The following is a 57,671-nucleotide window of genomic DNA, read 5'->3' as shown; positions in this document are numbered from 1 at the left end:
GAACTGCCCGGGCTGCCGGGCGGCACGCAGGCGCGCGAGGCGATCGGGGCGTACCTCGACCGGTACGGCATGCGGTGCGTCGGCGAGATCGACATCACTCGGCCACGGTGGAGCGAGCGCCCGGCCACCCTCGTGCCGCTGATCCTCGACCACGTGCGGAACTTCGCCCCGGGCGAGGCCACGCGACGCTTCGAGCAGGGGCGGCAGGCGGCGGAACGAAAGGCCCGGGAGGTGCTGACCCGGCTGCGGGCCCGGCCGGACGGGGAGGCCAGGGCCGACGAGACCCGCCGCATGATCGACCGGGTCCGGACCTTCATCGGCTACCGGGAGTACCCGAAGTACGACATCGTCAGCCGCTACTTCCTCTACAAGCAGGCGTTGACGGCGGAGGCCGACCGGCTCGTCCGGGACGGGGTGCTCACCGACCCGGAGGACGTCTTCTTCCTGACGCTCGCCGAGTTCCGCGACGTGGTGCGCACGCACCGGATCGACGGGCGGCTCGTCCGCGAGCGCCGGGACGCGTACCGGTGGCACCGGACGTTGACGCCGCCCCGGGTCCTCACCTCCGACGGCGAGGCGCTCACCGGGGCGTACCGGCGCGACGACGTGCCCGCCGGCGCGCTGGTCGGGCTGCCGGTCTCGCACGGGACCGTCGAGGGACGCGCCCGGGTCGTCCTGGACCTGGCCCGCGCCGAACTCGAACCGGGCGACATCCTGGTCACCGCGCACACGGATCCCAGCTGGACGCCCCTGTTCGTCGCCGTCGCCGGCCTGGTGACGGAGGTCGGCGGCCAGATGACCCACGGTGCGGTGATCGCCCGCGAGTACGGCCTGCCGGCCGTGGTGAACGTGCCGGACGCGACCCGCCTGATCCGGGACGGGCAGCGGATCCGGGTGCACGGCTCCGGCGGCTACGTCGAGCTGCTGCCCTGACCGGCCCGAACGGTCCGGGCGCCGGCCATCCGGCGGGGTGCGTTCCCGCACCCCGCCGGCGAAGGCGTCGCGCGATCCGAGCGGCTTCGGGCGGACGTATCGATTGGCGGTCGCAGACCACGGCGGGGCGGCTGGCATGCTCGAGGCACAGGTCGGAACGGACGGGAGGCGTGATGCGCATCGGGGAGCTGTCGGCACGCACCGGGGTCAGCGCCCGGTCGATCCGGTACTACGAGCAGCAGGGCCTGCTCGCGGCCGTACGCAACGCCGGCGGACAGCGGGTGTTCGCGGAGTCGGCGGTCGAGCGGGTCGACCTCATCCGGCGGCTCTTCGACGCCGGGTTGAGCAGCCGGCGGATGTCCGAGCTGCTGCCCTGCGTCACCAACCCCGACATCCGCACCGGGTGGCTCACCGACCGGCTGCGCGAGGAGCGGTCCCGGATGGTCGCCGAGATGGCGCGGCTCGCGCACGCCGTGTCGGTGCTCGACGACGTGGTCGCCGACATGACCGTCCCCGACGAGGCCGCGACACCGGCCGCCTGAACGGGCTTGCCCCTGACACCGGTGTCACCTCCTACGGTCGGGCCATGACCGCAACCGTCGACACCGGATCACCGGTGGCCGCCCTGCTCGAACCCGTCACCGTCGCCGGGATGCCGCTGAGATCGCGCATCGTCATGGCCCCGATGACCCGCAACCGCGCGCCCGGCGGGGTGCCCGCCCCGGAGGCGGCCGACTACTACCGGCGGCGCGCCGAGCAGGGCATCGGGCTGATCGTCACCGAGGGCGTCCTGGTGGACCACCCCAGCGCCGGCCACGAGGACACGGTGCCGAGGCTGACGCCCGGCCCGGCCGAGGCCGGCTGGCGGCGCGTGGTCGAGGCGGTCCACGCCGCCGGCGGCCGGATCGCCGCCCAGCTGTGGCACCTGGGCAGCCTGCGCGAGCCGGTGGACGGCCGTCCGGCGTGGACCCCGTCCGGGGTGCCGGAGCCCGGGCGGCCGGCCGGGCGCGCGATGACGCTCGCCGACGCGGACGAGCTGCTGGCGGCGTACGCGGCCGCGGCGCGGGCGGCCGGCCGGGTCGGCTTCGACGCCGTGGAGATCCACGCCGCGCACGGGTACCTGCTGGACGAGTTCCTCTGGCCGTACACCAACCGTCGGACCGACCGGTACGGCGGCTCACCGGCGCGGCGGGCGGCCTTCCCGGCCGAGGTCGTGCGCGCGGTGCGCGCGCAGTTCCCGGCGGACCGTCCGGTGATCGTGCGGTTCTCGCAGTTCAAGGAGCGCGCCTTCGACGCCCGCATCGCCGAGACCCCGGCCGAGCTGGCGGAGATCCTCACCGCGTTCGCGGACGCGGGCGCGGGCGTCCTGCACGCCTCGCAGCGCCGGTTCTGGCAGCCGGCGTTCGCCGGCTCGGCGCTGAACCTGGCCGGTTGGGCGAAACGGCTCACCGGCCTGCCGTCGATCACCGTGGGCTCGGTGGGACTGACCCGCGAGTTCCTGCGTCCGGGTGACCCGGAATCGGTGTCCGGCCTCGCGAGCCGGCTGGTCGGCGGGGAGTTCGACCTGGTCGCCGTGGGTCGCGCCCTGCTCGGCAACCCGGCCTGGGCGACCCTCGCGGCGACCGGCCGCCTGGCGGAGATCGCGGACTACCGCAAGGCGCACGAGGACGTGTATCCCTAGTCCGCCGGGCTTGACGGAGCGGATGTTATCGCTCACAGTCGATGGTAGGGCAGGAGCACCGCAGGGCTCACCGGGCGAGCCGTGCTGGTCGGACCTCGACACCACCGCCGGAAACGGGTCGAGGCGTCGCATCACCACCGTCGCAAACCCGGAAGAGGAATCCGTATGAGACCAACGAGAGCCCTGCTGTCCACCGGCCTGCTGGCCGGCGCGCTGGCGGCCGGCATGGCGGTGGCGCTGGCCCCCGCCGCCGACGCCGGCACGACGCTGCGCGCGGCTGCGGCCGAGAAGGGCCGCTACTTCGGCGCCGCGGTCGCCACCGGCAAGCTGTCCGACAGCACGTACTCGACCGTCCTGAACCGCGAGTTCAACTCGGTGGTGGCCGAGAACGAGATGAAGTGGGACGCCACCGAGCCCCAGCAGGGGCGGTTCAGCTACACCGGCGGCGACCGGCTGGTCAGCCACGCCCGGGCCAACGGCATGAGCGTGCGCGGTCACACGCTGCTCTGGCACGCGCAGCAGCCGAGCTGGGCGCAGGGGCTGTCCGGCAGCGCGCTGCGCAACGCGGCGATCAACCACGTCACCCAGGTGGCCACCCACTTCCGGGGGCAGATCTACGCCTGGGACGTGGTGAACGAGGCGTTCGCCGACGGCGGCTCCGGCGGGCGCCGGGACTCCAACCTCCAGCGCACCGGCAACGACTGGATCGAGGCGGCCTTCCGGGCCGCGCGGGCCGCCGACCCGGGCGCCAAGCTCTGCTACAACGACTACAACACCGACGGGATCAACGCGAAGTCGACAGGCATCTACAACATGGTGCGCGACTTCAAGTCCCGGGGCGTGCCGATCGACTGCGTCGGCTTCCAGTCGCACCTGGGCACCACGATCCCGGGTGACTACCAGGCCAACCTCCAGCGCTTCGCCGACCTGGGCGTGGACGTGCAGATCACCGAGCTGGACGTGATGACCGGCGGCAACCAGGCGAACATCTACGGCGCGGTCACCCGCGCCTGCCTCGCCGTGTCTCGGTGCACCGGCATCACCGTGTGGGGTGTGCGTGACTGCGACTCGTGGCGCGGTTCGGACAACGCGCTGCTGTTCGACTGCGCCGGGAACAAGAAGGCCGCGTACACCTCGGTGCTCAACGCGCTCAACGCCGGCGGCACCACCACCCCGCCGCCGAACACCACGGCGCCGCCGCCCACCACCACCTCGCCGCCGCCGACGCAGGGCGGGTGCTCGGCCTCGGTGTCGCTGAACTCGTGGACCGGCGGGTTCGTGGCCACGGTCCGGGTGACGGCCGGTTCCGGTGGCACCCGGGGCTGGACGGTCACCATGACGCTGCCCGGTGGTGCGAGCGTCACCAACACGTGGAGCGCCACGGCCAGCGGCAGCACCGGCACGGTCCGGTTCACCAATGTGGACTACAACGGCCAGCTCGGCGCCGGGCAGAGTACGGAGTTCGGGTTCCAGGGCAACGGCAGCGGTTCGGGCATGACGCCCACCTGCGCCGCCGCCTGACCCACCCGCCGAAGGGGCGGCGCGACGACCCTCGCGCCGCTCCTTCGCGGTGCCGCCCGCCGCCGCCCGCGCCGGCCCCTGTTACGAGACCGAGACATACGCGTTTCGTCCGATCGGTTGACGCTGCAACTTGTGAGCGTTAACACTCCGGAGGGGATACCGGTGCGGTTCCGCAGTGGAGGGAGATGGGCACGTGCGCAGACGTTTTCTGGCGGCACTCGGCGGCATCGTGATCGCGGTCGGCCTGGCCGCGTGCAGTGGAGAGGGCGCGGGAGGCGGCGGGGACACCAAGGGAGCCGAGCCCGGTGACCTCACCATCGGCGTGTCGATGCCGACGCAGACCTCCGAGCGGTGGATCGCCGACGGCAACTCGGTGAAGGAGAAGCTGCAGGCCAAGGGCTACAAGGTGGATCTGCAGTACGCCGGGGACGAGATCCCCACCCAGTCGCAGCAGATCGACCAGATGATCACCCAGGGCGCGGACGTGCTGGTCATCGCCGCGATCGACGGAACCGCGCTCAGCGGCCAGCTCCAGGCGGCCGCCAACGCGAAGATCCCGGTCATCTCCTACGACCGGCTCATCCGCAACAGCCCGAACGTCGACTTCTATGTCAGCTTCGACAACTACAAGGTCGGCGTGGCACAGGCCAACGCGCTGCTGGTCGGTCTCGGGCTGCAGAACAAGGACGGCTCGAAGGGCTCCGCCGCCGGCCCGTTCACCATCGAGCTGTTCGCCGGCTCACTCGACGACAACAACGCCCACTTCTTCTTCAACGGCGCCATGGACACGCTCAAGCCGTACCTGGACGCCGGCACGCTGAAGGTGAAGTCCGGCCAGACGAAGATCGAACAGGTGGCCATCCTGCGCTGGCAGCAGGAGACCGCGCAGAAACGGATGGAGGACCTGCTCACCTCCAGCTACAACGACGGCGGCAAGGTCGACGGGGTGCTGTCGCCCTTCGACGGCCTGTCCCGGGGCATCATCACCGCCCTGCAGAACGCCGGCTACCGCGGCGGTGCCAAGAAGATGCCGGTCGTCACCGGCCAGGACGCCGAGGTCGCCTCGGTCAAGCTGATCAACGACGGCGTGCAGAGCTCGACCGTCTTCAAGGACACCCGCCTGCTGGCCGACCAGGCCGTGGTCGCCGCCGAGGCGTTCCTCAAGAAGGAGCAGCCCAAGGCGAACGACACCAAGACGTACGACAACGGGGTCAAGGTCGTGCCGTCGTTCCTGCTGCCGGTGCAGACCGTCTACAAGGACGACATCCAGTCGGTGCTGATCGACTCCGGCTACCTGACGGCCCAGGAGGTCGCCGCCGGCCGAGCCGGGTGACCGCCCGGCGGGCCCGGGGCGGACGCCGCCGTCGGGCCCGCCGCGAGCGGACCCGACGGCCACGACCAGGACGGTTGCCATGAGCGATCACATCCTCGACATGCGGAACATCACGAAGACCTTCCCCGGGGTGGCGGCGCTCCAGGACGTCTCGCTCGCCGTCCGGCGCGGCGAGATCCACGCGATCTGCGGCGAGAACGGCGCCGGCAAGTCCACCCTGATGAAGGTGCTGTCCGGGGTGTACCCGACCGGCAGCTACGACGGGGAGATCGTCTTCGACGGCGAGCCGGTCGACTTCCGCGGGATCCGGGACAGCGAGTCCCGCGGCATCGTGATCATCCACCAGGAACTGGCGCTGGTGCCGTACCTGTCGATCGCCGAGAACATCTTCCTCGGCAACGAGCGCCGGGGCCGCGGCGGGCTGATCGACTGGCACCGGACCAACGCCGAGGCGGCGGCGCTGCTGCGCGAGGTCGGGTTGCACGAGAACCCGGTGACCCCGGTGGTCCAGCTCGGGGTGGGCAAGCAGCAACTGGTGGAGATCGCCAAGGCGCTGTCCAAGAAGGTGCGGCTGCTCATCCTGGACGAGCCGACCGCGGCGCTCAACGACGTCGACTCGGCACACCTGCTGGACCTGATGCGCCGGCTCCGCGACCAGGGCATCACCTGCATCATGATCTCGCACAAGCTGGGTGAGATCACGGCGGTCGCCGACTCCACCACGGTGATCCGGGACGGCCGGACGGTCGAGACGCTCGACATGCGCGACGGCGCCGTGACGCAGGAGCGGATCATCCGCGGCATGGTCGGGCGCGACCTGTCCGCGTTCTACCCGACCCGGTCGGTGACGCCCGGGGCCGAGGTGCTGCGGATCGAGGACTGGACGGTGCGCCATCCGACCCAGGACCGGCTGGTGGTCGACCGGGCCTCGCTCTCCGTGCGCGCCGGCGAGGTGGTCGGCATCGCCGGCCTGATGGGCGCCGGCCGCACCGAACTGGCGATGAGCGTGTTCGGCCGCGCGTACGGGCGGGAGATCAGCGGACGGCTCTACGTCAACGGCCGCCGGGTGCGGGCTCGGACGGTGGCCGAGGCCATCGCGAAGGGCATCGCCTACGCCACCGAGGACCGCAAGCACTACGGCCTGAACCTGATCGACGACGTGCGCGGCAACATCTCGGCCGCCGCCCTCGGCAAGCTGGCCCGGCACGGCTGGATCGACGGCAACCGGGAGATCGACGTCGCCGAGCGGGGGCGGCGCGACATGAACATCAAGACGCCGACGGTGATGGCCTCGGTGGGCAAGCTCTCCGGCGGCAACCAGCAGAAGGTCGTGCTGGCGAAGTGGCTGTTCACCGACCCCGACGTGTTGATCCTGGACGAACCGACCCGGGGCATCGACGTGGGAGCGAAGTTCGAGATCTACACGATCGTCAACCGCCTGGTGGCGGACGGGAAGGCGGTCGTCGTCATCTCCTCCGAGCTGCCCGAGCTGCTGGGCATGTGCGACCGCATCTACACCCTGGCGGCCGGTCGGATCACCGGCGAGCTGCCGGTGGGCGAGGCCACCCAGGAGAACCTGATGGAACTCATGACCAAGGACAGGGATCGCGTCGGATGACCAGCACGAAGCCCTCCAGCTCCCCGAAGGTGGCCGCGCCCGACGCCGGGGCGACCGCCACCCTGCACACCGGGACCAGCGACCCCCGCACGCTGATCCTCGGCAACCTGCGGCAGAGCGGCATCTACATCGCCCTGGTGGTGATCGTCGCGCTGTTCGCGGTCCTCACCGACGGCGTCTCGCTCAGCCCGGGCAACATCACCAACATCGTGCTCCAGTACTCCTACATCCTGGTGCTCGCGATCGGCATGGTCATCGTGATCATCGGCGGGCACATCGACCTGTCCGTGGGGTCGGTGGTGGCGCTCACCGGCGCGGTCTCGGCGGTGCTCGTCATCCGGGAGGGTCTGCCCTGGTGGGCGGGCGTCCTCGCCGCGCTCGCCGTGGGCGTCGCGGTGGGCGCGTGGCACGGCCTCTGGGTCGCGTACGCCGGGATCCCGGCCTTCATCGTCACCCTGGCCGGCATGCTGTTGTTCCGCGGGCTGACGCTGCGGGTGCTGGACAACATCTCGCTCTCGCCCTTCCCGGAGGAATACCAGCGGGTGGCCGCCGGGTTCCTCAACGGGCTTCTCGGCGGTCAGGGGTTCGACGCGTTCACGCTGTTCATCGGCGCCTTCGCGGTGGTCGGTTACGCCGCCAGCGTCTTCCGCACCCGGGTGGCCCGGGTGCGGCACGAACAGCCGGTCGAGTCGTTTCCGCTGTTCGTCCTCCGGGTGGCGGTGGTCGGCGCGGTCGTCATGTGGTTCGCCTGGCAGCTCGCCCACGCCCGGGGCCTGCCGATCGTGCTGATCGTCCTGGCCGTGCTGGTGCTGGTCTACGGCCTGCTCACCCGCCGTACGGTGTTCGGCCGGCAGGTGTACGCGATCGGCGGCAACCTGCCGGCGGCGACGCTGTCCGGCGTGCGGGTGAAGACCGTCAACTTCTGGGTCTTCGTCAACATGGGCTTCCTCTCCGCCGTGGCCGGGGTGATCTACTCCTCCCGCTCGAACGGGGCCCAGCCGGCGGCGGGCAACATGTTCGAGCTGGACGCGATCGCGGCGGCCTTCATCGGCGGCGCGGCGGTCACCGGCGGCGTCGGCACCGTGGTCGGCGCCGTGGTCGGTGGCCTGATCATGGCGGTGATGAGCAACGGCATGCAGCTCATGGGCGTCGACCAGTCCGTGCAGTCGGTGGTGAAGGGCCTGGTCCTGCTCGTCGCGGTGGCGTTCGACATCTGGAACAAGCGCCGCGCCGCGGGCGCCCGGTGACGACCGGCCGGACGGTCACGTGCCGTCCGGCCGGCCGTTCGGTCACCGGCGGGCGCCGGTCAGGCTCGGCTCCACCGCTGGTTGGTGTTGCCGTGACAGGTCCAGACGATCACCCGGCTGCCGTTGGCGGTGCCGCCGTTCTCCACGTCCAGGCACAGCGACGGGGAGCGGACGTTGCTCACCGTGCCGTTGCCGTTGAACGTCCACTGCTGGTTCGTGCCGCCGTTGCAGTCCCAGATCTGCACCCGCGTGCCGGCGCTCGCGTTCGTCGGCACGTCCAGGCACTTGCCCAGCACCTGCAACGCCGGCCCGGTGGCGGTGAACTGCTGGTTCGGGTTGCCGTGACAGTCCCAGACCAGCGTGCCGGTGCCGTTGGCGGTACCGGAGTTGTCGACGTCGAGGCAGCGCCCGGCCGACTCGCTGCGCAGCCGGAACGTGGTCGGGGTGGGCGGCGGGGTGGTGGTGCCGCCGCTGACCCGGTAGACCACCGTGCCGTGGGCCGGCACGCTGGCGGAGATCGCGCCCGAGGTGCTGGTGGTGGCGTCGGTCCAGGCGTCGCGCAGGGTGAACGAGCTGCCGTTCTTGCCCACCGCCGCGGCCGTGGTGGAGACGGTCGTGGTGCTGCTGCCCTGGTTGAACAGGGCGACCGCGACGTCGCCGTTGGCCAGCGGCTTGGCCAGCACCCGCCGGGTGCCGTCGTTGGCGACCTGGACCGCCTGGCGGCCGAGCGTGTCCTGGTTGATCGCGACGAGGTTCTGGTTGCGCAGGATGGCCAGCGTGGCCGCGTTCGTCGACCGCGCGTCGTGGCCCATCATCAGCGGCGCGGCCAGGACCGACCAGAGCGCGAAGTGGCTGCGCATCTCGGTGTCGGTCATGCCGCCCCGGCCGACCTCCAGCATGTCGGGGTCGTTGAACCCGCCGGGGGCGGCGTAGCCGGCCAGGGGCACGGTGACGTCGACGATGTTCTGGATCCCCATCGGGTAGCCGTTGGTCTGGCCGGTGTTCCACGCGTTGGTGATGTCCTCGGTGGTGCGCCAGAGGTTCGCCACGTCGCTCCAGTCGCGCTGCGGCCCGGTCTTGGCGTGGTAGCTGTTCGGGTTGATGCTGTAGACGATCTGCCGGCCGGTGGACGCCAGCGCGTCGCGCATGATGCCGAACCTGGCCACCTGGTCGTTGATCGTCCCGGTGGAGGAGCACCAGTCGTACTTGAGGTAGTCCACGCCCCACGCGGCGAACTGCCGCGCGTCCTGGTACTCGTGGTTGAGGCTGCCGGTGGCGCCGGGGAAGGCGCCGCCGACCTGGGCGCAGGTCTTGTCCAGCGGCACCTGGTAGATGCCGAACAGCAGTCCCCGGGCGTGCAGGTAGTCGCCGAGCGCCTTCATCCCGCTCGGGAAACGCTGCGGGTGGGCCTGCAGGTTGCCCTGGGCGTCCCGGTTGGGGTCGAACCAGCAGTCGTCGACCACGACGTACTTGTACCCGAGGTCGCGCAGCCCGTTCGCGACGATCGCGTCGGCGGTCTGCCGGATGAGGGTCTCGTTGATGTTGCAGCCGAAGGTGTTCCAGGTGTTCCACCCCATCGGCGGGGTGCGGGCGACGCCGTTGTCGAGCGCCCGCGCCGGGCGTGGGGCCACGACCCCGTCGGTGACGGTGGCCGCGAGCGTCACCGACGCGACGCCCAGGGCGGCCAGCATCCATCGTGTCCGTCTGCGCACTGATCCTCCTCGCTGGGCGGACGCCGGCCGTGCCGACGGCCGCGGCGGAGCGGCCCGCCTGTCGCCGGCCCGCGTGTCCGCCCGGGACGAGACGGCACGGCGTGCGGGACGGGTCGGCGGATCGCGGTCGGCCGCTCCGGGTGGTGGGGTCCGGCGGTCACCCGGGTCGTCGTCCGTCGCCGCCGCGCTGCGGTGCGGGGTCGTCCACGGAGTGCCAGGCCGGTGCGGTGATGCCGCGGATGTTATCGCTGACATAAAAGTCTGTAAATAGCAGCGGCTCCGCCCGGGCGGGGGTTACCGGCGCGTCGCCGGGGCCGGCGCGGAGACGGAAAGGGCCGGTGGAAGGCTCTCTGCCGGCTCTCCGGCGGGCCTCGAAGGGTGGGCCCCGGGTGTCGTCGACTGTGTTCTCGCAGGGGCCGTCGGAGGCGCGCGATGTTTTCGCTAACACTAGGACGGTCCGGCTCCCGGACCGACCGTCGCCGAGGAGTGTCGGGGATCGTGTCCGGACGGTGCCCCCGCCGGTCCGGTGGCCACCGTGGTGATCGTTCACCCGATCACGCTCCCCGTTACGTAGCTGTTGCGCAGAGGTGTCTTGACGGATGTATATGTGAGCGCTAACACTAACCTCCGTGATGCGGCGGAGGTGTAGATGAGCGAAGTGGACACGGCCGACCGGTACGTGGTCGGGGTCGATTTCGGCACGCTGTCCGGGCGGGCGCTCGTGGTGCGGGTGCGCGACGGCGCGGAGGTCGGCACGGCGGTGCACGACTACCGCCACGGGGTCGTCGAGTCGGCCCTGCCCGACGGCGGCCCGGCGCTGCCGCCGGACTGGGCGCTCCAGGACCCCGACGACTACCGCGACGTGCTGCGCGAGGCGGTGCCCGCCGCGCTGGCCGCCGCCGGCGTGGATCCGGCCCTGGTCGTCGGCATCGGCACCGACTTCACCGCCTGCACCGTCCTGCCCACCCTCGCCGACGGCACCCCGCTGTGCGAGGTGCCGGAGCTGCGGCACCGGCCGCACGCCTGGGTGAAGCTGTGGAAGCACCACGCCGCCCAGCCGCAGGCCGACCGGATCAACGCCCTCGCCCACCAGCGGGGCGAGCCGTGGATCGGCCGCTACGGCGGCAAGATCTCCGCCGAGTGGCAGTTCGCCAAGGGGTTGCAGATCCTCACCGAGGATCCCGAGGTCTATCGCCGGGCCGAGCGCTTCGTCGAGGCCGCCGACTGGATCGTCTGGGAGCTGTGCGGGGTGGAGACCCGCAACGCCTGCACGGCGGGCTACAAGGGCATCCGGCAGGACGGCCGGTACCCGTCGGCGGACTACCTCGGCGCGCTCGACCCCGGCTTCACCGACTTCGTCGCCAAACTGGACGGTCCGCTGCTGCCGCTGGGCGCGCGGGCGGGCACGCTCGGCGCCCGGGCGGCGGCCTGGACCGGGCTGCCCGAGGGCATCGCGGTCGCCGTGGGCAACGTCGACGCGCACGTCACCGCCGCCGCCGCGCGGGCGCTGCGTCCGGGCCGGCTGGTGGCGATCATGGGGACGTCCACCTGCCACGTGCTCAACGGCACCCACCCGGCCGAGGTGCCGGGCATGTGCGGTGTGGTCGACGGCGGCATCAGCCCGGGCGCCTGGGGTTTCGAGGCCGGGCAGAGCGGCGTGGGTGACATCTTCGGCTGGTTCGTCCGCAACGCCGCCCCGGCGGGTCTGGACTCGCACGAACGGCTCACCGAGCTGGCCGCCGCCCAACCGGTCGGCGCGCACGGCCTGGTCGCGCTCGACTGGTGGAACGGCAACCGGTCGTTGCTGGTCAACCACGACCTCAGCGGGCTGGTCGTCGGGCTGACGCTGGCCACCCGGCCGCCGGACGTCTACCGCGCCCTGCTGGAGGCCACCGCGTACGGCACTCGGATGATCATCGAGGCGTTCGCCGAGGCCGGCGTGCCGGTCGACGACCTGGTGGTCGCCGGCGGGCTCACCTCGAACCGGCTGCTGATGCAGATCTACGCCGATGTCACCAATCGTCCGCTCGGCATCATCGGCTCCGCCCAGGGGCCGGCGCTCGGGTCCGCGATCCACGCGGCGGTCGCCGCCGGCGCGTACCCGACGATCCACGAGGCGTCGGCCGCGATGGGGCGGGTGGACGAGGGCGTCTACCGGCCCGTACCGGAGAACGTCCGGGCCTACGACGCGCTCTACGCCGAGTACCGCGCGCTGCACGACCACTTCGGTCGCGGCGGTGACGACGTGATGCTCCGCCTGCGGGCGATCCGGAACGCGGCGCGGGACGCCGCCGCGCAGACCGACCCGGTTCTGGAGGTGATCGGATGAACGCCGACGTCGCCCGGCAGGTCGCCGCGGTACGCGAGACCGTGGCCCGGCTGCACCGCGAGCTGACCCGCTACGACCTGGTGGCCTGGACCGCCGGCAACGTCTCGGCCCGCGTTCCCGGGCAGGAGTTGATGGTCATCAAGCCCAGCGGGGTGGACTACGACGACCTGACCGCCGACACGATGGTGGTCTGCGATCTCGGCGGCGCCGTCGTGGACGGCGGTGGCTCGCCGTCGAGCGACACCGCCGCGCACGCGTACGTCTACCGGGCGATGCCCGAGGTCGGCGGCGTCGTGCACACCCACAGCGGCTACGCCACCGCGTGGGCGGCACGGGGCGAGGCGATCCCGTGCTGGCTGACCGCCCAGGCCGACGAGTTCGGCGGCGAGATCCCGGTCGGGCCGTTCGCCCTGATCGGCGGCGACGACATCGGCAAGGGGATCGTCAGCACCCTGGCCGGGCACCGCTCGCCCGCGGTGCTCATGCGCAACCACGGCGTCTTCACCATCGGCCGGGACGCCCGGGCGGCGGTCAAGGCCGCGGTGATGTGCGAGGACGTGGCCCGCACCGCCCACCTGGCCCGCGCGCTCGGGCCGCCGCTGCCGATCGCGGCGGCCGATGTCGACGCGCTGCACGACCGCTACCAGAACGTCTACGGCCAACGCCCGGCCACCGACCCCACCACCACCTCCGGTCGTGCCGGCCCTGCCGGCCGCGCGTCCGGCTCACCCCACCACGAGGAGAACCGATGAGAACCAGGAGCACGGCACGCACCGTCATCGCGGCCCTCGCCGGCGTGCTGCTCGCCGGCGGCATGGTCGCCTGCGGCAACAGCGACACCGGCGGCGGGTCCGGCGGCGACGACAAGATCGTCCTGGGCTTCTCCCAGGTCGGCGCGGAGAGCGGCTGGCGCACGGCGAACACCACCTCGATCAAGGAGGCGGCGGGCGAGGCCGGCATCGAGCTGAAGTTCGACGACGCGCAGCAGAAACAGGAGAACCAGATCAAGGCGATCCGCAACTTCATCCAGCAGAAGGTCGACGTCATCGCCTTCTCGCCGGTCGTCGAGTCCGGCTGGGACACCGTGCTGAAGGAGGCCAAGGACGCCAAGATCCCGGTGATCCTGACCGACCGCGCGGTCGACTCGGCCGACAAGTCGCTCTACAAGACGTTCCTCGGCTCGGACTTCAAGAAGGAGGGACGGCTCGCCGGCGAGTGGCTGGTGGAGCAGAAGAAGTCGGCGTCCGGCCCGGTCAACATCGTCGAGCTGCAGGGCACCACCGGCTCGGCGCCGGCGAACGACCGCAAGGAGGGCTTCGCCGGCGCGATCGCGGCGAACCCCAACCTGAAGATCATCGCCTCGCAGTCCGGTGACTTCACCCGCGCCGGCGGCAAGCAGGTGATGGAGCAGTTCCTCAAGGCCAACCCGAAGATCGACGTGCTCTTCGCGCACAACGACGACATGGGTCTGGGCGCGCTGGAGGCGATCACCGCGGCGGGCAAGGTGCCCGGCAAGGACATCACCATCATCACCGTCGACGCGGTGAAGGACGGCATGCAGGCGCTCGCGGACGGCAAGTTCAACTTCATCGCCGAGTGCAGCCCGCTGCTCGGCCCGCAGCTGATGGACCTGGTGAAGAAGGTCAAGGCCGGCGAGGAGGTCCCGGCCCGGATCGAGACCGAGGAGACCACCTTCACCCAGGAGCAGGCCAAGGAGGCGCTGCCCAACCGCAAGTACTGACCCACCCGCGGGGGTCGCCGTCGCGCCGACGGCGACCCCCGCGCCACCACCGTCGAAGAAGAGGTCCGATGGGTACGGGTGAGCGTCCGGTCCTGACCATGACCGGCATCAGCAAGACCTTCCCCGGGGTCCGTGCGCTGCACGAGGTCGACTTCCGGCTGTTCCCGGGCGAGGTCCACGCCCTGATGGGCGAGAACGGCGCCGGCAAGTCGACCCTGATCAAGGTGTTGACCGGCGTCTACGGCACCGACGCGGGCGTCGTCACGCTCGCCGGTGAGCAGGTCTCCTTCAGCGGGCCGATGCAGGCCGCCGCGGCCGGCGTGAGCACCGTCTACCAGGAGGTCAACCTCTGCACGAACCTGTCGGTGGCGGAGAACGTCTTCATCGGCCGGGAGCCGCGCCGCCTCGGCGCCGTGCGCTGGGGCGAGATGCGCCGGCGCGCCCGCGAGCTGCTGGCCCGGCTCGACCTCGACCTCGACGTCACCGCGCAGCTCGGCACGTACTCGCTGGCCGTGCAGCAGATGGTGGCGATCGCCCGGGCGATCGACGTGCGGGCGCGGGTGCTCATCCTCGACGAGCCGACCTCCAGCCTCGACGCGGGCGAGGTCGCGCAACTGTTCCGGATCATGCGACAGCTGCGCGACGAGGGGATCGCCATCCTGTTCGTCACCCACTTCCTGGACCAGGTCTACGGCATCGCCGACCGGATCACCGTGCTGCGCAACGGCACCCTGGTGGGGGAGTACCGCACCGCGGAGCTGCCGCAGTTCAGCCTGGTCGAGAAGATGATCGGCCAGGAACTCGACGTGCTGGAGCGGCTCGACGAGCAGCAGAAGCGCGCCACCGTCGCCTCCGCCGGGGCGGAACCGCTGGTGGACGCCGTGGAGCTGGGGCGGCGGGGCGCGATCACCCCGTTCAGCCTGCGCATCGAGGCCGGTGAGGTGGTCGGCCTGGCCGGCCTGCTCGGCTCCGGCCGCACCGAGGTCGCCCGCCTGCTCTTCGGCGCCGACCGTGCCGACCACGGCCAGGTCCGCCTCGACGGGGGCCGCTCGCCGCTGCGTACCCCGGTCCAGGCGATCGAGCAGGGCATCGGCTTCTGCTCGGAGAACCGCCGCGCGGAGGGCATCGTTCCGGAGCTGTCGGTCCGGGAGAACATGATCCTGGCGATGCAGGCCGCGCGTGGCTGGCTGCGTCCGGTTCCGCGCCGCCGGCAGGACGAGCTGGTCCGCCGGTACGTCGAGGCGCTCAGCATCCGGCCGGCGAACCCGGAGCTGCCGGTGCGCAACCTCTCCGGCGGCAACCAGCAGAAGGTGCTCCTGGCGCGCTGGCTGATCACCGAGCCGCGCCTGCTCATCCTGGACGAGCCCACCCGCGGCATCGACGTCGGCGCCAAGGCCGAGATCCAGAAGCTGGTGGTGCAGCTCTCCGACGGCGGCATGGCGGTGCTGTTCATCTCCGCCGAGCTGGAGGAGGTGCTGCGCCTGAGCCACCGGGTCGCGGTCATGCGGGACCGCGAGATGGTCGCCCAGCTCACCAACGACGACTCGCTCGACGCCGACCGCGTCATGCGCACCATCGCCAGCGGAACCCCGAGGGAGGAGGTGACCCGATGACCACCGTCGCCGACCGCCTCCGCCCGGTGACCGGCCACCGTCTGTTCTGGCCGGCCCTCGTGCTCGTGGTCATGATCGCCGCGAACACCGTCTACCGACCCGGCTTCCTCGCCGTGGAGGTCAAGAACGGCCACCTGTACGGCACGCCGGTCGACATCCTCCGGTTGAGCGCGCCGCTGATCCTGGTCGCGCTCGGCATGACCCTGGTCATCGCCACCGGCGGCATCGACCTGTCCGTCGGCTCGCTCTGCGCCATCAGCGGGGCGATCGCCTGCCTGCACATCAGCCGGGCGGCCGACCCGGACAGCCCGTCCACCGTGCTCACCGCGCTGGCCCTGGCCTTCGGGGCCGCGTTGGTGCTCGGCGCCTGGAACGGGGTGCTGGTCGCCGTCATCGGCATCCAACCCATCATCGCCACGCTGATCCTCATGGTGGCCGGGCGGGGGATCGCCCAACTGGTCACCGAGGGGCAGATCATCACGATCAACTCCGGCCCGTACCGGGCGATCGGGCTCGGGCACCTCCTCACCCTGCCGTTGGCCGTCCTGATCGCCCTGGCCGCGGCGCTGCTGGTGGCCGCGTTCACCCGGCGCACCGCGCTCGGGCTGATCGTCGAGTCGGTGGGCGGCAACGCCGAGGCGAGCCGGCTCGCCGGCATCCGGTCGCGGCGGATCATCTTCCTCGTCTACGTGGTCGGCGCCGCGTGCGCCGCGCTCGCCGGCTTCATGGTCACCGCGAACGTGTCCAGCGCGGACGGCAACGCCGCCGGCCTGTGGATCGAACTCGACGCGATCCTCGCGGTGGTGATCGGCGGCACCTCGCTGGCCGGCGGCCGGTTCTCGCTCGGCGGCACCGTCCTGGGCGCGCTGATCATCCAGACCCTGACCACCACGGTGTACGCCATGAACATCTCGCCCCAGACGTCGCTGCTGTTCAAGGCCGTCGTCGTCATCGCGGTCTGCCTCGTGCAGGCCCCGGCGTTCCGGGCCCGGTTCCGTCGCCGACGCCGTGGCGTCGAACCCGGCCCGGCGGCGCCCCAGCGGGAGAAGGAGCAGGTGCCGGCATGAGCAGCACGTCGTCGACCGTCGTCCGGCCCTGGCGGCCCGGCCTGCCCCGGCGGCACGTCCCGGTCCTGGCCACGCTGGCCCTGCTGCTGGTCATGTACGGCATCGGGGTGTCCCAGTACCGCGCCTTCTCCAACGCCCAGGTCGTCTTCAACGTCTTCATCGACAACGGCTTCGTGCTCGTCGTCGCGGTCGGCATGACCTTCGTGATCCTCACCGGCGGCATCGACCTCTCCGTCGGCTCGGTGGTCGCCATGACCGCCATGGTGTCGGCCGCCCTGCTGCGCGACGGCATGCCGGCGGCCCTGGTCCTGGTCATCGCGCTGCTGATCGGACCGACGCTGGGCTTCCTGATGGGCTGCGCGATCCACTTCTTCGACATCCAACCGTTCATCGTCACGCTCGCCGGGATGTTCTTCGCCCGGGGGATGTGCACGTTCATCAGCGGCGCCTCGATCTCCATCACCGACGGCTTCTGGACCGGCATGTCGCAGCAGCGCATCGGGAACCCGGCCGGCAACTTCGTGTCGATCAGCGTGCTGATCGCGTTCGCGGTGGTCCTGGTGGCGGCGTACGTGCTGGCGTACACCCGGTTCGGCCGCAACGTGTACGCCGTCGGCGGCAACGCGCAGTCGGCGCTGTTGATGGGCCTGCCGGTGGCGCGGACCCGGATCGCCGTCTACACCATCAGCGGGCTCTGCTCGGCCGTCGGCGGCATCCTGCTGTCGTTCTACACGCTGTCCGGCGCGCCGTTGATCGCCGTCGGCATGGAACTGGACGTGATCGCCGCCGTCGTGATCGGCGGAACCGTGCTCACCGGTGGATCCGGATACGTCTTCGGCACCGTCCTCGGCGTGCTAGTGCTGGGCGTCATCCAGACCCTGATCACGTTCGACGGCAGCCTCAACTCCTGGTGGACCAAGATCGTGATCGGCGGCCTGCTGTTCGCGTTCATCCTCCTCCAGCGCCTCATCGGCATCCGGTTCAAGTGACGGTTCCTAGCGCGGAAGGCAACAACATGGCAACTCATCCCCAGCCCGAGGTCTGGTTCCTCACCGGCAGCCAGGGCCTCTACGGCGAGGACACCCTGCGGCAGGTCGCCGAGCAGTCCCGGCAGATCGCCGCGTGCCTGGACGAGTCGCCGGACATCCCCGTACGCGTGGTCTGGAAGCCGGTCCTGACCTCCGGCACGGACATCCTCGCCGTCTGCCGGGACGCGGCCGTGCGGGGCGCGGTCGGGGTGATCGCCTGGATGCACACGTTCTCCCCGGCGAAGATGTGGATCGCCGGCCTGGACGCGCTGCGGACCCCGCTGCTGCACCTGCACACCCAGGCGAACGTGGCGCTGCCCTGGGACACCATCGACATGGACTTCATGAACCTGAACCAGGCCGCGCACGGCGACCGCGAGTTCGGCTACATCCAGACCCGGCTCGGGGTGGCCCGCAAGACCGTCGCCGGGCACGTCACCGACCCGCGGGTGGTCGGACGGGTCGCGGCCTGGGCCCGCGCCGCCGTCGGCTGGTCGGCGGTGCGGTCGTTGCGGCTGGCCCGCTTCGGTGACAACATGCGCGACGTCGCGGTGACCGAGGGGGACAAGGTCGAGGCGGAGCTGCGGTTCGGTGTCTCGGTCAACACCTACGGGGTGAACGATCTGGTCGCGGCCGTCGACCAGGTCGCCGACGCGCAGGTGGACGACCTGGTCAAGGAGTACGACGACACCTACCGGGTGGACGCCGACCTGCGGCCCGGCGGTGCCCGGCACGACTCGCTGCGCTACGCCGCCCGCCAGGAGTTGGGCCTGCGGGCGTTCCTCGACGAGGGCGGGTTCCGCGCCTTCACCACCAACTTCGAGGACCTGGGCGGGCTGCGTCAGCTCCCGGGCATCGCGGTGCAGCGGCTGATGGCCGACGGGTACGGCTTCGGCGGCGAGGGGGACTGGAAGACCTCCGTGCTGGTGCGGACGCTGAAGGCGATGGCCGTCGGCGTCGACGGCGGCACGTCGTTCATGGAGGACTACACCTACGACCTGACGTTCGGCCAGGAACTGGTCCTCGGCGCGCACATGCTGGAGGTCTGTCCCAGCATCGCCGCCGACGTGCCCACGGCCCAGGTGCACCCGCTGAGCATCGGCGGGCGGGAGGATCCGGTCCGGTTGGTGTTCGACGCGGCGTCCGGCCCGGCCGTCGTGCTCGGCATGGCCGACATGGGGGAGCGGTTCCGGCTGGTCGCCAACGAGGTGGACGTGGTGCCGCCGCCGCACCCGCTGCGCCGGTTGCCGGTGGCCCGGGCGGTCTGGCGACCGCGCCCCGACCTGGCCGGCTCGGCGGAGGCGTGGATCACCGCGGGCGGCCCGCACCACACCGTGCTCTCCCAGGCCGTGGGGGTGGAGGAGCTGCGCGACCTGGCGGCGATGGCCCGCACCGAGCTGGTCGTCATCGACGCCGACACGGCGCCGCACCGGTTCGCCGACGAGCTGCGCTGGAACCAGGCGTACTACCGGCTCGCCCGGGGGTTCTGAGGCGCGCCGGTGGCACGCCGGTGGCGGGTCCCGGGCCGGGGCGCGCCACCCGGATGTGTCCGCCGGGTCACGCCTTGACGAACGTCATGTTATCGCTCACAGTCGATGTGTCGGGTCGTCGACGTCGCGCGCGGACCGTTCCGGGCCGAGACCGCGCCGCAGCTGTGCGGAGATCCGACTCCCTTCCGGCGCGGGCGGCTGTTAGCGATCACATGGGCGGTGCCGCCGTGCGTCGTCCCGCCCCGGAACCGGTCGACGAAGGAGAGTCATGGTGAGCAGAGGTCGGTTGGCCCGGCTCCTGGCGGGGTTGGCGGCGATACTGGTCGGCGGCGCGCTGGTGACGGTGGCGCCGGTGCCGGCGTCGGCCGCGACGGTGGACACCGGCGCGTGGTACGTGCTGGTGAACCGCAACAGCGGCAAGGCGCTGGACCTGTACAACCAGGCCACGAACGACGGGGCGCGGATCACCCAGTGGTCGCGCAACGACGGGGCCTGGCAGCAGTGGCAGTTCGTGGACTCCGGTGGCGGCTGGTACCGGATCCGGTCGCGGCACTCGGGCAAGGTGCTGGACGTGACCGGCGCCTCGACCGCCAACGGTACGGCCGTGGTGCAGTGGTCCGACCACAACGGGACCAACCAGCAGTTCCGGCTGGCGGACTCGGACAGCGGCTACGTGCGGCTGGTCAACCGCAACTCGAACAAGGTCGTGGAGGTGCAGAACGCCGCCACGACCGACGGCGGCAACATCGTGCAGTACGACGACTGGAACGGCGCGAACCAGCAGTGGCAACTGGTGCGTGTCGGTGACGGCGGCAACCCGGACCCGGGCGGCACGTTCACCAACCCGGCCGTCTGGCAGGACTTCGCCGACGTCGACATCATCCGGGTCGGGGACGTCTACTACATGTCCGCCTCGACCATGCACTACTCGCCGGGCGCGCCCGTCCTGCGCTCCTGGGACCTGGTGAACTGGGAGTTCGCCGGGCACTCCGTCCCCCGGCTCGACTTCGGCGCGAAGTACGACCTGACCAACGGCGCGCACGCGTACGTGGACGGCATCTGGGCGTCGACGTTGAACTACCGGCCGAGCAACCGGACCTACTACTGGGCCGGGTGCGTCGACTTCGCCCAGACCCACATCTACACCGCCGGCGCGGTCGACGGCGCCTGGAGCCGGCTGACCACCATCCCGAACTGCTACTACGACGCCGGGATGCTGATCGACGACAACGACACGATGTACGTGGCGTACGGCAACGGCACGATCAGCGTGGCGCAGCTGTCCGCCGACGGGCGCAGCCAGGTTCGGGCCCAGCAGGTCTACCAGACGCCGTCGAGCATCGGCACGCTGGAGGGGGCCCGCTTCTACAAGCGCAACGGCGCCTACTACATCTGGCTCACCCGGCCGGCCAACGGCCAGTACGTGCTCAAGTCCACCAACGGCCCGTTCGGCCCGTACGAGCAGCGGCAGGTGCTGCTCAATCTGCCCGGTCCGATCTCCGGCGGGGGCGTGCCGCACCAGGGCGGGCTCGTGCAGACGCAGAACGGTTCCTGGTACTACATGGCCTTCACCGACGCGTACCCGGGCGGCCGGATGCCGACGCTGGCGCCGATCACCTGGACCGCCGACGGGTGGCCGCAGGTGCAGACCGTCAACGGGGCCTGGGGCGCGAGCTATCCCAACCCGCTGCCGCGGCGCCCGGTCAAGCCGCTCACCGGCACCGACACGTTCGCCGGCACCACGCTCGGCGTGCAGTACGAGTGGAACCACAACCCGGACAACAGTCGCTGGTCGGTGAACAACGGCCTGCGGCTGCAGACCGCCACCGTGACCACCGACCTCTACCGGGCCCGCAACACGCTGACCCACCGGATCCAGGGCCCGACCTCCACCGGGACCGTGGAGCTGGACTACTCGGGCATGCGCGACGGCGACCGGGCCGGGCTCGCGATGCTGCGCGACAGTTCGGCGTGGATCGGGGTCCGGCGGGACAACGGCGCCACCCGGGTGGTGATGACCAACGGCCTGACCATGGGATCCGACAACTGGAACACCACCTCCACCGGGACCGAGATCGCCGGCGCGCCGGTCTCCGGCGGGCGGATCTGGTTGCGGGCCAACGCCGACATCCGGCCCGGCTCCGGCCGGCAGGCGCGGTTCTCCTACAGCACCGACGGGGTCACCTTCGTCCCGTTGGGCAACGCGTTGACGCTCAACAACGCGTGGCAGTTCTTCATGGGATACCGCTTCGGCATCTTCAACTACGCCACGCAATCACTCGGTGGCGCGGTGACCGTACGCCAGTTCTCGTTGACGACCCCGTGACAACGGTCACCATTTGCGACCGTTGACATATCTGCGAATTGCCCGGGGTGGGGTTCCGGTAATCATCGGAAAAGCCTCACCCCGGGCCCAATGCACCGGCGCGGAGCTGGGACTTCACGGTCCCGGCCGGAGGAGGGGAATGGGGCCGCCGACGATTCCGTGGCATTCGGTGGCCGGCACCCGGACGCGGGACCGACGGCGCCGTTCCGGCGGGAACGGCTGGCGTAGACTGTCGCCACCCGGGCCGGTCCGGTCGAGATCGACCGGGTTCGGCCACCGCGGGCTGTCGGAAAGTGAGGTGGCCGTGCGCGGTCCTGCGATGACGGATGTGGCTCGCCTCGCCGGGGTGTCGCACCAGACGGTGTCCCGGGTCCTCAACGGGCATCCCAACGTGCGCGAGCAGACCCGGCTCCGGGTCCAGGCGGCCATCACCGAACTCGGCTACCGGCCCAACCGCGCCGCCCGCGCGCTGGTCACCGGCCGGTCCCAGGTGATTGGCGTGGTCGCGCAGAACACCACCCTCTACGGGCCGGCCTCCCTGCTGGCCGCGTTGGAGCAGACCGCCGCCGAGGCCGGTTTCGCGGTCAGCGTCGGCAGCGTGAGCGACCTCGACCACCGCTCCATCTCCGCGGCGGTGGAACGGCACCTGGCCCACCGGGTGGCCGGCATCGTGGTCATCGCGCCGGTCGAGTCGGCCGGGGAGGCGCTGGAGCGGCTTCCCCAGGACGTGCCGCTGGTGACCGTCGACGGCGACCCGCGCCGACCGATCCCGCTGGTGACGGTCGACCAGGTCGCCGGCGCCCGGGCCGCCACCCAGCACCTCCTCGACGCCGGGCACCGCACGGTCTGGCACGTCTCCGGCCCGTCGGACTGGTTCGACAGCGCCGGCCGGATCGAAGGCTGGCGCGAGGCCCTGCAGGTGGCCGGCGCCGAGATACCGCCGCTGGTCCCGGCCGACTGGTCCGCCGCCGCCGGCTACCGGTCCGGGCAGATGCTGGCCCGCATGCCCGAGGTCACCGCCGTCTTCACCGCCAACGACCACCTCGCGCTCGGCGTGCTCCGCGCGCTGCACGAGCACGGCCGGCGGGTGCCGGACGACATCAGCGTGGTCGGGTTCGACGACGTGCCCGAGGCGGCCTACTTCATCCCGCCGCTGACCACCGTGCGCCCCGACTTCGCGGCGGTCGCCGGGGCCAGCCTCGATCTGCTGCTGGCGCAGATCGAGTCGGCCGGCGTCGGCCCGTTGCGCCAGACCATCGCGCCGACGCTGATCCCGCGACGCAGTGTGGGTCCACCGCCGCGACGCTGAGCCGGGTCAGATCGGGAAGCGGCCGCGCCGCCACTGCCAGTGGCGGCCGGCGCGGAGGTGGTCGACGACCGCGCGCTGGAGCACGGTGCGACGTGGCAGCTCGTCGAGCGGCGTGCTCAGCGTGCGGAACACGAACCGCAGCACCTCGACGTCGCCGTCCAGCCCTTCCTGCTCCTCGTAGGGCTCCAGCTCGAACCGCCGCTGGAAGCGGACGATGTTCGAGTCGTCCGGCAGGTATTCGCGCAGTTGCGGGTCGAGCAGCCACGAGCCGCAGGAGAACTCCGTGTGCCGCTCGTCCGGGAAGTGGCGCGGGAAGAACGCGCGGGCCTCGTCGAGCGACGCCGTGACCGCCTGCGGGGTCAGCGGCCCCGCGTCGGGGATGTGCAGCCCGATGGTCTCGCCACGCTGGTGCTGGAGCCGGCCCAGCTCGTAGAGACCGCCGCGGGTGTGCAGCGTCAGCCAGCTCTGCATGACCGGCCAGCCCTCGCCGTCCATCCGCCGGTCGACGGCCAGGTTGCGGCCCAGGTCGGCCAGCGTCGCCCAGGACACGGCATCGGGCACGCCGTGGTGCCGGTGGTAGCCACGCGTGATCTCCACCAGGGCCAGGTACGCGTAGACGTAGAGGTGCCGCCAGGCCGGGCCCCGGTCGCGCGGCAGCGCCGGGCCGGGCGGCAGCCACTCGTGGCCACCGAGATCGGCGCGGACCATCGCGGTCGAGCGGTCGAGCAGCCAGCGCAGCTCCGGGGTCCACAGTGGGGAGTCCGGGTCGGGCCAGCCGGCCAGGATGTCGGCGGCGTCGTCCGGCGGCACCGCGAGGCGGTCCAGCAGGGCGGGCGCGTCGGCCCGCGCGGGTAGTGGCGCCGACGGGTGGTCGGCGGCGAGCCGGTGCACGCGGTCGACCTCGTCGACCGGAACCCCGAGCCGCGCGGCGGTGTCGTCGAGATCCACGTGACCGACCCTACCGACCGGCCGGGTCGCGGCGACAGGCCCGATCCCGGGCCGGCGTGCCGGTGCGCGTGGTGGACCTCGCCGCGAGGTTGTGAAGAATACTTGCGGAAGTGACCCTTATCGATGAGCATATTCTTCACATCAACTGACATGCATCGATGTCAGTTCCCGGGCGGCCCAGGTGTGAGGAGTGCAGATGAGGATTCCCCTTCGACGCGTGGCCGGAGTGCTCGCCGCCCTGGCGTTGACCATCGCCGGGGTGCTGACCGGTCCGACGGCCGCGCAGGCGGCCACGCCCGCCTGGCCGACGCTGAGCAGCGGCGCGTCCGGTCCGAACGTCGCGTCGGCCCAGTTCCTGCTCCGCCACCACGGCGGGACCCTGACCGTGGACGGCGCCTTCACGGCCGGGACCACCAGCGCGGTGCGGACGTTCCAGGCCGCCAACGGGCTCACCGCCGACGGGATCGTCGGTTCCCTGACCTGGGCCCGCCTCGTGGTGACCCTGGACGCCGGCGCCAACAACAACGCCGTACGGGCACTGCAGACCGCGCTCAACAAGTACGGCTACGGCCTCACCGTCGACGGCGCCTGGGGCGCGGCCACCACCAACGCCGTCACCAGCTTCAAGACCACCAGAGGGCTCACCGGCGGCTCCACGGTCGGCGCGACCACCTGGCAGTGGCTCCTCGGGAACGGTGGGGGCGGAGGCACCTACGCCCTGGTCATCGGCCGCTCGGTGCTGCCGCGCAGCGAGTACGACGACCCGCACCACGACTATCCGGCGATCGACCTGCCCACCAACAGCGGCGTGACGACGTACGCGATCACCGCCGGCACGGTCGGCTACGCCGGCGGTGGGTGCGGCTACGGCATCGGCATCACCGCCGACGACGGCACCTACTACCTGTACTGCCACCTGTCCTCCCGGGCGGTGGCCGACGGGGCGCGGGTCGCCGCCGGCCAGGTCATCGGCTACACCGGCTCCACCGGCAACTCCACCGGCCCACACCTGCACCTGGAGGTACGGGTCGGCGGCGCGAACCGCTGCCCGCAGAATCTCCTGCTGGCCCTCTACGACGGTTCGGCCGTGCCGGCCCCGGGAACGTTGCCGTCCACCGGCTGCACCTACTGACGGCAGACGGGGCGGCGCGGGCGACCCGGACGGGCCGTTCCGCGCCGCCCCGCGACTCAGGCCAGCTCCGCCCAGCGGGCGTACATGGTCAGGTCGCGGACGGTCCGCCGGATCAGCTCCGGCGGCACACCCTCGCCCCAGCCCGCCGCCCGCTCCGCCGCCGCGCGCAGCTGCCGGGCCGCCGCGTCGGCCGAGCGGGCGGGTAGCCCGTCGGACAGCAGCCGTTCGGCGGCGGCGAGCCGGAGCCGTACGCCGGCGGTGGTCCGGGCCGGGGCGCAGGCGGTGGCCTGCCGCAGCGTCTCGCGCAGCGCCGCGGCGCCGGAGCGGGCGGCGGCCCGGTAGTCGGCGTGCGGGACCGTCGCCGGGGTGCGGAACGTGCCTTCCCGCAGCGCCTCCTGCTGGCGGGCGTTGAGCTGGTTGTACGCGAACAGCGCCGCGCCGTCGGAGTCCGCGTCGTTCACCGCCTGCACCTGGTCGAGCATCAGGTCGGGGGACGACCCCCGCAGCGGCCCGTAGGTGGCGGTGTAGAGCGGCACGTCGCCGACCCGTTCGCGCATCACGGCCGTGTCGTGGCCGACCGAGCCGGCGGAGGTGCCGAACGACATCCCGGTGAGGAAGTCGAGCGTGCCGGCGTCGACCCAGGCGCCCCAGTTCTGGAACTTCTTGGCCAGCCCGTCGGTCGGGTCGGCGAACACGGCGGCGGAGAGCTGCCGGTCACCGGCGACCCGTTCCTGCATCGTGCGGACCTGGTCGACGAACGTGGTGATCTGCTTCTCCCGCCAGGCGTTCCAGGTCGGCCACTGCGGTGACTCGGGGGTGAGCGTGTACGGGTCGACGCCGTGCTCGGCCGCGAACGTCTGCCGGCTGTACGCCGAGTAGGAGAAGTCGGCGCCGTAGGGCAGCGAGACGGGGTAGCGGATGTAGTCCAGGTGCAGCCCGTCCACGTCGTAGCCGCGCAGGATCTCCTCGAAGGTGGCGAGCACGTGCGCGCGGACGGCCGGGACCGCCGCGTCCATCCAGTAGTAGCCGGGTTCCATCCGGGACGGCTGCGGGCCGGCCTTGCCGACGTCCTCGCGCTCCACGGCCGCCCATTCGGGGTGGGCGGTGAGCACCGGCCCGCCGCCGGACTCGACGCCGACGAAGAAGGTGTGCGTCCAGGCGTGCAGCTCGATGCCCCGGGCGTGCGCCTCGGCGACCCACACCTTCAGCGGGTCGAAGCCGCGCATCTCGGGCCGCTGGGCGGGCATGCCGGCCCGTTCGGCGACCGGGCTCGGGTAGATCGTGTAGCCGCCCCAGACCGTCTCCAGGAACACCATGTTGAAGCCGGCGGCGTCGATCCGGTCCAGCGAGGCGCGGATCTGCTCCGGGCTGGTCTCGATCGGGCGGACCCAGAGGCCACGGCCCTCCACCGGCCGGGACTCGCGGGCCCGGTAACCGGCCACGTCGGCACGGCGGGCGGCGTCGCGAGCCAGTTCGGCGGCGCGTTCCGGCTCGGCGGCGGCGGTGTCGCGGGCCCGGCCCAGCAGGCCCGCCGCCTCGGCGAGCGCGGTCTCCACGGCGGCCGGGTCGAAGTCCAGACAGCTCGTCCGCGCGGCCTGGCCGGCCTGGCGCGCCGCGGACACGGCGCGCTCCGCGCCGAGCAGGAAGCTCTCCGCGTCGACATCCACCGTGACGGTGTCGCCGTCGACGGTGACCCGGGCGCCGAGCGGGGCGTTGCCCTCCAGCCAGGAGCCCCGGGAGCCGTGCCCGGAGAGCACGTACCCGTCGGCCGGCACGGCGCTGTCGCCGCCCTGCCGGGCGACCACCCGGCCGTCGCGGACGGTGACCTCGTACCCGAAGTCGTTGGTGCCGGTGTGGTCCCGGCCGCCGTTGGCGGTGTAGCGGACGAGCTGCTCGGCGCCGCGGCAGCCGGGGAAGCACTCGCCCTTGGCCGGGTCCACCCCGCCGGGGTTGGTGGTGGCGGTCGGGTCGGTGGCGTCGATCGTGGTGGTGGCCCGGCGGATCAGCAGGTTGCGCAGCTGCACCCGGTCGCCGGGGTGCAGCCGGTCGCGCAGCCACCGCCGGTCGTCGACGCCACCGGCCTCGGGCGGCGAGGCGGAGAGCACGGCGCCGTCGGCCGGGATGGCGTTGTTGCCGGGCTTCGGGCAGGAGTCGAGCGCGGTGCAGACGCTGACCACGTCGTACGCCCCGCCGCCGGCGGCCCGCAGCACCGCCTCGCCGCCGAAGGCGTTGGTCTTCGTCTCGGCCCCCGAGTCGGGGGTGTAGAGGGCGAGCACGCCGGCGGCGCGTGACGACGGATCGATGGCGTCGATGGTGGCGGTGGCGCCGTCGGCGGCCACGACCGTCGGCGCGCCGGACCCGGCGGCGGCGCCGGACGCGCTGGCGGGAGCGCTCAGGAGTCCGAGCAGGACCACGCCGGCCGCGGTGCCGGCGGTGGCCCGGCGTAGGGGTGTGGGGGTAGGCATGCGCCTCATCGTGTGGCCACTGGTACGGACAAGTCAAGGCTTCAATTCGGTAACCAAACCGGACATGGGGCGCAGAAGTCGAGCTGGGGCTTGACGTGGCGGTGATCGTGGGCCAGTCTCTCCGGCAACTGGTCCGTACCACTCACCCCCACGCATGGAGGACCCCCATGAGGCGTACCCGCGCCTTCGCCGCGGCCGCAGTGGCCGCCGCCTTCTTCCTCAGCGGCTGCGGCCTGTCCGGCGGCGACGACGCCGGCGCCGGCTCGGACGACCCGATCAGCGGCGAGGTCAAGGGCGACATCACCTTCGCCACGCTGGCCCTGAAGCCCACCTTCGACGACTACATCAACGGTCTGATCGAGAAGTTCGAGGCGCAGCACCCGGGCACCAACGTGACCTGGGTCGACCTGCCGTTCCAGGGCGCCCAGGAGAAGATCACCAACGACGCCCAGGCGGGCACCCTGCCCGACGTGGTCAACCTGAACCCGAACTTCGCCCAGAAGCTGGAGAAGCAGGGCGTCTTCGTGGACATGGAGACCAACGCCGCCGACGTCAAGGACTCCTTCGTCCCCGGCGCGTGGGACGCGTTCAAGGTCCCCGGCCAGGCCGGCTCGTACGGCCTGCCGTGGTATCTCACCAGCGAGATCACCATGTACAACAAGGACCTCTTCGCCCAGGCCGGGATGCCCGACGCCGCCCCGCCGAAGACCATCGACGAACTGCTCACCCAGGCCGAGAAGATCTCCACCGCAGGCAAGGGCCGCTTCTACGGCTGGCACCCGGCGCTGGAGAACACGTTCGTGCCGAACCTGGCGAAGCTGGGCGTCCCGCTGCTCAACGACGACGCCAGCAAGTGGACCTTCAACACCCCCGAGGCGGTCCAGTACGTCACCCGGCTGCGTGACCTCTACGCCAGCAAGGCGATCGCGCCGGACTGGCTGACCCAGGACCACGCCAAGGAGACCGAGGCGTACTCGGCCGGACGGGTGGCGCTGTTCCCGTCCGGGCCGAACTTCCTCAAGGTCGTCGGCCAGAACGCCCCGGCCGTCGCCAAGGCCACCGGGGTCGCGCCGCAGATCGCCAGCGCCGACGGCACCACCAACATGTCGGTGATGGGCCTGCTCGTGCCGAAGAAGAGCAAGAATCCGGCCACCGCGCTGGAGTTCGCCAAGTTCGTCAGCAACGCGGAGAACCAGCTCGCCTTCGCCAAGATCGTGACGATCCTGCCGTCCACCTCGGACTCGCTCAAGGACCCGTACTTCACCCAGGTGGACGCCGCCGACCCGACCGCGCAGGCCCGCCGGATCTCGGCCGAGCAGATCGCCAAGGCGCAGAACCTCACCCCGGTGCAGTGGGACGACCGCACCAAGGCCCTGGTGATCGGCAAGGTGCAGCTCGCCGTCAAGGGCGACCTCGACCCGAAGGCCGCTCTGGACCAGGCCGTGGACGAGGCCAACAAGCTGCTCGCCCGCTGACCCGCCGGCGCCGCCCGGCTCCGGCCGGGCGGCGCCACCCTCCCCTCCACGACAGGAGCTCACCGACGTGATCGGCCGTCGCTGGTACGTGCCCTGGCTGTTCCTCACCCCCGCGCTGCTCGTCACCGCCCTGATGACGTGGGGGCCGCTCGCCAACACCGGCGTGCTGGCGTTCACCGACGCGCAGGCGCTCGGCGGGGGGCAGTTCACCGGGCTGGCCAACTTCACCCGGCTGGCCGACGACACGGAGTTCTTCCGGGCGCTCGGCAACACCGCGCTCTACCTGGTCGTCGTGGTGCCCGCGCTGGTGCTGCTGCCCCTGCTGCTCGCCCAGCTGGTGCACGCCAAGCTGCCCGGCATCGGCGCGTTCCGGGCGGTGTTCTACACCCCCGTCATCGCCTCGATGGTCGTGGTCGGCCTGATCTGGAGCTGGCTGCTCTCCTCCGACGGCCTGGTCAACGCCGTACTCGTGAAGCTGCGGGTGGTCGCCGAGCCGCTGCCCTTCCTCACCGACGCCACCCTGCTGCTGTTCGCCTGCATGCTGGTGACGGTCTGGAAGGGCCTCGGCTACTACATGGTCATCTACCTGGCCGCCCTGTCCAACGTGCCGAACGAGCTCTACGAGGCGGCCCGGGTCGACGGCGCCGGCGCGGTCCGCCGGTTCCGCTCGGTCACCGTGCCGACCGTCCGCCCCACCATGCTGCTGGTCGGCACGCTCGCCGCGATCTCCGCGACCAAGGTCTTCGCCGAGATCTACGTGATGTCCTCCGGCACCGCCGGACCCGGCGGGCAGGCCAAGTCGATCGTCTACTACATCCGCGAGGTCGGTCTCGGCGTCGACGGTGAGATCGGGTACGCCTCCGCGATGAGCCTGACGCTCTTCGTCGGCACCCTCGGCCTCTCCGTCCTGGCGCTGGTGCTGCGCCGACGCAGCGAGAGGAACGAGGCATGAGCGAGCGCACCGAGCGGAGCGAGGGCAGTGAGGGCATGCCCGGTGGGCTCGGCATGAGCGAGCGCACCGAGCGGAGCGAGGGCCGTGAGGGCATGCCCGGTGGGCTCGGCATGAGCGAGCGCACCGAGCGGAGCGAGGGCCGTGAGGGCGGGCGGCGGGCCGTGCGGCCTGCCCGGCGGTCCGCCGGGGTCGGCAGGTTGGCCGGGCCGGCCCTGCGGTACCTGCTGCTGCTCCTGATGACCGTGCTGCTCGTCGGTCCGTTCCTCTGGCAGCTCTCCACCGCCCTCAAGAGCACCGGCGAACCGATCTACGGCCCGGACACCACGCTGCTGCCGACCGACCCGACATTCGGCAACTTCGGCAAGGTCACCGAGGTCATCCCGGTCTGGCGCTACATCGGCAACTCGGCGATCGTCGCGTCCGCCAGCGTGCTGACCAACTGCCTGCTCGGCGCCATGGCCGGCTACGCGCTGGCCCGCATGCGTTTCCGCGGCCGGGGCGCGGTCTTCGCCGCCCTGCTCGCCTCGCTGGTCGTGCCGTTCGAGGTGATCATGGTGAACGTCTTCCTCACCGTGCGCAGCCTCGGCCTGGTCGACACCCTGCTCGGCGTGCTGCTGCCCGGCGCGGTCAGTGGACTGTCCATCCTGGTCATGCGTACCGCGTTCCTGGCCCTGCCGCGGGAGACCGAGGAGGCCGCCGCGATCGACGGCGCGGGGGAGTGGGCCCGGTTCTGGCGGGTCGCGCTGCCCAGCGTGCGCGGCTCGTTGGCGGTGGTCGGCGTGTTCAGCTTCCTGTTCGCCTGGGACGACTTCCTCTGGCCGCTCATCGTGCTGAAGAACCCCGACAACTTCACCCTCACCGTGGGCCTGCAATACCTGTCCGGCACCTTCACCAACGACCAGCGGGTGGTCGCCGCTGGCACGATGATCGCGGTCGTTCCGCTGCTCGCGGTCTTCTTCGCCCTGCAGCGGATGTTCTTCCGTGGCATCGGAGAGGGAGGGGTGAAGGGGTGACCACCACCAGCGGCAACAAGACCGCCTGGAAGCACGAGGCGCTGTACACCGCGTTGCGCGCCGAGATCGGTGAGGCGCTGCGTCCGCACGACCCGCTGCCCAGCGAGCGGGAACTCGTCGCCCGGTTCGGGGTCAGCCGGGCGACCGTCCGGCAGGCCGTCGGCCGGTTGGAGGAGGAGGGCCTGGTCTACCGCGCCCAGGGCGCCGGCACGTTCGTGGCCGACCCGGCCACCATCTCCAAGTCCCTAGCCCTGACCTCGTTCAGCGAGGACATGCGCAGCCGCCGGCTCACCCCGGACTCGCGCCTGCTCGACCTGACCCTCGTGCCCGCCGGCGTGGCCGTGGCCCGGGAGCTGTCGCTGTCCCCCGGCGCCGAGGTCGCCCACGTACGCCGGCTCCGGCTCGCCGACGGCCTGCCCATGTGCGTCGAGGAGGTGTGGCTGCCGACCGAGCGGGTCGGTGACCTCGACGCCGCACTGCTCTCCGGCTCCCTCTACGACGTGCTCGCCGCGCGTGGTGTCCGGCCGCACCACGCCGACCAGGTGATCTCCGCGACCGTGGTCGACGCCGACCAGGCCGCGCTGCTCGGTGTGGCGCCCTACTCGCCCGCGCTGCGGGTGGACCGGACCACCTACGACGGCACCGGCGTCGCGGTCGAGCGGGCCGAGAGCATCTACCGCGCCGACCGGTACGACTTCCGCATCACCGTGACCCGAAGGACGCCGTGACCGCCCCGCTCCTGGCCGCCGTCGACATCGGCGGCACCAAGACCGCCGCCGCGCTGGTGCGGGCCGGCGCCGTGCTGGCCCGTACCCAGGCCCCCACGCCGGCCCGCGCCGGCGCCGCCGCCGTCCTGGACCGGGCCGCCGCGCTGGTCCGCTCGCTCGGCGCCGCGCCGGTCGCGGTCGGCGTCGGCGCCCCCGGCCTGGTCGACCCCGCGACCGGCCTGCTCACCGCCGCCACCTCCTCGATCAGCGACTGGTCCCGGGTGGACGTGCCGGGCGCGCTGCGCGCCCGCCTCGGCCTGCCCGGCGCGGTGCTCAACGACGTCCAGGCGTTCACGCTCGGCGAGGCCGTGCACGGCGCCGGCCGCGGCCTGCCCACCGTGATCGGGGTGGCCGTCGGCACCGGCATCGGCGGCGGCGTGCACGTCGCCGGAATGCTGCTCAGCGGTCGATCGGGCGCCGCCGGGCACCTCGGCCACCTGCCCGTGCCGCAGGCGGTCGGCCGCCCCTGCCCGTGCGGCGCGACCGGGCACGTCGAGGCGGTCGCCGCCGGCCCGGCCGTCGCCGCGCGCTACGCCGAGCGCACCGGCGAGCCGGTCGACCTGCCCGAGGTGGTGCGGCGGGCCCGCGCCGGCGACGAGGCGGCGCGGACCGTCCTGGCCGAGGCGGGCGCCGCGCTCGGCACCGCCCTCGCCGGCCTGGCCAACGCCCTCGACCCGGACCGGATCGTGGTCGGCGGTGGTGCCGCCGTACCCGAGGTCCTGGCCGCCGCCGGCCCGGCCTTCGCCGCCGCCTGCATGCCGGTGCTCGGCCCGGTGCCGCTGGTCCCGGCCGCGCTCGGCGCGGACGCCGCGCTGGTCGGCGCCGCCGAGGCCGCCCTGCGGACGCTCGAGGAGGGCACGGTCCGCCGATGATCGACATCGCGCTCGTACCGCTGGACGACCGGCCGGTCTGCCGGTCGCTGCCCGCCCTGGTCGCCGCCGTCGCCGGCGCGCGTGTCCAGGTACCACCGGCCGACCTGCTGCCGGCCCAGCGCCGGCCCGGCGACCCGGACGGGTTGGCGCGCTGGCTCGCCGGCCGCCGGGCCGACGCCACGGTGGTCGCGCTGGAGACGTTGGGCCTCGGCGGGCTGATCGCCTCCCGGCTGCGCGACGACCCGGTCACCGCCGTGCTCGGCCGGTGGGCCGCCCTGCGCCGGGGCCCCACACCGGTCTACGCCGCCACCGTCGTGCAACGCACCCCCGACGCGGACGACGCCGGTGAGGAACCCGACTACTGGGCCCGGCACGGCCGCGCGTTGCACGCGTACTCGGCCGCGCTGCACCGGGGGATCGACGCCGCCGAGCTGCCCACCACCGCCGTGCCGGCGGCGATCCGCCGCGACTTCCTGCGCCGCCGGCAGCGCAACCACGTGCTCAACCAGGCCGCGCTCGGGCTCGCCGCCGAGGGTGTGCTGGACACCCTCGTCGTCGGCGCGGACGACACCGCCGTCGCCGCGGTCGGCACCGCCGAATGGCAGTGGCTGCGGACCTGGACGTCCTGGCTGGAGATGACCGACCGGGTGCTCGCGCACCCGGGCGCCGACGAGATCGGCGCGGTGCTCGTGGCCCGCGCGCTCGCCGCGGCCGCCGGTCACGCGCCCCGCCTCGCGGTCGCCTGCGCCGATCCGGACGGGCTGGACCGGGTGGCCCGCTACGAACCGGTGCCGGTCGGCGTCGGCGTGGCCAGCCAGGCCGCCGCCGCCGGCGCCGACGTGGTGGACCACGCCGCCGCCGACGCGGTGCTCGTGGTGCACCCGCCGCAACCCGGCGACGCCGACTGGGCGACCGCCCCGCCGGCCGACACCGACCCCGTGCCGGCGGCGCGCACCGCCGCGCTGGTCCGTCGGCTGCTCGCCGAGGGCCGGCCGGTCGCCCTGGCCGACTGCGCGTTGGGCAACGGCGCCGATCCCCGGCTGGTGGCCGAGCTGGCCGCCGACGGCACGTACGCCCGGCTGGCCGGCTTCGCCGGCTGGAACACCGCCGGGAACACCGTCGGCAGCGCGCTCGCCACGCTGGTGGCCTACCAGGTCGGACGGGCCGCCGGCACCCTCGACCGGTCCGCCGCCCGTCGGCTGCTCGCCCACCGCCTGGTCGACGACCACGTCTGGATGTCGTACGCCCGGCCCCGGCTGCGACGCGAGCGCGGCACCGACCCGACCCGGCACGACCACGTTCCGGATGCGGAGACCGCGCGGGTCACCGACCGGATCGAACATCTGCTGCGCGAACGGTGGCGGCACCTTGACGCGGTGCCGGGCTTCGCCGTCGCCGCCGGCTCGGTGAGCCTGCCGTGGCGCCGCACCTACGAGATCGACTTCATCGTGGAGGAAGACCGGTGAGCACTCCCGAACCGACAGTGACCACCGACGTGGCCGTGGTCGGCGGCGGGCTCGGCGGGGTGGCCGCCGCGCTCGCCGCCGCCCGCGCCGGCGCCACGGTGGTCCTCGTCGAGGAACTCTCCCGGGTCGGCGGTCAGGTCACCACCCAGGCGCTGCCCGCGTTGGACGAGCACCCGCACATCGAGAGCTTCGGCGCCTCCGCCGGCTACCGGGCGTTCCGCGACGCCGTCCGCGCCCACTACGGCGGCACGGCCAACCCGGGTGGCGGCTGGGTGAGCCGGCTCTGCTTCGAGCCGGCCGTCGCCGGGCGGGTGCTGGAGGCGACCCTGGCCGAGGCGAAGGTGACGGTGCTGACCGGCCGGGCGCCGGTCGCCGCGCGGGCCGAGGGCGGCCGGGTCCACGACGTGACGCTGACCGACGGCACCGTGCTGGCCGCGGCCGTCTTCTGCGACGCCACCGAGCGCGGCGACCTGGCCCCGCTCGCCGGGTTCGCCACCGTCACCGGCTCGGAGGGCCGCGACGCGCACGGTGAGCCGGACGCCGTGCCCGGCGGCCCCGACCCCGCCGCCCAACAGTCGTTCACCTGGTGCGCGCTGGTGGAACACCATCCCGGCGCGGACTTCACCGGCCCCGCGCCCGCCTGCTACGCCGAGCTGCGGCACCGGCTCTCCTTCGACATCGCCGGCTGGGACGGCGGCGTGCACCGGTACCGGATGTTCACCGACGGCCCGGACGGACGGCCGCCGTTCTGGACCTACCGGCGGCTGCGCGCCACCGCGCCGGAGCTCGCGGTGCTCAACTGGGCGTCCAACGACTGTGCCGGGTACGACCCGATCGGTGACCCGGCGGGCGCCGAGCGGGCCGGTCGCGAGCTGACCGCCGCGTTCGTGCACTGGCTGCGCACCGAGGCGCCCCGCGAGGACGGTGGCCGGGGCTTCCCCGGGTTGCGCCTCGCCCCGGAGGCCGCCGGCACGGCCGACGGCTTCGCCGAGGCGCCGTACCTGCGTGAGTCGCGGCGGATCGTGGTCGAGCGGCCGGTCACCGGCCACGACCTCGCCCCCGTGCCCGGCCGGGCCCGGGCGCGGCACCTGGCCGGCTCGCTCGGCGTCACCTGGTACCACGTCGACCTGCACGAACGCACCGGTCACCCGGATCCGGTCTACCGGGAGACCGCGCCGTTCACCATCCCGGCCGGCGCGCTCGTCCCCCGCGGCGCGGTCAACCTGCTGGCCGCCGCCAAGAACCTCGGCGCCACCCAGGTCGCCGCCGCCGCGTACCGGGTGCACCACGGCGAGTGGGCGGTCGGTGAGGCGGCCGGGGCTCTCGCCGCCCGGGCCGCCCTGGACGCCCGGCCGGTCGGCGCCGTCCGCGACGACCCGGCGTTCCTGCTCGCGGTGCAGCGCGACCTGGTCGCCGCCGGCGTGCCGCTGGCCTGGGTGGCCGACGTGCCACCGGACGACCCGCGCTTCGCCGCCGTGCACCTGGCCGCCGCCCACGGGGCGGTGGAGGGGGAACGGGCCGCCGACCTGGCGGTGGAACCCGACCGGTCGCCCGGACCGGAGGACCTGGCCGCGCTGCGCCGAGCCGCCCGGTCGCTGGGCGCCGATTCGTCCCTCGTGGACCCCGATCGCGCCCTCGGCGCCGTCTTGGAGGACATCACCCGATGACCGTGCTCGACACCATCCGTGGCCGACTGGTCGTCTCCTGCCAGGCCGACCCCGGGGAACCGCTGGACGACCCGGCGCACATGGTGGCGCTGGCCCGTTCCGCGCTGCACGGCGGCGCGGCCGGCATCCGCGCCCAGGGGCTGCGCGACCTGCGGGCGCTGCGCGCCGCGCTGCCCGACACCCCCCTGATCGGGCTGGTCAAGGACGGTGCCGAGGGCGTCTACATCACCCCGACGTTGGCGCACGCCGAGGCGGTGGCCGCCACCGGCGTGCAGATCGTCGCGCTCGACGGCACCCGGCGGCCCCGCCCGGACGGGCTCACGCTCGCCGAGACCGTGACCGGGCTGCGGCGGCGGCACCCCCGGGTGCTGGTGATGGCGGACGTGGCGGACGCCGCCGACGGGCACGCCGCCGTCGCCGCCGGGGTGGACCTGGTCGGCACCACGCTCTCCGGATACACCGGCGGCGCGGTGCCGCACGACCCGGACCTGGAGCTGATCGCGACGCTCGCCGCCGCGCTCCCGGTGCCGGTCGTCGCCGAGGGCCGGATCAACACCCCGGACGAGGCCGCGGCCGCCCTGCGCCACGGCGCGCACGCCGTGGTGGTCGGCACCGCCATCACCCGTCCCGCCGTCGTCACCGCCCGCTTCGCCGCCGCGCTCGTCACCAGCCGGGAGATGTCATGACCGTGCACGTCGTCAGCCACACCCACTGGGACCGCGAGTGGTACCGGCCGATGGAGTCCTTCCGGGCCCGCCTCGCCGAACTCGTCGCCCGGGTGTGCGACCAGCTCGACGCCGGCGAGCTGCGCCGGTTCCACCTCGACGGGCAGACCGTCACCGCCCTGGACGCGCTCGCCGTCCGCCCAGACCTCGCCGCGCGGATCCGGGCCCACGCCGCCGCCGGCCGGCTGCACGTGGGGCCGTGGCACGTGCTCGCGGACAACCAGCTCGTCTCCGGCGAGAACCTGGTCCGCAACCTGCTCACCGCCCGCCGGGTCGCCGCCGACCTCGGGTTGACGCTCGCCGACGTCGGCTACTGCCCGGACGCCTTCGGTCACCCCGCCGACCTGCCCCGCGTGCTGCGCGGCTTCGGGCTGGACACCGCGCTGGTCTGGCGCGGCGCGCCGCCGCACCTGGCCCGGTTCCGCTGGCGTGCCCCGGACGGCTCCGAGGTGGTGGCGGTCAACCAGGGCTACTACGAGCCGGAGGTGCTGTGGGACGCGGCCTCCGCCGCCGACCGGCTCGCCGCGTTCCGCGACAAGCAGGCCGGACGGGACGCGGACGGGCCGTACCTGCTGCTCAACGGCGGCGACCACCTGGCACCGCGGCCGTTGCCCGCGGGCCTGGCCGACGGCGCGGCGACGGAGAGCACGCTGGCCGGGTACTTCGCCGCGATCCGCGACGCGGTGCCGGCCGACGTGGTGGTCGAGGGGGAGTTGCGCTACCCCGGTGACTGGCTGACCTTCGTGCTCGCCGGCACGCTGTCCACCCGGCTCTACCTCAAGCAGGCCAACGCCGCCGCCGAGACGCTGCTGGAGGCGTGGGCGGAGCCGCTGACCGTACGCGCCGGCCGTGCCCACGCGGTCGGACTGCTCCGGCACGCCTGGGACGAGCTGCTGCAGAACGCCCCGCACGACTCGATCTGCGGCTGCTCGGTGGACGAGGTGCACCGGGAGAACGAGGTGCGCTTCGACCGGGCCCGACAGGCCGGCGAGCACCTGGTCGAACGGGCCCTGCTGGACCTCGGGCTGGACACCCGGCTCGCCGGTGACCCGGTGACCGACGCCGCCGCCCTGGTGGTGGTGAACCCGCACGCCGCGCCGGTGACCGGCCCGGTCGTGGTGGACGTGCACACCGCGCCCGGGCACACCCTGGCCGGGCTGGTCGACGCGGACGGCGAGCCGGTGCCGTTCGAGCTGCGGGAGACCGAGCCGACGCCGCTGTTCTGCGCCGACCTGGACATCCTGCCGGACACCCGGGACACGCTGCGGCACCGCGTCGCGTTCGTCGCCGACGCCCCAGCCGGCGGCTGGACCGGCTACACCGCGTCGGTCGTCCCGGGTGAGCCGGCCGCCGTGCCGTCCGGGGTGCCGGGGCGCACCGTGACCCGGGGCGACTGGACCCTGACCGTGGCCGACGACGCCTCGTTCACCCTGACCGACGCGGCCACCGGCCGGACGCTGCCCGGGCTGGGCCGGGTCGTCGACGTCGGCGACGCCGGGGACACCTACACCTACGACCCGCCCCGCCGCGACGAGACGGTCACGCCTGTCGTGCGCGAGGCGTGGGTCCACGACGGTCCGGTCGCCTCCCGCCTCGTCGTCCGCGCCGACCTCGACGTCCCGGCCGGTCTCACCGCCGACCGGAGCGCCCGGTCGACCGAGCGGGTGGTGCTGCCGCTGACCGTCACCGCCACGCTCTGGGCCGGGGTGCCGGAGCTGGACTGGCGGCTGGAGTTCGACAACGCCGCCGACGACCACCGCCTCCAGGCCCACTTCCCGACCGACGCGCCGGCCACCGACTGGACCGCGGACGCCCACTTCAGCCTGCTCACCCGCCCGCTCAAGGCGCCGCTCGGACCGCTGCCCGAGCAGCGCGGGTACGAGGCCGACGCGGGCGTCGCGCCGGTCCGCTCCCTGGCCACCCTGCCGGGTCTGGCGGTCCTCGCGCCGGGGCTGCCCGAGGTGCAGGGCATCGCGGGGGAGCGGCCGTCCCTGGCCGTGACGGTGCTGCGCGCGGTCGGCTGGCTGTCCCGGCCCGACCTACGGGCCCGCACCGCCGGCGCCGGACCGCAGCTGCCCACGCCGGAGGCGCAGTGCCGGCGGCGGATCACCGCCGCGATCGGGGTACGTCTCGACAACGACGAGGCCACCGTCACCGAGGCGGCGGCCCGCCGGCGCGCGCCGCTGCGGGCCTGGCAGTTGCGTCCGGGCGCGGTGGCGCCGGCCGTGACCCCGGGACTGCGGGTGGACGGGGCGCAGGTGTCGGCGTACAAGCCGGCCGAGGACGGCGACGGCGCGGTGCTGCGGCTGGTCAACCCGACGTCCGCGCCGGTCGTGGCGACGGTGTCCGGGCTCGCCGGCACGCCCGTCGAGTGCGACCTCGCGGAGCGGCCGGTGGGCGGGGCGGTGGCTGGCGACCGGATCGCGTTGGGCCCGTTCGCGACGCGCAGCTTCCGGGTCACCGGCTGAGCGTTCGGCGACCGTGGTGGGGGTCCCGCCGGCTCGGGTGCCGGTGCGGGCCCCGCCACCGCTTCCGGCCCGCGCGCATTGTCCGGCCGGGCCGGCTGCCGTACGCTCGGTTCCGGCTCGCCCTCACGACCCGTGAGGAGCACTCATGCCCTGGAACCGCCTGCTGACCCTCGGGGTCGGCGCCTGTGCGGCGGTCACTCTCAGCCTGCCGGTCGCCGCCGTGCCGGCCTCGGCCACCACCTCCCACCATCGTGCCGGCGGCAGCCTGGTGCTGGTCGGCGGCGCGCTCGCCGACGACAACCGGGAGATCTACGACGACATCGTCCGACTGGCCGGCGGCCCCGGCCGGGCCCGGATCGGCATCGTCACCGCCGGGGCCCCGGTGCCGGCCGAGGACCCGGACGCCAATACCCCGGACTGCAACAACAGCGTCTGCAACGGCGACTACTACGCCGACCTGTTCCGGTCCTACGGGGTGGCCGACGCGCAGTGGATCCCGATCGACCTGGACCACCCGGGCGCCGCCGACGACCCGGCCGTGGTCCGGCAGATCGAGTCGATGACCGGCTTCTTCTTCGGCGGCGGTGACCAGTACCGCTACGTCACCACCATGACCCGGGGGAAGGCGCAGCGGGACAGCGCGGCGCTCGCCGCCGTGCGGCGCAAGCTGCGCGGTGGCGCGGTCGTGGCCGGCACCAGCGCCGGCGCGCAGATCATGGCCGGCCGCGACATGATCACCGGGGGTTCGACCGAGCCGGGGCTGCGCGACGGGGCGAAGCCGGGCTACTTCGACGACCCGGCGGTGCTCGGCTACCTGCCCCGGGGCGGGTTCGGGTTCTTCACCGCCGGACTCGTCGATACCCACTTCTCCCGCCGCGGGCGGGAGGCGCGCTCGATCCGGCTCGCCTCGGACACCCGGCACACCCGGGTCTTCGGGCTGGACGAGAACACCGCGCTGGAGGTGACCGGCGTGGGTGGTCGGCGTACCGCGCTGCGGGTGCTCGGGCAGCGCGGGGTCAGCGTGCTCGACCTGCGCCGGGCCCGGGTGACCGACCACGGTGGCGTGTGGGGGATCGAGGGCGTGCGGTGGAGCCGGCTGACCGCTGGTGACGCGTACCTCGCGCCGCGCTGGACGGTGGTGCCGGCCGCCGGCAAGCCGCGGGTGCGGCCGGCGGCGGGACCGTGCACGGCGACGCCGTCCGAGGACGTCTTCTACGACTACGCCATGGTCGGCCTGGTCGAGGAGGGGCTCGCCGCCCGCACCGGCTGCGTGGCGGTCGGCGGCACGTCGTACGAGAAGAATCCGCAGTGGGTGGCGCGGTTGACCCGGGGCTCCGGGTTCGCGGCGTTCCGGGGCGCGACGGCGACCACGTTCACCGACGTGGTGGTCGGCATCCGACCGGCCTGACGTGGGTGCGGCGGCGTCGGGCCGGGGGTCCGGCGCCGCCGTCACGAAGTTGTAACAGAAGTTACGTATTGAGCAGTGAACTTAATGGATGTAACTTCTGTTTCATCGCTTCGTGGCCCCTCGGAGGTGCCCATGTCCCCTTCCCGCAACTCCCGTCGACTCGCCGTGACGGCCGCCGCCGCCGCGCTGCTCACCGTCGCCCCGCTCGGCGTCACCGCCGCCCACGCCCAGGTCACCCGGGTACGCCAGGGCAGCGCCACCGACGCCAGCCGGGCGAGCTGGTCCGGCCCGGCGTACACCATGAACGGTTCCGGCGGCATCGTCACCGCCACCATGACGAAGGCGGTCGACGCCATCCGTGGCGGCACCGGCGCGATCGACGTGGTGGTGATCGCCGGCTCCGGCTCCGGCACCCCGGAGTGCGACGTGATCACCCCGTTGGCCGGCGTCAACTCGTGCACCACGCTCACTCTCACCGCGGCCAACGACGGCAACAACAGCCAGGTCAACACCGACATCCGCAACGCCGAGTTCGTCTACTTCGCCGGCGGCGACCAGTGCCGCTACGTGGCCTGGAAGGGCACCGCGCTGGAGGCGTCGGTCGAGTCGGTGGTGGCCAAGGGCGGCGGCGTGGGCGGCGGCAGCGCCGGGCACCACGTCAACAGCGACGTCGTCTACGACGCCTGCACCGCCAGCGCCACCTCCTCGGGCGCGCTGGCCAACCCGTACGACCGGTCGCTGACGTTCACCACCGGCATGTTCCGCTGGCCGAACTACGCCGGCACGATCAACGACTCGCACTTCGTCACCCGGGACCGGATGGGACGGACCATGGCGTTCGTGGCCCGCGCGGTCAAGGACGGACTGGTGTCCGGCGGCAAGGCGTGGGGCGTCGGGGTCGAGGAGGGCGCGTCGCTCTACCTCGACCGCGCCGGTCGAGCCACGCTCAGCGGCCCCAGCGCCTACGTCGTGCTCGGCGACCACCAGCCCGAGGTGGCCGTCTCCGGTCAGCCGCTCACCTACACCAATTTCAAGATCTGGAAACTGACCAACGGGCAGAGCTACGACTTCGCCAACCGGCCCACCTGCGGCTACTACCTGCGCAGCGTCCGCGCCGGGGTGCCGGACGCCAACCTCTACAGCGGCACGCCGGTCACCGACTGCTCGACCACCCCGCCGCCGTCGGGCGGTTCCACCTTCGCCGAGGCGGAGCCGAACGACAGCCGTACGGCGGCGAACGGCATCTCCGGGCTGACCTTCCCGGCCACCGTGACCGGGGACATGAAGAGCACCTCGGACCGGGACTACTTCTCCCTCGCGCTCGCCAGTGGACAGACGCTGACCGTGAACTGCGCCGTGCCGTCGGCGTACGACGCCGACCTCTACCTGCTCAGCGCGAGCGGGAGCACGCTGACCCGCTCGGTGAACGACGGCGCCGGGGCGGACGAGTCGGTCACCCTGACCCGGACCGCTTCCGGCACCGCCACCTACTACCTCGACCTGGAGGCGTACGCCGGCTCCGGCACGGCCGACTACTCCTGCACCGTCGCGAAGTCCTGACCCGGCACCCCCCGAGGGGTCCGCGGGCGGGCGGCGACGCCCCGCCCGCGGACCCGCCGTCGCGAGGCGGGAGCGTGGCGGGCCGCTACGCTCTGCTCGTGTCGAACCCCGATGACGAGACCCAGGCCGTGGGGGTCGCGGCGCTGATCCGCCAGCGGCTCGGCGAGTGCAGCCCGGCCGAGCGCCGGGTGGCCCGGGCCCTGCTCGCCTCCTATCCGTCCGCCGGCCTGGGCACGGTCGCGGCGCTGGCCGAGCGGGCCGAGGTGAGCGCGCCGACGGTGTTGCGTTTCCTGTCCCGGCTCGGCTTCGGTGGCTATCCGGAGTTCCAGCGGGCGCTGCGCGACGAACTGGCCGAGCGGGAGACCTCGCCGCTGACCGCGTACCGGGCGACCGAGCGCAGCGGGGCGCCGCCGCGCGGGGCGCTGTCCCGGGCCGCCGCGGCGCTGCCCGAGGCGGTGGCCGGCACGCTGGCCGACCTTCCGCAGGGTGAACTGGACGCGGCCGTGCGCCTCTTCGCCGACCAGCAGTACCGGGTCACCGCGGCCGGTGGCCGGTTCTCCGCGCTGTTCGCCAACTACCTGGTGCTGCACCTGATGCAGGTGCGGGGCAACAGCCGGCTGCTGCCCGCCGGCCCCGTGGAGCGGGCCGACATGCTGGTGGACGTCGGCAAACGTGACCTGGTGGTGCTCTTCGACTTCCGGCGGTACGAGGAGTCGACCCTGGCCCTGGCCCGGGAGGTGACCGGCCGGGGCGCCCGGGTGGTGCTGTTCACCGACCGATGGCTCTCGCCGGTGGCCGGTCTGGCCGAGGTGGTGCTGCCCAGCCGGGTCGACTCGCCCTCGCCCTACGACAGCTTCGTGCCCACGCTGGCGCTGGTGGAGACGCTGGTCGCGGCGCTGATCGACCGGCTCGGCCCGGTGGCCGGCGCCCGCCTCAAGGCGATGGAGGGGGCGCAGCAGGCGTTCGGCGTCCGCTGAAACGTGCGTTACAGAAAACCGTAACCCCATCGAGATCGTAACGTGAGTTACAGTCCGAGGGCTGGCTGTTCCGGCCCCCGGAAGGACTCCCCATGCGTATCCGTTCCCTCGCCCTGCTCGGCGTGACCTCGGCGCTGCTCGCCGCCACCGCCGCCTGCGGCTCCTCCTCGGCCGGTGGCTCCACCGACGAGATCACGCCCGTCTCGGTCACCATCGACGGCGTCGGCGCCGTCGAGACCGACAAGGCCCTCGCCGCCAAGGTCCCCGCCGACGTGCGCGGCCGTGGTGCCGTCACGGTCGCCACCAACGCCCCCTACCAGCCGTTCATCGACTTCAAGGTCGAGGGGCGCACCGACGAGTTCGTCGGCCTCGATTACGACCTGTTCCAGGCCGCCTCGGCCCGGCTCGGCCTGAAGGCCACCTTCACCCAGCAGCCGTTCGACGGTCTGGTGCCCGGCCTGCAGGCCGCCAAGTACGACGCGATCGCCGGCGGCATCACCGACAAGAAGGAACGCCAGCAGGTCGCCACGTTCGTCGACTACTCCGCCTCCGGCACCGGCTTCCTGGTCGCCGCCGGCAACCCGCTCGGCGTCAAGACGGTGGCCGACCTCTGCGGCCGCACGGTCGCCGTGCAGAAGGCCAGCAACCAGGCGAAGAACCTGGCCACGTACGCCAAGGAGAGCTGCGCCGGCCGGCCGTTGCAGGTCAAGGAGTACCCGGAGAACCCGCAGGCGGTGCAGGCGCTGATCGCCGGCAACGTGCAGGTCGTCGCCGCCACCCGGGTGAACCTGGTGGACACCGCCGGCGCGCTCGCCGGCAAGGCCGAGCTGGTCGCCGACCCGTCCTCGCCCAACGGCTGGCTGGCCAGCCCGAACGGCTTCGGCTTCCTCAAGGCCCAGAAGGACCTCGCCGAGGCGTACCGGGTCGCCGTGCAGTCGCTCATCGACGACGGCAGCTACGGCAAGATCCTGGCCCACTGGAAGCAGACCCCGATCGCCGTCGAGAAGGCCACCATCGACCAGGCCATCGACTGACCCGGCGCACCACCGCCCCCTGATCCGCGGTCGCCGGGCGCCCTCTGATTCCGTGAGGGCGGGCCCGGAGGCGCCCGGCGACCGCCGCACCCCCTGCCGGAGGCACCCCCACGATGACCACCACCGACACCCCGGCGGTACGGGTCGTCCCCGTCCGCCACTACGGCCGCTGGCTGACCGCGCTGGTCGTGGCCGGCCTGGCCGCCCTGTTCCTGCGGGCGCTGCTGAGCAGCCCCAACCTCGAACCCGGCACGGTCGCCCACTACCTGTTCCAGGACTACGTGCTCGACGGCGTGCTCACCACGCTCTGGCTCACCCTGCTCGCCATGGTCCTCGGCACCGTCGGCGGCATCGTGCTCGCCGTGCTGCGACTGTCGGACAACCCGGTGCTGCGCGGCGTGTCCTGGACGTTCATCTGGGTCTTCCGCGGCACCCCGCTGCTGGTGCAGATCATCTTCTTCGGCTTCCTCGGCGCGCTGTTCCCCCGGATCACCCTGAGCGTGCCGTTCACCGACACCGTCCTTTTCGACCGGCCCACCAGCGTGGTGGTCACCGGCACGGTGGCCGCCGTGCTCGCGCTGTCGCTCAACGAGATGGCGTACGCCGCCGAGGTGATCCGCGGCGGCATCCTGGCCGTCGACGGCGGCCAGACCGAGGCCGCCGCCGCCCTCGGCATGGGCCCCACGCTCACCCTGCGCCGGGTGGTGCTGCCCCAGGCCATGCGCGTGATCATCCCACCGATGGGCAACGAGACCATCACCATGCTCAAGTCCACGGCGCTGGTGTCGATCATCGCCGGGCGGGACCTGATGACCGCCGTGCAGAGCGTCTACCAGAACAACTACAAGGTGATCCCGCTGCTCGTGGTGGCGGCGATCTGGTACCTCGCCCTGGTCAGCCTCCTCTCCGCCGGCCAGTGGCTGGTCGAGCGTCGGTTCGGCCGCGGCTTCGCCCGGGGAGGCGTGCGATGACGGCGATGGTCCGTGCCGAGGGCGTCACCAAGCGGTTCGGCCCGGTCGAGGTGCTCAAGGGCATCGACCTGACCGTGGCCCCCGGCGAGGTGGCCTGCCTGCTCGGTCCCTCCGGCTCCGGCAAGTCCACGTTCCTGCGCTGCGTCAACCACCTCGAGCGCATCGACGGCGGCCAGCTCTCGGTCGACGGCGAACTGGTCGGCTACCGCCGCCAGGGCGACCGGCTGTACGAGCTGAAGGCCCGCGAGGTGGCCGTGCGCCGCCGCGACATCGGCATGGTCTTCCAGCGGTTCAACCTCTTTCCGCACCTCACCGCGCTCGGCAACGTGACCGAGGCGCCGGTGCGGGTGCTGCGCACCCCGCGCGAGCGGGCCCGGGAGGAGGCGCTGCGTCTGCTCGACCGCGTCGGGCTGGCCGACCGCGCGCACCACTACCCGAGCCAGCTCTCCGGCGGGCAGCAGCAGCGGGTGGCGATCGCTCGGGCGCTTGCCATGCGACCGAAGCTGATGCTCTTCGACGAGCCCACCTCGGCGCTCGACCCGGAGCTGGTCGGCGAGGTGCTGGACGTGATGAAGGGCCTCGCCGCCGACGGCATGACCATGGTGGTGGTGACCCACGAGATGGGCTTCGCCCGCGAGGTCGCCGACCAGGTCGCGTTCCTCGACGAGGGCGTGGTGGTTGAGGTCGGCCCACCGGACGACGTGCTCGGCCGCCCCCGGCACGAGCGCACCCGCGCCTTCCTCGACAAGGTGCTCTGATGGATCCGCTGCTCGGCGCGGCCGGCGACCGGCTGTCCGCCTACCACGACCGGCTCGCCCGGCTGGTCGCCGTCGACTCCGGCTCCGGCCAGGTCGACGGTCTGCGGGAGGTCGGTGACCTGGTGCAGGGCTGGTGCCTCGGCGTCGGGCTGGCCGTCGAGCGGGTGCCGGTCGCCGACGCCGCCGGCCAGGCGCTCGGGGACGTGCTGATCGCCCGCCGCCGCGGCGCGGGGACCCGGCGGATCCTGCTCGCCGGCCACCTGGACACCGTCTTCCCGCCCGGCACGGCCGCGGCCCGCCCGTTCCGGGTGCAGGACGGCCGGGCGTACGGGCCGGGGGTCAGCGACGACAAGGGCGGCGTGCTCGCCGGGCTGGCCGCCGTCGAGGTGCTCGCCGCCCTGGACCGCCACCGGTACGGCGAGCTGGTGCTGGTCTGCACGCCGGACGAGGAGATCGGTTCGGTCGGCAGCCGGGCAATGCTGCGTACCCTCGGGGCCGAGGCCGACGTGGCGCTCTGCCTGGAGTGCGCCCGCGACAACGGCGACCTGGTGTCGGCCCGCAAGGGCGTCGCCGACCTCGCGGTGACGCTGCGCGGACGGGCTGCGCACGCCGGCATCGAGCCGGAGCGGGGCGCGAACGCGCTGCTCGCCGCCGCCCGGCTGACCATCGCGTTGGACCAGCTCAACGGCCGCTGGCCCGGGGTGACGGTGAACGTGGGCGCGCTGGAGGCGGGCGGCCGGCCCAATGTGGTCGCCGACCGGGCCCGGATGCTGGTCGACCTGCGCGCCTGGCGCACCGGCGAGTACGAGGCGGCGCTGGCCGAGATCCGCCGGCTGGTCGCCGAGCCGGTGGTGTCCGGGGTGCACGCCGACCTGACCGTGCACGCGCCCACCCCGCCGTGGGAGCCGGGGCCGGCCGGGCGCCGGCTGGCCGAGTTGGCGGCGAAGGTGGGCGCGGGGCTCGGCGTACCGGTCTCGCACACCGCGACCGGCGGCTGCGCGGACGCGAACCTGCTGGCCGAGGCCGGTGCGGCCGTGCTCGACGGGCTCGGCCCGATCGGCGGTGCCGACCACAGTCCGGGGGAGTGGCTCGACCTCGACTCGGTGGTGCCCCGGGTGGCGTTGCTGGCCGGCCTGATCGACGCGGTCGGATCGGGTGACCGCGGCAGCACGTAGTCAGATTCCGGAATCATCCTTCCTGTCCTGGGTAGGATCGGTGGCGTGGAAGCGTCACCGTTCCGGGGCGTGGTGGCCTGCCTGGCGACCATGCACGGCAAGCAGTGGGCGCTGCGCCCGCTGCTGCGTCGTCGGCTCGGGATGGGTGTGCGGGTGGCGTCGGTGGACACCGACGCGCTCGGCACGTTCACCGGCGAGGTGCGGCGAATCGGGTCCGCGCGGGAGACCGTGGTGCGCAAGGCCCGGCTCGGGATGGCCGCCACCGGATCCCCGGTCGGGCTGGCCAGCGAAGGGGCGTTCGGCCCGCATCCGGCGGCCCCCTGGACGCCCGCGGACGTGGAGTACGTGGCGCTGGTCGACGACCGGTCGGGCCTGACGGTGGTGGAGAGCGCCCTGAGCGTCGAGACCAACCACTGTCACGTCGTCACCGACGGTCGGGACCGCGCCGCCGTGCTCGCGTTCCTGCGCCGGGTCGGGTTCCCGCACCACGCGGTCGTCGTCCGGCCCGCGATCGGGCCCGGTCGGCCGGTCAAGGGACTCCGTCGGCTCGCCGACGTGCTCGCGGCCGTCCGGCGGGCCGCCGTCGACTCCGACGACGGCACCGCCGTGCTCGGCGCGGATCTGCGGGCCCACGTCAACCCGACCCGGATGCGAGTCATCGCCGCGGCCGGTCGACGACTGGTCCGGCGTCTCGCCACACCCTGTCCCGCCTGTGCGACGCCCGGTTTCGGCCCGGTCGGCGCCGAGCCGGGGCTGCCCTGTCGCGACTGCGGCACACCGACCCCGCGGGACGCGTTGCTGATCTCGGGCTGCGGCCGGTGTCCGCACCGCTCGTGTCGCCCGGTGGCGGGTGCCGCCGACCCCGGATCGTGCCCGGCGTGCAACCCCTGACGGCGCCGCCGGGCTCAGGTCAACCGCGTCGACGCGCGGTTCGGCGGGCGCAGGCGGCAGACCCGCCGGGTCGGCGGTGACAGGACCGGTCGCACCTCGTTGAGGAGCCGGTCCGCGTCGTGCCAGACCATGCCGTGGAGGCCGCAGCGGCCGGCTCGGACGGCCTGGTCGAGCAGCGGGGACCGGCGGCGCAGCGCGGCGAGGGTGGCGCGCACCCGGTCCGGTCCGCTGCCACGCGGCAGGGAGCAGGTGGCGTGGCCCAGCACGACCAGCAGCGGCGCGCCGAGGTGCGCGACCGCGTACTCCAGACTGCCCAGCGCGGCCGGGCCGACCTCCAGGCCGGCGGTGCGGACCGCGTAGACGTCGGCGTCGCCGAACACGGTCACGGCCTCGGGCTGCGGGTCGGCGCACGAGAGGATCGCGGCCACCGGGCCCGCGTCGTCCGATGGGACGGGCGCGCCGCCCACCCGGAAACGGTGATGCCCGGCGCGCAGCCGGGCGAGGGCGAAGCTCGGGCTGGTCTGCCATCCCTGGCGCGGAGATCCGGTCGCGTCCATCGCTCCTCCTCGTGCCGACCCGCTGTCGTGCGTCTCACGATACACGAATTCTAAATCGTGTAATACAGTGCGGATGTCTGAGGGAGGTGGCGATGTCCGTCGCACTGGTTCTGGGAGTCCTGGCCGGGCCCGCATCGGCGGCGCTGTGCGCGCTGGCGGTACCCGACCCCCGTCGAGCCGCGCGGGTGGTGGGGGCGCTGCTCGCCCTCACCGCCGCCGCGGCCGCCGCGTTGGTGGCCTGGGTCGCGTACGACCCGGTGGTCCCGGCGCTCCTGCTCCGGCTCGACCCACCCGGGCCGGCGTTCTCCGTCGGGATCCGGATCGACCGGTTCACCGCGCTGTTCGCGCTGCTGGTCTGCGGGCTGGCCGCCGTCGTCGCCGGCTACGCGCGCCGCTATCTCGACGGCGAGCCGGGCGCGGTTGGGTTGCAGGCCCGGGTCGCGGCGGCCACGGCGGCGACCCTGGTGATGGCCACCGCGCCCAGCCTCGTGCAGCTGGCGGCCGGCTGGATCGCGGCCGGGCACCTGCTGATCGGGCTCATCGGCCACTACCGGGAGCAGCCCCGGGTACGGGCGGCGGTGCGCCGTACCCGGACGGTGTTCCTCCTCGGCGACGTGGCCCTGGTCGCCGGCCTGGGGCTGCTGGTCGTCCCGGCCGGCGACGCGGACCTCGACGCGGTCCGGGCGGCCGCCGGCGACCGGCCCGGTTGGCTCCTGGCCGCCGCCGGCGGGCTGCTGCTGGTGGCCGGCGCGGTGCGCTCGGCCCAGGTGCCGGCGCACCGCTGGCTGCCGTCCACGCTGGACGCCCCCACCCCGGTCTCCGCCTTCCTGCACGCGGGCATGGTCAACGTCGCCGGCTTCCTGATGATCACGCTGGCGCCGGTGGTCGTCGCCGCGCCTGGCCTGATGCCGGCGATGGTGCTGGTCGGGCTCGTCACCGCGGTGTCCGGGTCGGTGTTCGCCGCGGTGCGCACCGACGTCAAGGGCGCCCTCGCCCGGTCCACCGTCGCGCAGATGGGCTTCATGCTCGCCCAGTGCGGGCTCGGCGCGTTCGGCCTGGCCGCCGTGCACCTGGTCGGGCACGCCGTCTACAAGGCGTACGCGTTCCTGTCCGCCGGCGGCGCGCTCCAGGCCCAGTCGCGGACCGCGACCGCGCCCCGACCGGTCGGCCCGCCCCAGACCCGGACCGTGGTCCTGGCCGGCGCGGCGGTGCTCGCCGCCGTGGCGCTCACCGAGCTGGCACTCGGCGCCAGCCCCAGCGGCCTGCTCAGCGCCGCCCTGGCCGGCGCCGCCGCGCTGGCCGCGGTGCGGTCGGCCCTCGCGGACCGCGAGCTGCCGGCGCGGACCGCCGTCGCGATCACCCTCGCGACGGGCGCGCTGGCCGGCGGCTACCTGGTCGCCGGGCGGGCCGTCGCCCGGTGGCTGGGCCTGCCGACCTCGGTGACGGACGCCGGGGTGGGCGTCGCGGCGGCCACGCTGGCCGTGGCGGCCGTCGCCGGGACGGTCCTGCTGCGCCGGCACCGCGCCGCGCTGTGGTGGTGGGCCTGGCGCGACGGCGCCGTCGGCGCGTGGTGGCGCCGGTCCGCCGGCCCCGCGACGGGGGAGCCGGCCACCTGGGCCGTGACCGCGCTGCGCCGCCGCGACGCGTCCGACCGGTCGGACGCCGCCCGGGTCGTCGCCGCGCTCGCCGCCGCCGGCGACCACGTCGCCGCGGTCTGGCCGCTGGACACGTTCGTCGCGGTGAACCCGCTCGCCGGCCGGGAGCGGGTGCCGTTCGCGCGGGCCGCCGCCGAGCTGCGGGCGCTCGGCGGCGCGCGGACCCACCTGCCGGCGGTCGAGTACCGGCGGCGGCTGCGCGACGGCGAGATCGAGCCTGCCGACCTGACCGCCGTGCTTCCCCCGGCGACCTCGGAACCGGTCACGCTCGGCGGACGGTCGATCACCGCCACGGACCTCCGGGTCGCCACGCTGTCCCACCCGGTGCACGACGGACCGCCACCACCGCCCGACCTGCTCGCCGTGGCGCGACGCCGGCTCGCCGGGCCCCGGCCCGCCGTCCCGGACGACCCGGACCCGCTCACCGTCGCCGAGCTGGTCGACCGGCTCCTGGGCACCCGGATCGGCGCGGACGTCGACGAGCTGGTGGCCGGCTGGTGCGCGGCGCACTGCGGCCGCCCGGCCGCCCGCTGGCCGGTGCCCGGCCCGGCCGACGAGAGCTGCTGGACGCGCTGGCGGCGGATGGCCGGCGCCGACCGGCACCCGGACCGCGCGGGCGTCGGCGGCCTGCGGGCGCTCGTCGCCGCGCTGCCGGCCGCGCCCGACCGGGCCGTCGCGGCGCTCCTGCGCGCCCTCGGGGTGGCGCCCGCGAACTGGTCGGCCTACCTGTCCCGGTCCCTGCTCCGGCTGCCCGGCTGGGCCGGCTACGCCCGCTGGTCGCAGACCCACCCGGGCGAGCGGCCGCACCTGACCCCGCTGGACCTGCTCGCGGTGCGGCTCAGCTACGAGCTGGTGCTGGCCGGCGACGCCGCCCACCGCCACCTCGGGCTCCCGCCGACGGTCGACGCGGTCACCGCCGCGACGGCGCCGACCGTCGGGGTCGCGGGGACCGGGCCGACCGCCGGGGCGCCGGGCACGGACGAGCCGGCGGCTCTCGCCCGGCTGGTCGCCGCGCTCGGCGTCGACGGGCCGACCCTGGCGCTGCTGCCGGAGGAGACGGTGTCGGTGCTGCGCGACGTGGTGGTCGAGCTGTCCCCGGCGCGGCAGGCCGAGGTGTGGCTCGCCGCGGCGGAGCACGCGTACCGGCGTCGGCTGCGGAACCGGCTGGAGCACGGGACGCGGCCGCGCCCGCGCCGCGCCGCCTGCGCCACCGCGCTCGCCCAGGCGGTGTTCTGCATCGACGTGCGTAGCGAGGGTCTGCGCCGGCACCTGGAGGCGGCCGGGCCGGTGGACACGTACGGCTTCGCCGGGTTCTTCGGCCTGCCCGTGCGTACCGCGGCGGCCGGCGCCGAACGGGGCCGGGACCGCTGCCCGGTGCTCATGCGGCCGGTGGCCACCGTCGCGGAGACCGCCGACGCCACGCGGGTGCGCCGCCGGCGATCCCGGCAGGCGTGGCGCCGGGCGTTCGCCTCGGCCAAGGCCAGCCCGGTCGGCGCGTTCGCCTTCGTCGAGGTCGCCGGCGTGCTCGCCACCGCCGCCCTGGCGGCGCGTGCCGTCGCGCCGGGCCGCTTCGCCCCGGCCGCCGACGACACCGCACCGACGGTGGCCGACCTCGACGCCGCCCTGACCCTCGACGAGCAGGTCTACTACGCGGAGGCGACGCTGCGCACGGTCGGGCTGACGGCCGACTTCGCCCCGCTGGTGCTGCTCTGCGGGCACGGGGCCACCAGCACCAACAACCCCTACGCCGCCGCGCTCGACTGCGGCGCCTGCGGCGGCAACCGGGGCGGGGTCAGCGCCCGGCTGGTCGCCACGCTGCTCAACCGGCCCGAGGTCCGCGAGGCGCTGGCCGCCCGGGGGATCCACCTGCCCGCCGACACCCACGTCCTGGCCGGCGAACACGACACCGTCACCGACGAGGTCCGCCTGTTCGACGTCGACGCCGTCCCCGCCCGGCTGCGCCCGCACGTCGACGACCTGTCCCACCGGCTCGCCGAGGCGGGAGCGGGGCTGCGCGCGGAACGGGCCACCCGGCTGCCCGGCCGGCCGGGCCCCCGCCACCTGCCCCGGCGCGCGTCGGACTGGGCCCAGGTGCGACCGGAGTGGGCGCTTGCGGGCAACGCCGCGTTCATCGCCGCGCCGCGCTCGCTGACCGCGGGGACCGACCTCGGCTGCCGCACGTTCCTGCACTCCTACGACTGGACCGCCGACCCGGACGCGGTCGCGCTCGAGACGATCATGACGGGCCCGCTCGTCGTCGCGGCGTGGATCAATCTCCAGTACTACTTCTCCACAGTGGACCCGTACCGCCTGGGCGCCGGCACCAAGACCGTGCACACCGTTCTCGGCGACGCGCTCGGCGTCCTCTCCGGGTCCGGCGGCGACCTGCGCGTCGGACTGCCGCTGCAGTCCGTCGACGACGGGACCCGGCGGGCGCACGACCCGCTGCGGCTGCTCGCCGTGGTCCACGCCCCGCACCACCTCGTCGACACCGTGCTCGGCCGCAACCCGGCCCTGCGCCAGCTGGTCGACGGCGGCTGGATGTCGCTGACCGTCGTCGACCCCCGTACCGGCGAATGGAGTGAGCCGGGCGGATCCCGGCGCACCCCGCCGCTCCCGGCCCCCGACCCAGAGAAGGAGTACAGCGCATGAACGAGCTCGGACTGACCCGCATGGTCAAGGTGGAGGTCGTCACCCGCGCCGACGACGCCGACGCCGTCCGGACCCTGCTGCACGCCTCCGGCGTGAGCGGCTGGACCAGCCTCAGCGGCGTCTCCGGCTTCGGCCACCACGGCACCCACGAGGGTCGGCTGCTCTTCAACGACCGCGCCGGACTCGTCATGGTGATCGCCGTGCTGCCGCCCGACCGGGCCGAGCCGGTCGTCACCGGCCTGCGCGACATCCTGGCCCACCGGCCCGGCGTCATGTTCGTCAGCGACGCCTGGGTGAGCCGGCCCGAGTACTTCGGCGCCGACCGACCGGCGACCTGAGCGCACGGCGGGGCGCGGGTTCAGCGCGCGTACGCCCGCAGGACGACGTCGACCAGCCGTTCCGCGAACCGCCGGTCGACGTCGCCGCGCGTCGCCCGGCGGTAGAAGACCGGACCGGCGAGAAGGTCGAGCACCTCCGTGGGATCCGTCCCGCGGGGGAGCTCGCCGCGCGCGACGGCGCGTTCCACGACCCGCAGGATCACGTCGTGCCGGGTCTCCGCCTCCCGGTGGTGCAGCTCGCGCAGGCGTGGGTCGCGTTCGGCGGCGTCGACCAGCGCGAACCACAGCCCGGCGGCCGGCCCGCGGGAGACCGCGACGGCCAGCCCGGTGACCAGGGCGAGTAGGTCGCCCCGCAGGCTGCCGGTGTCCGGGTCCTCGGGCGGGCGCCGGACCTCGGCGAAGGCGTCGAGCACCAGTGCCGCCTGGCCGTCCCAGTGCCGGTAGATGGTCGTCTTCGCCACGCCCGAGCGCTCCGCCACGGCCTCGACGGTGGTGCCGGCGACCCCGCGCTCCGCGAGCAGAGCCAGCACCGTGTCGATCACGAGGGCGCGGGTGCGCCGGACCCGCGGGTCGGTGGGCGGGCTCATCCCTCCACCTTCTGCGGGGGCGGCCCGTCCGTCCACCGCCACCGGTCGACGTGCTCGGTCACGTAGTCCCGCAGCGTCCGGCCCGGGCGGCCGAGCAGGAGTGACAGGGCGGGGTCGACCTGTTCCGCCTGGCCACGGCGCAGGCCGGTGTGCAGGACCGTCTGCACCACCGCCTGGGTCGCCGGGACCCGCCGGCGGCGCAGGTGCCGCAGGTAACCGCCGACGGTGGCGGCCTGATAGCGGATGGGCCGGCCGAGCGTCTCCGTGAGCAGCGCCGCCACCTCCGCGAAGTCGAGTGCCTGCGGTCCGGTCAGGGTGTAGGCGGCGCCCCGGTGCGCGGCCGGGTCGGCGAGCACGGCCGCGGCCACGTCGCCGACGTCCCGGGTGTCGACGAAGGCGACCCGGCCCGAGCCGGCGGGCAGGTAGATCCGGTGGTCCTCCCGGATGTCCCGCCGGTACGCGTCGGCCAGGTTCTGCGCGAAGAAGCCCGGTCGCAGGACCGTGCTGGGCAGGCCGCTGGCGCGCAGGTGCCGCTCGACCCGGTGGTGGGGCACCACCGGGTTGCGCTCCGCCCCGGTGACCGAGGCGAACACCACGTGCCGGACGTCGTGCCGCGCGGCACGGTCGACCAGCGCGTTCAAGGTCGGGCCGACCCGGGCGATCTGCGGTGGGCGGAGCAGGAACAGTGCCGCCACGCCGTCCAGCGCGGCGTCGAACGTGCGCGCGTCGCCGAAGTCCAGGTGCGCCGCCGGTACGCCGGGGAACCGCTCCCGTAGTTCGCGGACATCCGTGCCGGCCACCCGCAGTGCGACGCCGGCCGCGCGCAGCGAGCGGGCGACGGCGCCGCCGACGTTGCCGGTGGCGCCGGTGACCAGGACCGGCCCGGTCACGGTCGCCCGTCCCGGACGTCGAGGTGGACCAGCGCCAGGCCGTCCCGGCGCGCGGCGTCGGCGAGTTCGTCGTGGGTGGGCGTCCGCGGCACGTTGATCCGGATGCCCATCCGTCGACCGGCCCGCCGGTGGCCGATCGCCTCGACCAGCGTCCGGTAGACGGTGGCCACCCGGTCGGGGTCCTCGACCAACTCCGCCCGGGCCGGGCGCCGGCGGCCGTGCAGCGTCACCTCGACGTCGGGCCGGCCGCGCAGGTTGACCCGCCACCCGGAGTTGGTCAGCACCAGTAGCCGGCCGTCCGCACCCTGCCGGTAGGCGACCGGGAACACCAGCTCCCGTCCGGTCCGCCGGCCGGTCAGGTGCAGCAGCATCAGGTGCCGGCCCACCCGTCCCGAGCGGTCGGGCGTCGCCAGCAGCCAGCGCACGACCCGGTTGACCAGCCGGTAGGGGGCCTGGGGCGGGCGGACCCGCTGTACCGGGGGGCGGGGAGAGGATCGCATGCCACCACCGTAACGCTACGGAAGCGTAGCGAAAAGAGGTGAAGTGGCTCGATGGCGCCTCGTGCCCCGCGCCGGCCCGCCGCGGCGAGCCGTGGCGTACGGTGACGGCATGGGACGCCTCGCCCGGTGGCGTCGGGTGGCCCGGGAGCATCCGACCGTGGCCGACGCGCTGCTGGCCGCGGTGCTCTTCACGGTCAGCCTGCTCCCGGTGAACCCGCCCGGAGGGCCACCCCGGGACCCGTTGACCGCCGGCGCGGTGCTGCTCGCGGCGGCCGGCTGCGCCGCGCTCGTCCTCCGGCGCCGGTTCCCGTTGCCGGTGCTCGCCGTGGTGACCGTCGCGGCGGCCACCTCGTTGCTCGCCCAGCAGGCGCGGGGGCCGTTCGTGCTGACCGTGGCGGTGGCCGCCTACACCGTGGCCACCCGCACCGACCGGCGGACCGCCGTGGCGGCCGGCGCGGCGAGCGGTCTGCTCCTCGGCGGCTCGGCGGTCGTCGCGCTGGGCGTGGGCTGGCTCGATCCGGCGGTCGTGGTCCTCCTGCTCTGGTTCGGCGTCGCGGTGGCCGCCGGCGACGCGGTACGCAGCCGGCGCGCGTACGTGGCCGTGCTGGAGGAACGGGCGCGGCGGGCCGAGCGGACCCGGGAGGAGGAGGCCCGCCGGCGGGTGGCCGAGGAGCGGCTGCGCATCGCCCGGGAGCTGCACGACGTGGTGGCGCACCACATCGCGCTGATCAACGTCCAGGCCGGCGTGGCCGGACACCTGCTGCGCGACCGGCCCGACGCGGCCGAGGAGGCGCTCGGGCACGTCCGGTCCGCCGCGCGCACCGTGCTGGACGAGATGGCCGTCCTGCTCGGCCTGCTGCGCCGCGGGGAGCCGGAGGCCCCGACCGAGCCGGCGCCCGGACTGGGTCGGCTCGACGCCCTCGTCGACGGCTTCGCCGCCGGCCAGCCGGTCCGGTGGATCCTGTCCGGCCGCCCGCGCCCGCTGCCCGGCGCGGTGGACGTGGCGGCCTACCGCATCGTCCAGGAATCGCTGACCAACGCGCACCGGCACGCGCCCGACGCCACCGTCACGGTCGAGGTGCGTTACACCGACACCGCGGTCGTCGTGGAGGTCCGCGACGACGGGCCGGGACCGGGCGGTCCGGGTGACTTCGGAACCGGCCTCGGCCTGCTCGGGATGCGGGAGCGGGCCGAGGCGGTCGGCGGCGCGTTCCACGCCGGTCCCCGTCCGGAGGGTGGCTTCGTGGTCCGCGCGGAGCTGCCCGCCCCGATCCCCCAGGAGGTGACATGACCGTCCGGGTCCTGCTGGCCGACGACCAGACGCTCATCCGCGCCGGCTTCCGCGCGCTGATCGACTCGGCGCCGGACCTGTCCGTGGTGGGCGAGGCGGCCACCGGCCGGGAGGCGGTCGTCCAGGCCCGCGCCACCCGGGCCGACGTGCTGCTGATGGACATCCGGATGCCCGACCTCGACGGCCTGGCCGCCACCCGGCAGATCACCGCCGACGAGGACCTGGCCGGCGTGCGGGTGCTCATCCTGACCACGTTCGAGGTCGACGAGTACGTCTTCGAGGCGCTGCGGGCCGGCGCCAGCGGCTTCCTCGGCAAGGGCGTGGAGCCGGTCGAGCTGCTCGACGCGATCCGCACCGTCGCCGCCGGGGAGGCGCTGCTGTCGCCGAAGGCCACCCGTGGGCTGATCGCCCGGTTCCTGGCCCAGCCCGACCCGGAGCCCCGGGCCACCCCGGAACGGCTGCGGGTGCTCACCGAACGGGAACGCGAGGTGGTGGCGCTGGTCGCCGCCGGGCTGAGCAACGAGCAGATCGCCCAGCGGCTGGTGGTGTCCCCGCTGACCGCGAAGACCCACGTCAACCGGGCGATGGCCAAGCTCGACGCCCGGGACCGGGCCCAGCTCGTGGTGATCGCCTACCAGAGCGGGCTGGTCCGGGCCGACCCGCCGGCGCGGTAGTCGGGCCGCCCGGATACCGCGACCGCGGTACGCGCAGGTGTCCGCGCCCGGCCGACGCGGCGGCCGGGGTACGCGGGCCAGGGTTGAGCACATGATCGAAGCCCGCGACCTCAGCAAGCGCTACGGCGACCGGCTCGCCGTCGACTCCCTGACCTTCACCGTCGCGCCGGGCGTGGTGACCGGATTCCTCGGTCCCAACGGCGCCGGCAAGTCCACCACCATGCGCATGATCCTCGGTCTCGACGCCCCGACCGGGGGTGACGTGCGGGTCAACGGCCGCCGGTACGCCGAGCACCGGGACCCGCTGCGGCAGATCGGCGCCCTGCTGGAGGCGAAGGCGGTGCACACCGGCCGCTCCGCCCGCGACCACCTGCTCGCGCTGGGCGCCACGCACGGCATCGGCCGTCGCCGGGTCGACGAGGTGATCGACCTGGTCGGGCTGCGGGAGGTGGCCGGCAAGCGGGCCGGCGGTTTCTCCCTCGGCATGGGCCAGCGGCTCGGCATCGCCGCCGCGCTGCTCGGTGACCCCGCCGTGGTGATGCTCGACGAGCCGGTCAACGGCCTGGACCCGGACGGCATCCGCTGGATCCGCGGCCTGCTGCGGGGCCTGGCCGCCGAGGGCCGCACGGTGTTCGTCTCCTCGCACCTGATGAGCGAGATGGCGCAGACGGCCGACCACCTGATCGTGGTCGGCCGGGGTCGACTGCTCGCCGACGTGTCCCTCGCCGAGTTCACCCGCCGGGCGTCGCGCACCACGGTCCGGGTGCGCTCGCCCCAGGCCGCCGCGCTGCGCGACCTGCTGGCCGGACCGGACGTCACCATCACCGGCGGCGAGCCGGGCCTGCTGGAGGTCAG

The 57,671-nt window shown here is 73.8% G+C and carries 46 protein-coding genes (2 of these 46 only partly in view); 39 read left to right on the top strand and 7 right to left on the bottom strand.

All coding sequences use genetic code 11. From position 1 onward, the window contains the following. The 7 genes from rph to mmsB all read left to right on the top strand — a co-directional run. Positions 1-933: the end of a rifamycin-inactivating phosphotransferase gene (gene rph, locus O7600_RS07015; protein WP_281592868.1), read on the top strand. The gene continues 1,668 nt to the left of window position 1, outside the view; the window shows 933 of its 2,601 coding nt (coding positions 1,669-2,601); its start codon lies beyond the left edge, outside the window; it ends in the stop codon at positions 931-933. 173 nt (positions 934-1,106) lie between these two features. After that, positions 1,107-1,475, top strand: a complete 369-nt coding sequence (locus O7600_RS07010) for a MerR family transcriptional regulator (protein ID WP_281592867.1) — start codon at positions 1,107-1,109, stop codon at positions 1,473-1,475. A 44-nt stretch (positions 1,476-1,519) separates the two neighbouring features. After that, complete coding sequence (locus tag O7600_RS07005) at positions 1,520-2,614, top strand: 12-oxophytodienoate reductase (RefSeq protein WP_281592866.1); 1,095 nt, start codon at positions 1,520-1,522, stop codon at positions 2,612-2,614. A gap of 165 nt (positions 2,615-2,779) precedes the next feature. After that, entirely contained in the window at positions 2,780-4,135 is a 1,356-nt protein-coding gene (locus O7600_RS07000) for an endo-1,4-beta-xylanase (protein WP_281592865.1), read from the top strand. Between the two features lie 193 nt (positions 4,136-4,328). Next, positions 4,329-5,468 carry a multiple monosaccharide ABC transporter substrate-binding protein gene (gene chvE, locus O7600_RS06995; RefSeq protein WP_281592864.1) on the top strand — a complete coding sequence of 380 codons (1,140 nt, stop codon included), beginning with the start codon at positions 4,329-4,331 and terminating at the stop codon, positions 5,466-5,468. Between the two features lie 79 nt (positions 5,469-5,547). Further along, a complete protein-coding gene (gene mmsA / locus O7600_RS06990; protein ID WP_281592863.1) occupies positions 5,548-7,086 on the top strand; it encodes a multiple monosaccharide ABC transporter ATP-binding protein in 1,539 nt (512 codons plus the stop codon). After that, on the top strand, positions 7,083-8,333 hold the full coding sequence (gene mmsB / locus O7600_RS06985) for a multiple monosaccharide ABC transporter permease (RefSeq protein ID WP_281592862.1): 1,251 nt from the start codon (positions 7,083-7,085) through the stop codon (positions 8,331-8,333). Before mmsA ends, mmsB begins: the two co-directional genes overlap by 4 nt. A gap of 59 nt (positions 8,334-8,392) precedes the next feature. Here mmsB and O7600_RS06980 read toward each other — a convergent pair whose 3' ends face one another. After that, positions 8,393-10,045 (bottom strand): ricin-type beta-trefoil lectin domain protein, encoded by a 1,653-nt coding sequence (locus tag O7600_RS06980; protein WP_281592861.1) that lies wholly within the window; start codon positions 10,043-10,045, stop codon positions 8,393-8,395. Between the two features lie 649 nt (positions 10,046-10,694). Between O7600_RS06980 and araB the strand changes: the two genes are divergently transcribed. The 9 genes from araB to O7600_RS06935 all read left to right on the top strand — a co-directional run bounded on the left by araB (position 10,695) and on the right by O7600_RS06935 (position 22,948). Beyond that, the gene (gene araB, locus O7600_RS06975; RefSeq protein WP_281592860.1) at positions 10,695-12,374 is read left to right on the top strand and encodes a ribulokinase; all 1,680 of its coding nucleotides are present in this window, start codon (positions 10,695-10,697) and stop codon (positions 12,372-12,374) included. Then, positions 12,371-13,126 (top strand): L-ribulose-5-phosphate 4-epimerase, encoded by a 756-nt coding sequence (locus O7600_RS06970; protein ID WP_281592859.1) that lies wholly within the window; start codon positions 12,371-12,373, stop codon positions 13,124-13,126. The genes araB and O7600_RS06970 overlap by 4 nt, the downstream gene beginning before the upstream one ends. Next, positions 13,123-14,115, top strand: a complete 993-nt coding sequence (locus tag O7600_RS06965) for an ABC transporter substrate-binding protein (protein ID WP_091573861.1) — start codon at positions 13,123-13,125, stop codon at positions 14,113-14,115. The genes O7600_RS06970 and O7600_RS06965 overlap by 4 nt, the downstream gene beginning before the upstream one ends. A 68-nt stretch (positions 14,116-14,183) precedes the next feature. Next, positions 14,184-15,728 carry a sugar ABC transporter ATP-binding protein gene (locus O7600_RS06960; protein ID WP_281592858.1) on the top strand — a complete coding sequence of 515 codons (1,545 nt, stop codon included), beginning with the start codon at positions 14,184-14,186 and terminating at the stop codon, positions 15,726-15,728. Beyond that, positions 15,725-16,795: an ABC transporter permease gene (locus O7600_RS06955; protein WP_281592857.1), complete on the top strand. Its 1,071-nt coding sequence runs from the start codon at positions 15,725-15,727 to the stop codon at positions 16,793-16,795. Before O7600_RS06960 ends, O7600_RS06955 begins: the two co-directional genes overlap by 4 nt. Beyond that, the gene (gene yjfF / locus O7600_RS06950) at positions 16,792-17,784 is read left to right on the top strand and encodes a galactofuranose ABC transporter, permease protein YjfF (protein WP_281592856.1); all 993 of its coding nucleotides are present in this window, start codon (positions 16,792-16,794) and stop codon (positions 17,782-17,784) included. The genes O7600_RS06955 and yjfF overlap by 4 nt, the downstream gene beginning before the upstream one ends. Positions 17,785-17,810: 26 nt before the next feature. After that, a complete protein-coding gene (gene araA / locus O7600_RS06945) occupies positions 17,811-19,313 on the top strand; it encodes an L-arabinose isomerase (RefSeq protein WP_281592855.1) in 1,503 nt (500 codons plus the stop codon). 268 nt (positions 19,314-19,581) lie between these two features. Then, positions 19,582-21,639 carry an RICIN domain-containing protein gene (locus O7600_RS06940; RefSeq protein ID WP_281592854.1) on the top strand — a complete coding sequence of 686 codons (2,058 nt, stop codon included), beginning with the start codon at positions 19,582-19,584 and terminating at the stop codon, positions 21,637-21,639. 319 nt (positions 21,640-21,958) lie between these two features. Continuing rightward, positions 21,959-22,948 carry a LacI family DNA-binding transcriptional regulator gene (locus tag O7600_RS06935; RefSeq protein ID WP_281592853.1) on the top strand — a complete coding sequence of 330 codons (990 nt, stop codon included), beginning with the start codon at positions 21,959-21,961 and terminating at the stop codon, positions 22,946-22,948. Positions 22,949-22,954: 6 nt separating this feature from the next. On the opposite strand, the gene O7600_RS06930 is transcribed toward O7600_RS06935, so the two are convergent. Beyond that, a complete protein-coding gene (locus O7600_RS06930) occupies positions 22,955-23,896 on the bottom strand; it encodes an acyltransferase domain-containing protein (protein ID WP_281592852.1) in 942 nt (313 codons plus the stop codon). 196 nt (positions 23,897-24,092) lie between these two features. Between O7600_RS06930 and O7600_RS06925 the strand changes: the two genes are divergently transcribed. Next, a complete protein-coding gene (locus O7600_RS06925; protein ID WP_281592851.1) occupies positions 24,093-25,028 on the top strand; it encodes a peptidoglycan-binding protein in 936 nt (311 codons plus the stop codon). A 56-nt stretch (positions 25,029-25,084) separates the two neighbouring features. On the opposite strand, the gene O7600_RS06920 is transcribed toward O7600_RS06925, so the two are convergent. After that, entirely contained in the window at positions 25,085-27,493 is a 2,409-nt protein-coding gene (locus O7600_RS06920) for a family 10 glycosylhydrolase (RefSeq protein WP_281592850.1), read from the bottom strand. A gap of 167 nt (positions 27,494-27,660) precedes the next feature. Here O7600_RS06920 and O7600_RS06915 point away from each other — a divergent pair, with 167 nt between their 5' ends. From O7600_RS06915 to O7600_RS06835, 17 genes are all read left to right on the top strand, one after another. Beyond that, a complete protein-coding gene (locus O7600_RS06915; protein ID WP_281592849.1) occupies positions 27,661-28,968 on the top strand; it encodes a sugar ABC transporter substrate-binding protein in 1,308 nt (435 codons plus the stop codon). A gap of 67 nt (positions 28,969-29,035) precedes the next feature. Continuing rightward, positions 29,036-29,920 carry a sugar ABC transporter permease gene (locus O7600_RS06910; RefSeq protein WP_216642321.1) on the top strand — a complete coding sequence of 295 codons (885 nt, stop codon included), beginning with the start codon at positions 29,036-29,038 and terminating at the stop codon, positions 29,918-29,920. After that, positions 29,917-30,933 carry a carbohydrate ABC transporter permease gene (locus O7600_RS06905; protein ID WP_281592848.1) on the top strand — a complete coding sequence of 339 codons (1,017 nt, stop codon included), beginning with the start codon at positions 29,917-29,919 and terminating at the stop codon, positions 30,931-30,933. The genes O7600_RS06910 and O7600_RS06905 overlap by 4 nt, the downstream gene beginning before the upstream one ends. Then, the gene (locus tag O7600_RS06900; RefSeq protein ID WP_281592847.1) at positions 30,930-31,661 is read left to right on the top strand and encodes a GntR family transcriptional regulator; all 732 of its coding nucleotides are present in this window, start codon (positions 30,930-30,932) and stop codon (positions 31,659-31,661) included. The genes O7600_RS06905 and O7600_RS06900 overlap by 4 nt, the downstream gene beginning before the upstream one ends. Continuing rightward, positions 31,658-32,572 (top strand): ROK family protein, encoded by a 915-nt coding sequence (locus tag O7600_RS06895; protein WP_281592846.1) that lies wholly within the window; start codon positions 31,658-31,660, stop codon positions 32,570-32,572. The genes O7600_RS06900 and O7600_RS06895 overlap by 4 nt, the downstream gene beginning before the upstream one ends. Then, positions 32,569-34,038: a DUF4127 family protein gene (locus O7600_RS06890; protein ID WP_281592845.1), complete on the top strand. Its 1,470-nt coding sequence runs from the start codon at positions 32,569-32,571 to the stop codon at positions 34,036-34,038. Before O7600_RS06895 ends, O7600_RS06890 begins: the two co-directional genes overlap by 4 nt. Continuing rightward, positions 34,035-35,705, top strand: coding sequence for an FAD-dependent oxidoreductase (locus tag O7600_RS06885; protein WP_281592844.1), 1,671 nt, complete (start codon positions 34,035-34,037; stop codon positions 35,703-35,705). The genes O7600_RS06890 and O7600_RS06885 overlap by 4 nt, the downstream gene beginning before the upstream one ends. Further along, positions 35,702-36,391 carry an N-acetylmannosamine-6-phosphate 2-epimerase gene (locus tag O7600_RS06880; RefSeq protein ID WP_281592843.1) on the top strand — a complete coding sequence of 230 codons (690 nt, stop codon included), beginning with the start codon at positions 35,702-35,704 and terminating at the stop codon, positions 36,389-36,391. Before O7600_RS06885 ends, O7600_RS06880 begins: the two co-directional genes overlap by 4 nt. Beyond that, on the top strand, positions 36,388-38,898 hold the full coding sequence (locus O7600_RS06875) for a glycosyl hydrolase-related protein (protein WP_281592842.1): 2,511 nt from the start codon (positions 36,388-36,390) through the stop codon (positions 38,896-38,898). Before O7600_RS06880 ends, O7600_RS06875 begins: the two co-directional genes overlap by 4 nt. 145 nt (positions 38,899-39,043) lie before the next feature. Further along, on the top strand, positions 39,044-40,306 hold the full coding sequence (locus O7600_RS06870) for a cyanophycinase (protein WP_281592841.1): 1,263 nt from the start codon (positions 39,044-39,046) through the stop codon (positions 40,304-40,306). Positions 40,307-40,438: 132 nt separating this feature from the next. Beyond that, on the top strand, positions 40,439-41,866 hold the full coding sequence (locus O7600_RS06865) for a pre-peptidase C-terminal domain-containing protein (protein WP_281592840.1): 1,428 nt from the start codon (positions 40,439-40,441) through the stop codon (positions 41,864-41,866). 98 nt (positions 41,867-41,964) lie between these two features. Then, positions 41,965-42,843, top strand: coding sequence for a MurR/RpiR family transcriptional regulator (locus tag O7600_RS06860; protein ID WP_281592839.1), 879 nt, complete (start codon positions 41,965-41,967; stop codon positions 42,841-42,843). 92 nt (positions 42,844-42,935) lie between these two features. Next, positions 42,936-43,877 (top strand): transporter substrate-binding domain-containing protein, encoded by a 942-nt coding sequence (locus tag O7600_RS06855; RefSeq protein ID WP_281592838.1) that lies wholly within the window; start codon positions 42,936-42,938, stop codon positions 43,875-43,877. Positions 43,878-43,990: 113 nt separating this feature from the next. After that, on the top strand, positions 43,991-44,848 hold the full coding sequence (locus O7600_RS06850; protein WP_281592837.1) for an amino acid ABC transporter permease: 858 nt from the start codon (positions 43,991-43,993) through the stop codon (positions 44,846-44,848). Continuing rightward, a complete protein-coding gene (locus O7600_RS06845; RefSeq protein ID WP_281592836.1) occupies positions 44,845-45,606 on the top strand; it encodes an amino acid ABC transporter ATP-binding protein in 762 nt (253 codons plus the stop codon). The genes O7600_RS06850 and O7600_RS06845 overlap by 4 nt, the downstream gene beginning before the upstream one ends. Continuing rightward, the gene (locus O7600_RS06840) at positions 45,606-46,781 is read left to right on the top strand and encodes a M20/M25/M40 family metallo-hydrolase (RefSeq protein ID WP_281592835.1); all 1,176 of its coding nucleotides are present in this window, start codon (positions 45,606-45,608) and stop codon (positions 46,779-46,781) included. The genes O7600_RS06845 and O7600_RS06840 overlap by 1 nt, the downstream gene beginning before the upstream one ends. A gap of 45 nt (positions 46,782-46,826) precedes the next feature. Next, complete coding sequence (locus O7600_RS06835; protein WP_281592834.1) at positions 46,827-47,672, top strand: DUF6671 family protein; 846 nt, start codon at positions 46,827-46,829, stop codon at positions 47,670-47,672. 14 nt (positions 47,673-47,686) lie between these two features. On the opposite strand, the gene O7600_RS06830 is transcribed toward O7600_RS06835, so the two are convergent. Next, positions 47,687-48,229, bottom strand: a complete 543-nt coding sequence (locus O7600_RS06830) for a carbonic anhydrase (RefSeq protein WP_281592833.1) — start codon at positions 48,227-48,229, stop codon at positions 47,687-47,689. A 92-nt stretch (positions 48,230-48,321) separates the two neighbouring features. On the opposite strand from O7600_RS06830, the gene O7600_RS06825 reads away from it, so the two are divergent. Both O7600_RS06825 and O7600_RS06820 read left to right on the top strand, forming a co-directional pair. After that, on the top strand, positions 48,322-52,536 hold the full coding sequence (locus tag O7600_RS06825) for a putative inorganic carbon transporter subunit DabA (RefSeq protein ID WP_281592832.1): 4,215 nt from the start codon (positions 48,322-48,324) through the stop codon (positions 52,534-52,536). After that, a complete protein-coding gene (locus O7600_RS06820; protein ID WP_281592831.1) occupies positions 52,533-52,874 on the top strand; it encodes a DUF190 domain-containing protein in 342 nt (113 codons plus the stop codon). Before O7600_RS06825 ends, O7600_RS06820 begins: the two co-directional genes overlap by 4 nt. 20 nt (positions 52,875-52,894) lie before the next feature. Here O7600_RS06820 and O7600_RS06815 read toward each other — a convergent pair whose 3' ends face one another. From O7600_RS06815 to O7600_RS06805, 3 genes are read right to left on the bottom strand one after another with little or no spacing between them, the layout of a single operon-like run. After that, positions 52,895-53,461, bottom strand: coding sequence for a TetR/AcrR family transcriptional regulator (locus O7600_RS06815; protein ID WP_281592830.1), 567 nt, complete (start codon positions 53,459-53,461; stop codon positions 52,895-52,897). Next, a complete protein-coding gene (locus tag O7600_RS06810) occupies positions 53,458-54,351 on the bottom strand; it encodes an NmrA family NAD(P)-binding protein (RefSeq protein ID WP_281592829.1) in 894 nt (297 codons plus the stop codon). The genes O7600_RS06815 and O7600_RS06810 overlap by 4 nt, the downstream gene beginning before the upstream one ends. Beyond that, positions 54,348-54,851, bottom strand: a complete 504-nt coding sequence (locus tag O7600_RS06805; protein WP_281592828.1) for a nitroreductase/quinone reductase family protein — start codon at positions 54,849-54,851, stop codon at positions 54,348-54,350. The genes O7600_RS06810 and O7600_RS06805 overlap by 4 nt, the downstream gene beginning before the upstream one ends. 109 nt (positions 54,852-54,960) lie before the next feature. Between O7600_RS06805 and O7600_RS06800 the strand changes: the two genes are divergently transcribed. The 3 genes from O7600_RS06800 to O7600_RS06790 form a co-directional block, all read left to right on the top strand. Next, positions 54,961-56,142 carry a histidine kinase gene (locus O7600_RS06800; RefSeq protein ID WP_281592827.1) on the top strand — a complete coding sequence of 394 codons (1,182 nt, stop codon included), beginning with the start codon at positions 54,961-54,963 and terminating at the stop codon, positions 56,140-56,142. After that, positions 56,139-56,816: a response regulator transcription factor gene (locus O7600_RS06795; protein ID WP_281592826.1), complete on the top strand. Its 678-nt coding sequence runs from the start codon at positions 56,139-56,141 to the stop codon at positions 56,814-56,816. Before O7600_RS06800 ends, O7600_RS06795 begins: the two co-directional genes overlap by 4 nt. A gap of 91 nt (positions 56,817-56,907) precedes the next feature. After that, a protein-coding gene (locus O7600_RS06790; RefSeq protein WP_281592825.1) for an ATP-binding cassette domain-containing protein crosses the window boundary here: on the top strand, positions 56,908-57,671 show its 5' portion. Its footprint extends 157 nt past the window's final position; only the first 764 of its 921 coding nucleotides appear in the window; the start codon lies at positions 56,908-56,910; the stop codon falls past the right edge of the window.

Source organism: Micromonospora sp. WMMA1998 (assembly GCF_027497375.1).
Classification (GTDB): Bacteria; Actinomycetota; Actinomycetes; order Mycobacteriales; family Micromonosporaceae; genus Micromonospora; species Micromonospora sediminicola.
Note: the sequence above shows the minus strand (reverse complement) of the source record. Positions and strands in the feature narration are given on the sequence as shown.

Coding starts and splice junctions, on each gene's coding strand:
- O7600_RS06855 (WP_281592838.1), top strand. CDS start 42,936: ATGCGTATCCGTTCCCTCGCCCTGCTCGGCGTGACCTCGGCGCTGCTC.
- O7600_RS06820 (WP_281592831.1), top strand. CDS start 52,533: ATGAACGAGCTCGGACTGACCCGCATGGTCAAGGTGGAGGTCGTCACC.
- O7600_RS06840 (WP_281592835.1), top strand. CDS start 45,606: ATGGATCCGCTGCTCGGCGCGGCCGGCGACCGGCTGTCCGCCTACCAC.
- O7600_RS06940 (WP_281592854.1), top strand. CDS start 19,582: ATGGTGAGCAGAGGTCGGTTGGCCCGGCTCCTGGCGGGGTTGGCGGCG.
- mmsB (WP_281592862.1), top strand. CDS start 7,083: ATGACCAGCACGAAGCCCTCCAGCTCCCCGAAGGTGGCCGCGCCCGAC.
- O7600_RS06890 (WP_281592845.1), top strand. CDS start 32,569: ATGATCGACATCGCGCTCGTACCGCTGGACGACCGGCCGGTCTGCCGG.
- O7600_RS06955 (WP_281592857.1), top strand. CDS start 15,725: ATGACCACCGTCGCCGACCGCCTCCGCCCGGTGACCGGCCACCGTCTG.
- O7600_RS06965 (WP_091573861.1), top strand. CDS start 13,123: ATGAGAACCAGGAGCACGGCACGCACCGTCATCGCGGCCCTCGCCGGC.
- O7600_RS06805 (WP_281592828.1), bottom strand. CDS start 54,851: ATGCGATCCTCTCCCCGCCCCCCGGTACAGCGGGTCCGCCCGCCCCAG.
- O7600_RS07010 (WP_281592867.1), top strand. CDS start 1,107: ATGCGCATCGGGGAGCTGTCGGCACGCACCGGGGTCAGCGCCCGGTCG.
- O7600_RS06880 (WP_281592843.1), top strand. CDS start 35,702: ATGACCGTGCTCGACACCATCCGTGGCCGACTGGTCGTCTCCTGCCAG.
- araA (WP_281592855.1), top strand. CDS start 17,811: ATGGCAACTCATCCCCAGCCCGAGGTCTGGTTCCTCACCGGCAGCCAG.
- O7600_RS06875 (WP_281592842.1), top strand. CDS start 36,388: ATGACCGTGCACGTCGTCAGCCACACCCACTGGGACCGCGAGTGGTAC.
- O7600_RS06925 (WP_281592851.1), top strand. CDS start 24,093: ATGAGGATTCCCCTTCGACGCGTGGCCGGAGTGCTCGCCGCCCTGGCG.
- O7600_RS06915 (WP_281592849.1), top strand. CDS start 27,661: ATGAGGCGTACCCGCGCCTTCGCCGCGGCCGCAGTGGCCGCCGCCTTC.
- yjfF (WP_281592856.1), top strand. CDS start 16,792: ATGAGCAGCACGTCGTCGACCGTCGTCCGGCCCTGGCGGCCCGGCCTG.
- O7600_RS06825 (WP_281592832.1), top strand. CDS start 48,322: ATGTCCGTCGCACTGGTTCTGGGAGTCCTGGCCGGGCCCGCATCGGCG.
- araB (WP_281592860.1), top strand. CDS start 10,695: ATGAGCGAAGTGGACACGGCCGACCGGTACGTGGTCGGGGTCGATTTC.
- O7600_RS07005 (WP_281592866.1), top strand. CDS start 1,520: ATGACCGCAACCGTCGACACCGGATCACCGGTGGCCGCCCTGCTCGAA.
- O7600_RS06920 (WP_281592850.1), bottom strand. CDS start 27,493: ATGCCTACCCCCACACCCCTACGCCGGGCCACCGCCGGCACCGCGGCC.
- O7600_RS06865 (WP_281592840.1), top strand. CDS start 40,439: ATGTCCCCTTCCCGCAACTCCCGTCGACTCGCCGTGACGGCCGCCGCC.
- O7600_RS06850 (WP_281592837.1), top strand. CDS start 43,991: ATGACCACCACCGACACCCCGGCGGTACGGGTCGTCCCCGTCCGCCAC.
- O7600_RS06830 (WP_281592833.1), bottom strand. CDS start 48,229: ATGGACGCGACCGGATCTCCGCGCCAGGGATGGCAGACCAGCCCGAGC.
- O7600_RS06800 (WP_281592827.1), top strand. CDS start 54,961: ATGGGACGCCTCGCCCGGTGGCGTCGGGTGGCCCGGGAGCATCCGACC.
- O7600_RS06815 (WP_281592830.1), bottom strand. CDS start 53,461: ATGAGCCCGCCCACCGACCCGCGGGTCCGGCGCACCCGCGCCCTCGTG.
- O7600_RS06795 (WP_281592826.1), top strand. CDS start 56,139: ATGACCGTCCGGGTCCTGCTGGCCGACGACCAGACGCTCATCCGCGCC.
- O7600_RS06935 (WP_281592853.1), top strand. CDS start 21,959: ATGACGGATGTGGCTCGCCTCGCCGGGGTGTCGCACCAGACGGTGTCC.
- O7600_RS06845 (WP_281592836.1), top strand. CDS start 44,845: ATGACGGCGATGGTCCGTGCCGAGGGCGTCACCAAGCGGTTCGGCCCG.
- O7600_RS06970 (WP_281592859.1), top strand. CDS start 12,371: ATGAACGCCGACGTCGCCCGGCAGGTCGCCGCGGTACGCGAGACCGTG.
- O7600_RS06905 (WP_281592848.1), top strand. CDS start 29,917: ATGAGCGAGCGCACCGAGCGGAGCGAGGGCAGTGAGGGCATGCCCGGT.
- O7600_RS06960 (WP_281592858.1), top strand. CDS start 14,184: ATGGGTACGGGTGAGCGTCCGGTCCTGACCATGACCGGCATCAGCAAG.
- mmsA (WP_281592863.1), top strand. CDS start 5,548: ATGAGCGATCACATCCTCGACATGCGGAACATCACGAAGACCTTCCCC.
- O7600_RS06870 (WP_281592841.1), top strand. CDS start 39,044: ATGCCCTGGAACCGCCTGCTGACCCTCGGGGTCGGCGCCTGTGCGGCG.
- O7600_RS07000 (WP_281592865.1), top strand. CDS start 2,780: ATGAGACCAACGAGAGCCCTGCTGTCCACCGGCCTGCTGGCCGGCGCG.